This is a genomic window from Bradyrhizobium sp. NBAIM14 (assembly GCF_020193895.1).
GTDB lineage: Bacteria > Pseudomonadota > Alphaproteobacteria > Rhizobiales > Xanthobacteraceae > Bradyrhizobium > Bradyrhizobium yuanmingense.
Genome location: NZ_JADYVQ010000005.1, coordinates 55,652 through 112,438, shown reverse-complemented (window position 1 = coordinate 112,438; position 56,787 = coordinate 55,652). Strand labels below are relative to the sequence as shown.

General features: G+C 64.5%; 51 protein-coding genes, 1 tRNA gene and 2 pseudogenes (2 of these 54 only partly in view). 20 read left to right on the top strand and 34 right to left on the bottom strand.

Going from position 1 to position 56,787, the window contains the following annotated elements; genetic code table 11:
- The 5 genes from I6F28_RS14815 to I6F28_RS14795 form a co-directional block, all read right to left on the bottom strand.
- On the bottom strand, positions 1 to 1,620 hold the 5' portion of the coding sequence (locus I6F28_RS14815; RefSeq protein WP_225140196.1) for an AMP-binding protein. Its footprint begins 99 nt before the window's first position; only the first 1,620 of its 1,719 coding nucleotides appear in the window; it begins with the start codon at positions 1,618 to 1,620; its stop codon lies off the left edge, out of view.
- A complete protein-coding gene (gene mmsB, locus I6F28_RS14810; RefSeq protein ID WP_345944149.1) occupies positions 1,620 to 2,540 on the bottom strand; it encodes a 3-hydroxyisobutyrate dehydrogenase in 921 nt (306 codons plus the stop codon). The genes I6F28_RS14815 and mmsB overlap by 1 nt, the downstream gene beginning before the upstream one ends.
- The gene (locus I6F28_RS14805) at positions 2,536 to 3,600 is read right to left on the bottom strand and encodes an enoyl-CoA hydratase/isomerase family protein (RefSeq protein ID WP_225140194.1); all 1,065 of its coding nucleotides are present in this window, start codon (positions 3,598 to 3,600) and stop codon (positions 2,536 to 2,538) included. The genes mmsB and I6F28_RS14805 overlap by 5 nt, the downstream gene beginning before the upstream one ends.
- Complete coding sequence (locus tag I6F28_RS14800) at positions 3,597 to 4,742, bottom strand: isobutyryl-CoA dehydrogenase (protein ID WP_109144067.1); 1,146 nt, start codon at positions 4,740 to 4,742, stop codon at positions 3,597 to 3,599. The genes I6F28_RS14805 and I6F28_RS14800 overlap by 4 nt, the downstream gene beginning before the upstream one ends.
- Before the next feature lie 120 nt (positions 4,743 to 4,862).
- A complete protein-coding gene (locus I6F28_RS14795) occupies positions 4,863 to 6,359 on the bottom strand; it encodes a CoA-acylating methylmalonate-semialdehyde dehydrogenase (protein WP_225140193.1) in 1,497 nt (498 codons plus the stop codon).
- Between the two features lie 101 nt (positions 6,360 to 6,460).
- Here I6F28_RS14795 and I6F28_RS14790 point away from each other — a divergent pair, with 101 nt between their 5' ends.
- Positions 6,461 to 7,369, top strand: a complete 909-nt coding sequence (locus I6F28_RS14790) for a LysR family transcriptional regulator (RefSeq protein WP_036001074.1) — start codon at positions 6,461 to 6,463, stop codon at positions 7,367 to 7,369.
- Between the two features lie 138 nt (positions 7,370 to 7,507).
- Here I6F28_RS14790 and I6F28_RS14785 read toward each other — a convergent pair whose 3' ends face one another.
- Together I6F28_RS14785 and I6F28_RS14780 are read right to left on the bottom strand one after the other, a co-directional pair.
- Complete coding sequence (locus tag I6F28_RS14785) at positions 7,508 to 8,128, bottom strand: TetR/AcrR family transcriptional regulator (RefSeq protein WP_036001077.1); 621 nt, start codon at positions 8,126 to 8,128, stop codon at positions 7,508 to 7,510.
- 64 nt (positions 8,129 to 8,192) lie between these two features.
- On the bottom strand, positions 8,193 to 8,726 hold the full coding sequence (locus I6F28_RS14780) for a PaaI family thioesterase (protein WP_192893237.1): 534 nt from the start codon (positions 8,724 to 8,726) through the stop codon (positions 8,193 to 8,195).
- Positions 8,727 to 8,881: 155 nt separating this feature from the next.
- Here I6F28_RS14780 and I6F28_RS14775 point away from each other — a divergent pair, with 155 nt between their 5' ends.
- The 4 genes from I6F28_RS14775 to I6F28_RS14760 all read left to right on the top strand — a co-directional run bounded on the left by I6F28_RS14775 (position 8,882) and on the right by I6F28_RS14760 (position 13,378).
- Positions 8,882 to 9,652, top strand: a complete 771-nt coding sequence (locus I6F28_RS14775) for an enoyl-CoA hydratase (protein ID WP_225140192.1) — start codon at positions 8,882 to 8,884, stop codon at positions 9,650 to 9,652.
- 270 nt (positions 9,653 to 9,922) lie between these two features.
- Positions 9,923 to 11,113, top strand: coding sequence for an acetyl-CoA C-acyltransferase (locus I6F28_RS14770; RefSeq protein ID WP_225140191.1), 1,191 nt, complete (start codon positions 9,923 to 9,925; stop codon positions 11,111 to 11,113).
- Positions 11,114 to 11,223: 110 nt separating this feature from the next.
- On the top strand, positions 11,224 to 12,513 hold the full coding sequence (locus I6F28_RS14765) for an MFS transporter (protein WP_225140190.1): 1,290 nt from the start codon (positions 11,224 to 11,226) through the stop codon (positions 12,511 to 12,513).
- 121 nt (positions 12,514 to 12,634) lie between these two features.
- Positions 12,635 to 13,378, top strand: a complete 744-nt coding sequence (locus I6F28_RS14760; protein ID WP_051056846.1) for a DUF72 domain-containing protein — start codon at positions 12,635 to 12,637, stop codon at positions 13,376 to 13,378.
- Between the two features lie 22 nt (positions 13,379 to 13,400).
- On the opposite strand, the gene I6F28_RS14755 is transcribed toward I6F28_RS14760, so the two are convergent.
- Complete coding sequence (locus tag I6F28_RS14755; protein ID WP_081494475.1) at positions 13,401 to 13,568, bottom strand: DUF2934 domain-containing protein; 168 nt, start codon at positions 13,566 to 13,568, stop codon at positions 13,401 to 13,403.
- Positions 13,569 to 13,750: 182 nt separating this feature from the next.
- Here I6F28_RS14755 and I6F28_RS14750 point away from each other — a divergent pair, with 182 nt between their 5' ends.
- Entirely contained in the window at positions 13,751 to 15,220 is a 1,470-nt protein-coding gene (locus I6F28_RS14750) for an FAD-binding oxidoreductase (RefSeq protein ID WP_225140189.1), read from the top strand.
- 932 nt (positions 15,221 to 16,152) lie between these two features.
- Here I6F28_RS14750 and I6F28_RS14745 read toward each other — a convergent pair.
- The 3 genes from I6F28_RS14745 to I6F28_RS14735 all read right to left on the bottom strand — a co-directional run bounded on the left by I6F28_RS14745 (position 16,153) and on the right by I6F28_RS14735 (position 20,590).
- Entirely contained in the window at positions 16,153 to 17,850 is a 1,698-nt protein-coding gene (locus tag I6F28_RS14745; RefSeq protein WP_225140188.1) for a GMC family oxidoreductase, read from the bottom strand.
- Positions 17,851 to 18,126: 276 nt separating this feature from the next.
- On the bottom strand, positions 18,127 to 19,686 hold the full coding sequence (locus I6F28_RS14740; RefSeq protein ID WP_225140187.1) for an acyl-CoA carboxylase subunit beta: 1,560 nt from the start codon (positions 19,684 to 19,686) through the stop codon (positions 18,127 to 18,129).
- Positions 19,616 to 20,590 (bottom strand): IclR family transcriptional regulator, encoded by a 975-nt coding sequence (locus I6F28_RS14735; protein ID WP_036001116.1) that lies wholly within the window; start codon positions 20,588 to 20,590, stop codon positions 19,616 to 19,618. Before I6F28_RS14735 ends, I6F28_RS14740 begins: the two co-directional genes overlap by 71 nt.
- Before the next feature lie 95 nt (positions 20,591 to 20,685).
- Here I6F28_RS14735 and I6F28_RS14730 point away from each other — a divergent pair, with 95 nt between their 5' ends.
- The 4 genes from I6F28_RS14730 to glsA all read left to right on the top strand — a co-directional run bounded on the left by I6F28_RS14730 (position 20,686) and on the right by glsA (position 26,422).
- Entirely contained in the window at positions 20,686 to 20,907 is a 222-nt protein-coding gene (locus I6F28_RS14730; protein WP_036001120.1) for a biotin/lipoyl-containing protein, read from the top strand.
- A gap of 167 nt (positions 20,908 to 21,074) precedes the next feature.
- Complete coding sequence (locus I6F28_RS14725) at positions 21,075 to 22,241, top strand: TAXI family TRAP transporter solute-binding subunit (protein ID WP_036001123.1); 1,167 nt, start codon at positions 21,075 to 21,077, stop codon at positions 22,239 to 22,241.
- Positions 22,242 to 22,477: 236 nt separating this feature from the next.
- The gene (locus I6F28_RS14720; protein WP_156447100.1) at positions 22,478 to 24,553 is read left to right on the top strand and encodes a TRAP transporter permease; all 2,076 of its coding nucleotides are present in this window, start codon (positions 22,478 to 22,480) and stop codon (positions 24,551 to 24,553) included.
- A 21-nt stretch (positions 24,554 to 24,574) separates the two neighbouring features.
- Positions 24,575 to 26,422: a glutaminase A gene (gene glsA, locus I6F28_RS14715; protein ID WP_225140186.1), complete on the top strand. Its 1,848-nt coding sequence runs from the start codon at positions 24,575 to 24,577 to the stop codon at positions 26,420 to 26,422.
- 131 nt (positions 26,423 to 26,553) lie between these two features.
- On the opposite strand, the gene I6F28_RS14710 is transcribed toward glsA, so the two are convergent.
- From I6F28_RS14710 to I6F28_RS14645, 14 genes are all read right to left on the bottom strand, one after another.
- Positions 26,554 to 26,856: a nucleoside triphosphate pyrophosphohydrolase family protein gene (locus tag I6F28_RS14710; RefSeq protein WP_036022497.1), complete on the bottom strand. Its 303-nt coding sequence runs from the start codon at positions 26,854 to 26,856 to the stop codon at positions 26,554 to 26,556.
- A 28-nt stretch (positions 26,857 to 26,884) separates the two neighbouring features.
- Positions 26,885 to 27,412 (bottom strand): carboxymuconolactone decarboxylase family protein, encoded by a 528-nt coding sequence (locus tag I6F28_RS14705; RefSeq protein ID WP_036001128.1) that lies wholly within the window; start codon positions 27,410 to 27,412, stop codon positions 26,885 to 26,887.
- A 638-nt stretch (positions 27,413 to 28,050) separates the two neighbouring features.
- Positions 28,051 to 28,410: a Zn-ribbon domain-containing OB-fold protein gene (locus I6F28_RS14700; protein WP_225125785.1), complete on the bottom strand. Its 360-nt coding sequence runs from the start codon at positions 28,408 to 28,410 to the stop codon at positions 28,051 to 28,053.
- Entirely contained in the window at positions 28,407 to 29,543 is a 1,137-nt protein-coding gene (locus I6F28_RS14695) for a thiolase family protein (protein WP_225125787.1), read from the bottom strand. The genes I6F28_RS14700 and I6F28_RS14695 overlap by 4 nt, the downstream gene beginning before the upstream one ends.
- A 155-nt stretch (positions 29,544 to 29,698) precedes the next feature.
- Positions 29,699 to 30,898, bottom strand: a complete 1,200-nt coding sequence (locus tag I6F28_RS14690) for a CaiB/BaiF CoA transferase family protein (protein ID WP_225140185.1) — start codon at positions 30,896 to 30,898, stop codon at positions 29,699 to 29,701.
- A gap of 124 nt (positions 30,899 to 31,022) precedes the next feature.
- Positions 31,023 to 31,229 (bottom strand): hypothetical protein, encoded by a 207-nt coding sequence (locus tag I6F28_RS14685; protein WP_036001140.1) that lies wholly within the window; start codon positions 31,227 to 31,229, stop codon positions 31,023 to 31,025.
- A 121-nt stretch (positions 31,230 to 31,350) separates the two neighbouring features.
- A complete protein-coding gene (locus I6F28_RS14680; protein ID WP_027571779.1) occupies positions 31,351 to 32,520 on the bottom strand; it encodes an acetyl-CoA acetyltransferase in 1,170 nt (389 codons plus the stop codon).
- A gap of 60 nt (positions 32,521 to 32,580) precedes the next feature.
- Positions 32,581 to 33,231 carry a bifunctional 4-hydroxy-2-oxoglutarate aldolase/2-dehydro-3-deoxy-phosphogluconate aldolase gene (locus tag I6F28_RS14675; protein WP_192893238.1) on the bottom strand — a complete coding sequence of 217 codons (651 nt, stop codon included), beginning with the start codon at positions 33,229 to 33,231 and terminating at the stop codon, positions 32,581 to 32,583.
- A 25-nt stretch (positions 33,232 to 33,256) separates the two neighbouring features.
- Entirely contained in the window at positions 33,257 to 34,231 is a 975-nt protein-coding gene (locus I6F28_RS14670; RefSeq protein ID WP_225140357.1) for a sugar kinase, read from the bottom strand.
- A 24-nt stretch (positions 34,232 to 34,255) separates the two neighbouring features.
- A complete protein-coding gene (denD, locus tag I6F28_RS14665; protein WP_036022474.1) occupies positions 34,256 to 35,242 on the bottom strand; it encodes a D-erythronate dehydrogenase in 987 nt (328 codons plus the stop codon).
- Between the two features lie 87 nt (positions 35,243 to 35,329).
- Positions 35,330 to 36,265 (bottom strand): carbohydrate ABC transporter permease, encoded by a 936-nt coding sequence (locus tag I6F28_RS14660; protein ID WP_036022472.1) that lies wholly within the window; start codon positions 36,263 to 36,265, stop codon positions 35,330 to 35,332.
- Entirely contained in the window at positions 36,258 to 37,175 is a 918-nt protein-coding gene (locus I6F28_RS14655) for a carbohydrate ABC transporter permease (protein WP_193375039.1), read from the bottom strand. Before I6F28_RS14655 ends, I6F28_RS14660 begins: the two co-directional genes overlap by 8 nt.
- Before the next feature lie 101 nt (positions 37,176 to 37,276).
- Positions 37,277 to 38,596, bottom strand: coding sequence for an ABC transporter substrate-binding protein (locus tag I6F28_RS14650; protein ID WP_036022467.1), 1,320 nt, complete (start codon positions 38,594 to 38,596; stop codon positions 37,277 to 37,279).
- Positions 38,597 to 38,648: 52 nt separating this feature from the next.
- Positions 38,649 to 39,716: an ABC transporter ATP-binding protein gene (locus I6F28_RS14645; protein WP_036001178.1), complete on the bottom strand. Its 1,068-nt coding sequence runs from the start codon at positions 39,714 to 39,716 to the stop codon at positions 38,649 to 38,651.
- Between the two features lie 201 nt (positions 39,717 to 39,917).
- Here I6F28_RS14645 and gntR point away from each other — a divergent pair, with 201 nt between their 5' ends.
- The 7 genes from gntR (at position 39,918) to I6F28_RS14610 (ending at position 46,317) form a co-directional block, all read left to right on the top strand.
- Positions 39,918 to 41,018: an HTH-type transcriptional regulator GntR gene (gene gntR / locus I6F28_RS14640; RefSeq protein WP_036022457.1), complete on the top strand. Its 1,101-nt coding sequence runs from the start codon at positions 39,918 to 39,920 to the stop codon at positions 41,016 to 41,018.
- A 122-nt stretch (positions 41,019 to 41,140) separates the two neighbouring features.
- Positions 41,141 to 42,970: an IlvD/Edd family dehydratase gene (locus I6F28_RS14635; protein WP_036001184.1), complete on the top strand. Its 1,830-nt coding sequence runs from the start codon at positions 41,141 to 41,143 to the stop codon at positions 42,968 to 42,970.
- A gap of 136 nt (positions 42,971 to 43,106) precedes the next feature.
- Entirely contained in the window at positions 43,107 to 43,838 is a 732-nt protein-coding gene (locus I6F28_RS14630; protein WP_036001186.1) for an SDR family oxidoreductase, read from the top strand.
- Positions 43,839 to 43,856: 18 nt separating this feature from the next.
- Positions 43,857 to 44,603 (top strand): SDR family NAD(P)-dependent oxidoreductase, encoded by a 747-nt coding sequence (locus I6F28_RS14625; RefSeq protein ID WP_036022452.1) that lies wholly within the window; start codon positions 43,857 to 43,859, stop codon positions 44,601 to 44,603.
- A gap of 7 nt (positions 44,604 to 44,610) precedes the next feature.
- Positions 44,611 to 45,003: a GFA family protein gene (locus I6F28_RS14620; RefSeq protein WP_036022450.1), complete on the top strand. Its 393-nt coding sequence runs from the start codon at positions 44,611 to 44,613 to the stop codon at positions 45,001 to 45,003.
- Between the two features lie 147 nt (positions 45,004 to 45,150).
- On the top strand, positions 45,151 to 45,831 hold the full coding sequence (locus I6F28_RS14615) for a site-2 protease family protein (protein ID WP_036022448.1): 681 nt from the start codon (positions 45,151 to 45,153) through the stop codon (positions 45,829 to 45,831).
- A 63-nt stretch (positions 45,832 to 45,894) separates the two neighbouring features.
- A complete protein-coding gene (locus I6F28_RS14610) occupies positions 45,895 to 46,317 on the top strand; it encodes a hypothetical protein (protein WP_036034307.1) in 423 nt (140 codons plus the stop codon).
- On the opposite strand, the gene I6F28_RS14605 is transcribed toward I6F28_RS14610, so the two are convergent.
- The 5 genes and pseudogenes from I6F28_RS14605 to I6F28_RS14585 all read right to left on the bottom strand — a co-directional run bounded on the left by I6F28_RS14605 (position 46,305) and on the right by I6F28_RS14585 (position 49,178).
- Positions 46,305 to 47,129 carry a TonB family protein gene (locus tag I6F28_RS14605; RefSeq protein WP_036001198.1) on the bottom strand — a complete coding sequence of 275 codons (825 nt, stop codon included), beginning with the start codon at positions 47,127 to 47,129 and terminating at the stop codon, positions 46,305 to 46,307. The genes I6F28_RS14610 and I6F28_RS14605 overlap by 13 nt on opposite strands.
- A 12-nt stretch (positions 47,130 to 47,141) precedes the next feature.
- A complete protein-coding gene (exbD, locus tag I6F28_RS14600; RefSeq protein WP_036001202.1) occupies positions 47,142 to 47,597 on the bottom strand; it encodes a TonB system transport protein ExbD in 456 nt (151 codons plus the stop codon).
- A 3-nt stretch (positions 47,598 to 47,600) separates the two neighbouring features.
- Positions 47,601 to 48,533: a tonB-system energizer ExbB gene (gene exbB / locus I6F28_RS14595; RefSeq protein WP_225112193.1), complete on the bottom strand. Its 933-nt coding sequence runs from the start codon at positions 48,531 to 48,533 to the stop codon at positions 47,601 to 47,603.
- Positions 48,530 to 48,736, bottom strand: a pseudogene (locus I6F28_RS14590) (PKHD-type hydroxylase); the annotation flags it as partial. The pseudogene I6F28_RS14590 and the gene exbB, both read right to left, overlap by 4 nt.
- 147 nt (positions 48,737 to 48,883) lie before the next feature.
- Positions 48,884 to 49,178, bottom strand: a pseudogene (locus tag I6F28_RS14585) (hypothetical protein).
- Between the two features lie 374 nt (positions 49,179 to 49,552).
- On the opposite strand from I6F28_RS14585, the gene I6F28_RS14580 reads away from it, so the two are divergent.
- From I6F28_RS14580 to I6F28_RS14570, 3 genes are read left to right on the top strand one after another with little or no spacing between them, the layout of a single operon-like run.
- Entirely contained in the window at positions 49,553 to 50,725 is a 1,173-nt protein-coding gene (locus I6F28_RS14580; protein ID WP_225140184.1) for an efflux RND transporter periplasmic adaptor subunit, read from the top strand.
- Entirely contained in the window at positions 50,722 to 53,865 is a 3,144-nt protein-coding gene (locus I6F28_RS14575; protein ID WP_036022406.1) for a multidrug efflux RND transporter permease subunit, read from the top strand. The genes I6F28_RS14580 and I6F28_RS14575 overlap by 4 nt, the downstream gene beginning before the upstream one ends.
- A 60-nt stretch (positions 53,866 to 53,925) precedes the next feature.
- Positions 53,926 to 54,492: an invasion associated locus B family protein gene (locus I6F28_RS14570; RefSeq protein ID WP_036022432.1), complete on the top strand. Its 567-nt coding sequence runs from the start codon at positions 53,926 to 53,928 to the stop codon at positions 54,490 to 54,492.
- Here the strand turns inward: I6F28_RS14570 and I6F28_RS14565 are convergent.
- The 4 genes from I6F28_RS14565 to I6F28_RS14550 form a co-directional block, all read right to left on the bottom strand.
- Positions 54,485 to 54,865 (bottom strand): DUF1428 domain-containing protein, encoded by a 381-nt coding sequence (locus I6F28_RS14565; RefSeq protein WP_225140183.1) that lies wholly within the window; start codon positions 54,863 to 54,865, stop codon positions 54,485 to 54,487. The genes I6F28_RS14570 and I6F28_RS14565 overlap by 8 nt on opposite strands.
- 172 nt (positions 54,866 to 55,037) lie before the next feature.
- A tRNA-Gln gene (locus tag I6F28_RS14560) sits at positions 55,038 to 55,111 on the bottom strand.
- 143 nt (positions 55,112 to 55,254) lie between these two features.
- Positions 55,255 to 56,172, bottom strand: a complete 918-nt coding sequence (gene rnz / locus I6F28_RS14555) for a ribonuclease Z (RefSeq protein WP_225140182.1) — start codon at positions 56,170 to 56,172, stop codon at positions 55,255 to 55,257.
- A gap of 52 nt (positions 56,173 to 56,224) precedes the next feature.
- A protein-coding gene (locus I6F28_RS14550; protein WP_225140181.1) for an antibiotic biosynthesis monooxygenase crosses the window boundary here: on the bottom strand, positions 56,225 to 56,787 show its 3' portion. Its footprint extends 421 nt past the window's final position; the window shows 563 of its 984 coding nt (coding positions 422-984); its start codon lies off the right edge, out of view — the gene reads right to left on this strand; its stop codon occupies positions 56,225 to 56,227.

The window sequence follows — 56,787 nt, the reverse complement described above, 5'->3', positions numbered from 1 at the left end:
TCGTAGCTGGACGCGGCGGATCTTTCCAGAGATCGTCTTCGGCAGCTCGGTGACGATTTCGAGGCGGCGGATGCGCTTGAACGGGGCCAGACGCGCGTGCAGGTGCTTGAAGATCGATAGCGCGGTTTCCGGCGAGCGTTCTGCACCCGCGGTCAGCAGCACGAACGCCTTGGGGATCGCGAGCCGGATTGGATCCGGGCTCGGCACCACCGCAGCTTCCGCGACCAGCTCGTGCTCGAGCAGGACGCTCTCCAGTTCGAACGGGCTGATGCGATAATCGGAGGATTTGAAGACGTCGTCAGAGCGGCCGACGAAGGTCAAGTAGCCGTCCTCATCCGCGAATACGACGTCGCCACTGCGATAGAGCGCGCCTGCGGCGCCGGACAATTTGCCGTCGTCGCCCTGATAGCCCTGCATCAGGCCGGCGGGGCGGTCGGCGCCGAGCACCAGCGTCACCTCGCCCTCCTTTGCGGGATGGCCGTCGGCATCGCTGATCTGCACGCGATAGCCCGGCAACGGACGGCCCATCGAGCCGATCTTGATCGGCTGGCCCGGCGAATTGCCGGCGAACGCCGTGGTCTCGGTCTGGCCGTAGCCGTCGCGAATGGTGAGGCCCCAGGCCGCCTGCACCTGATCAATCACCTCGGGATTGAGCGGCTCGCCGGCGCCGCAGACCTCGCGAAGCGCCACCTTGAACGAGGCGAGGTTCTCCTGGATGAACAGCCGCCACACCGTCGGCGGCGCGCACAGCGTGGTGACGCCGCAGCGGCCGATGGTGGCAAGCAGCGACTTGGCATCAAAGCGCGGCTGGTTGACCACGAACACGGTCGCACCCGCATTCCACGGCGCGAAGAAGCAGCTCCAGGCATGCTTGGCCCAGCCGGGCGAGGAGATGTTGAGATGGACGTCGCCGGGCTTCAGCCCGATCCAGTACATCGTCGAGAGATGGCCGACGGAATAGCTGCGCTGACTGTGTCGCACCAATTTTGGTTTTGCTGTCGTACCCGAGGTGAAATACAGCAGCATCGGATCGTCGGCATTGGTCGGACCATCAGGCGCGAAGCTTTCGGAAGCTTTTGCTGCTTCGACATATGCCAGCCAACCGTCGGAGGCCGCGCCGACGACGATGCGAACGACATTCTCGGCGCCCAAGCTCGCGAATTTCGCCACCTGGTCCTGCGCGGCGACCACCGCCCTCGCCTTGCCGCGATCGAGCCGGTCGCGCAGCTCGTCGGCGGTCAGCAGCGTCGTGGCGGGAATGACGACCACGCCGAGCTTCATCGCGGCAAGCATCGTCTCCCACAGCGGAACCACGTTGCCGAGCAGCAGCAGGAGATGGTCGCCGCGCCGGAGGCCCTGCGCGCGGAGGAAGTTGGCGACCTGGTTGGAGCGGCGCGACAGCGCCGCGAAGGACAGCTTCGTCTGCTTGTCCTGGGCGGCATCGACGATCCAGAGCGCGGGCCGATCCTTGCTGTCCGCATTGGCCGCGAGCTCGGCGTCGAACCAGTCGAGCGCCCAGTTGAAAGGAACCGGATCAGGCCAGCGGAAGCCTTTGACCGCTGCCTCGTAATCCGTACGGTGTTGCAGAAGGAACGCGCGTGCTTCCTGGAATGTGGTCATCAAGCTTTCCCGGCTAAACTCCTAACGTGCTTGATAATTCCGGAAAAATCCACCCCGCCCTGGCCGGCTGCGTCGAAAGACTGATAGATCTCCTGCGCATGCTTGCCGAGCGGCGTGGCCGCGCCCGCGGCCTTGGCCGCCTCCTGCGCCAGGGTGAGGTCCTTCACCATCAGCGCCGAGGCAAAGCCCGGCTTGTAATCGTTGTTGGCCGGCGAGGTCGGCACCGGGCCCGGCACCGGGCAATAGGTCGTCAGCGACCAGCACTGGCCGGACGAGGTCGAGGCGACGTCGAACAGCGCCTGATGCGAGAGCCCGAGCTTCTCACCGAGCGCGAAGGCTTCGCTCACCGCGATCATGGAAATGCCGAGGATCATGTTGTTGCAGATTTTTGCGGCCTGCCCGGCGCCGGCACCGCCGCAATGCACGATCTTCTTGCCCATGTTCTCGAGCACGGGCTTGGCCGCGGCAAATGCCTTCTCCTCGCCGCCGCACATGAAGGTGAGCGTCGCACCCTTGGCACCGCCCGTGCCGCCGGAGACCGGCGCATCGACCGAGAGCACGCCGTGCTTGGCGGCGAGCGCATGCGCGGCCCGCGCGCTTTCAACATCGATGGTGGAGCTGTCGATGATGAGCGCACCCTTGGTCATGGCGGGCACGACCTCGTTCCAGACGCCGAGCACATGCTTGCCTGCGGGCAGCATGGTGACGACGACATCGGCGCCCTTCACCGCGGCCGGGGCGCTGTCGGCGATGCTGGCGCCATCGGTCTTGGCCTGATTGCGCGAGGCTTCGACAAGATCGAACGCCACCACCTTGTGGCCGGCCTTGACGAGGTTGGCCGCCATCGGGCCGCCCATGTTGCCGAGACCGATGAATGCGATCGTCGCCATTGTCGTTTCCTCCGCTACAGCGTTGTTAATTGAACTTCAATTCGTCCGCGCCGATCTCGGCGAAATAGGGCGCAAGCACCTCCGGCGTCACATCCTCGATCCGCGGCGGCGACCAGGTCGGGTTGCGGTCCTTGTCGATCACGGCGGCGCGCACGCCCTCGCGAAAATCATCGCTCCGAAACACCTCCAGCGCGGCGCGGTATTCGCGAACCAGGCACTCTTCCAGGCTCGATCCGCGCGCAAGGCGCAGTAGCTTCAGCGTGACCACCATGCCGCGCGGCGATTTTTCGTTCAGCGTCTTCAGCGTGGCCAGCGCGAACTCGGAACCATCGCGCTTCAGCGCAGCGACAATGTCCTCCATGCGGTCGAAGCCGAACAACGCATCGATGACCGGCTCCCTGGCGGCGACCGGCCCCGCAGTCTCGCCGGAGGCGAAGCCGTCGATGAGCTTGCTGACATCGGCTGCGGTCGCACCGGACCGCAGCTTGGTCAGCGCCTCGCGCAGCTCCGGCAATCTCACGGCCGGCACCACCCAATCGGCAAACTTCGCGTGGATCGCGTCCGGCCCGTTCATGGTCTGGCCGGTCAGCCCGAAATAGGTGCCGATCTCGCCCGGCGAATGCGACAGCAGATAGGTGCCGCCGACATCGGGGAAGAAGCCGAGTCCGACTTCGGGCATCGCGAGCTTGGTCCGATCGGTGACGATACGGTGGCTGGCATGGGCGGACAGACCGACACCGCCGCCCATCACGATGCCGTCCATGAAGGCGACATAGGGTTTTGGAAATTTCTTGATCCGGGCATTGAGGATGTACTCCTCGCGCCACAGGATCTTGCCGAGATCGCCACCCGCCTTCGAGCTTTCCCAGAGCGTGCGGATGTCGCCGCCGGCGCAGAGGCCGCGCTCGCCGGCGCCTTCCAGCAGGATCACGGCAATTGCAGGATCAGCTTCGAAACGATCGAGCGCCTTGTCGATGTCGCGAAACATCTCAAGCGTCACGGCGTTGATCGCCTTGGGACGATTGAGCCTGATGATGCCGGCCGCGCCTTCGACGCGCGCGACCAGATCGCCCTCTTCCACCCCACTCATCGCGCGCCCTCGATCAGTTTGCGCGCCACGATGAGCCGCATGATTTCATTGGTGCCTTCGAGGATCTGGTGCACGCGTAAGTCGCGCACGATCTTCTCGATGCCGTATTCGCTGAGGTAACCGTAGCCGCCGTGGAGTTGCAGCGCATGGTTGGCAACCTCGAACCCGACATCGGTGCCGAAGCGTTTCGCCATGGCGCAGAGCATGGTGGCGTCGGGGTCTTTGCGATCGAGCGCCGCGGCGGCGCGCCACAGGAAGGTGCGCGCGGCCTCCAACTCGATCGCCATGTCGGCGAGACGGAATTGCAGCGCCTGGAATTCGTCGAGCCGCTTCCCGAACGCCTTGCGCTCCTTCATGTAGGCGCGCGCCTTGTCGAGTGCTGCTTGCGCGCCGCCGAGCGAGCACGCCGTAATGTTGAGACGGCCGCCGTCGAGGCCGGCCATCGCGATCTTGAAGCCTGTGCCCTCCTCGCTCAGGCGATTGGCCACAGGCACGCGGGCGTTCTCGAATATCACCGCGCGGGTCGGCTGCGCGTTCCAGCCCATCTTGCGTTCATTGGCGCCGAAGGAGACACCCGGCGCCTTGCCGTCGATGACGAGGGTCGAGATGCCGCCGGGACCGTCGCCACCGGTACGTACCATCGCGACCAGAATATCCGTGCCGCCAGCGCCGGAGATGAATTGCTTCTGGCCGTTTAGGACGTAGTGGTCGCCGTCGCGCACGGCGCGCGTGCGCAGCGCCGCGGCGTCCGAGCCGGCACCCGGCTCGGTCAGGCAGTAGCTTGCGATCAGCTCCATGGTGCAGAGCTTCGGCAGCCATTGGTGGCGCTGGGTGTCGCTGCCGAAGGCATCGATCATCCAGCTCGCCATATTGTGGATGGAGATGAAGGCCGAGGTGGTCGGGCAGCCCGTCGCCAGCGCCTCGAAGATCAGCGCTGCGTCGAACCGCGTCATGGCGGAGCCGCCAACATCGTCGCGGATATAGATGCCGCCCATGCCGAGCTTGGCGGCTTCGCGCATCACCTCGACTGGAAAATACTTCTCCTCGTCCCAACGCAGCGCGTGCGGCGCGATCTTCTCGGCCGCAAACGCCAATGCCATGTCGCGAACCGCGATCTGATCCTCATTCAGAGCGAACTGCATGCCGGGCTGCTCTTTCTTTCGTCATTGCGAGCAAAGCGAAGCAATCCAGACCGTCTCCGCGGAAAGATACTGGATTGCTTCGTCGCTACGCTCCTCGCAATGACAGGCTGGGCTACAGCCTTACTTCATCAGCGGGATCGAGAACTCCGCACCTTCCTTGACGCCGGACGGCCAGCGCGAGGTCACCGTCTTGGTCTTGGTGTAGAAGCGGATCGAATCCGGGCCGTGCTGGTTGAGATCGCCGAAGCCCGACTTCTTCCAGCCGCCGAAGGTGTAATAAGCGATCGGCACCGGGATCGGCACGTTGATGCCGACCATGCCGACGTTGACTCTGGCCGCGAAGTCGCGCGCGGCATCGCCGTCGCGGGTGAAGATGGCAACGCCGTTGCCGTAATCGTGGTCGGAAGGCAGCGCCAGCGCCTCCTTGTAGTCGTGCGCGCGCACCACCGAGAGCACCGGGCCAAAGATCTCTTCCTTGTAGATCCGCATGTCCTTGGTGACGTTGTCGAACAGCGAACCGCCGAGATAGAAGCCGTTCTCGTAGCCCTGCATCTTGAAGCCGCGGCCGTCGACGGCGAGCGTCGCGCCTTCCTTGACGCCGATGTCGATGTAGCTCTTGACCTTCTCGACCGCCTCGCGGGTCACGAGCGGACCATAGTCGGCCGACGGATCGATCGAGGTGCCGATCTTGAGCGACTCGACGCGCGGGATCAGCTTTTCCATCAGGCGGTCGGCGGTGGACTTGCCGACGGGGACCGCGACGGAAACGGCCATGCAGCGCTCGCCGGCCGAGCCGTAGCCGGCGCCGATCAGCGCGTCGACGGCCTGGTCCATGTCCGCGTCCGGCATGACGATGGCGTGGTTCTTGGCGCCGCCGAAGCACTGGCAGCGCTTGCCGGTCTGCGCGGCGCGCTCGTAGATGTATTGCGCGATCGGCGTCGAGCCGACGAAGCCGATGGCCTTGATGTCGGGATCGTCGAGGATGGCGTCGACCGCCTCCTTGTCGCCGTTGACGACGTTGAGGATGCCGGCCGGCAGGCCCGCTTCTATCATGAGTTCAGCGAGCAGCATCGGCACGCCGGGGTCGCGCTCCGAGGGCTTGAGAATGAAAGCGTTGCCGCAGGCGATCGCCGGCGCAAACTTCCACATCGGGATCATCGCCGGGAAATTGAACGGCGTGATGCCTGCGACGACGCCGAGCGGCTGGCGCATCGAATAGATGTCGATGCCGGGGCCAGCGCCTTCGGTGTATTCGCCCTTCATCAGATGCGGAATGCCGCAAGCGAATTCCGCGACTTCTAGGCCGCGCTGGATGTCGCCCTTGGCGTCGGGGACGGTCTTGCCGTGCTCGCGCGCGAGCAGCTCGGCGAGCTTGTCGTAATCGCGCTGGACCAGCTCCACAAATTTCATCATGACGCGGGCGCGGCGCTGCGGATTGGTCGCGGCCCATTCGGGCTGTGCCGCGCGCGCGTTCTCGACAGCGGCGCGGACTTCGGCCTTGGACGCCAGCGCCACCTTGGCCTGGACGTCACCGGTCATCGGCTCGAAGACGTCGGCAGTGCGGCCCGAGGTGCCCTTGACCTCCTTGCCACCGATGAAATGTCCGATTGAACGCATGGAATGGTCTCCTTCAGGCGAGCGTGGTCGCTTTGACAAATCCTATTGACCTGCATTTTATAGGATTCAAGTCTGAGATAATGCACCATAGATGTGCGAAAATGCTGGATCAAGGCGCTATCGATTGGGACGACTTTCGCTTCGTGCTGGCCATCGTGCGGGGCGGCTCGGTGTCGGCTGCGGCAAAACAGCTGGGGGTCGACCATGCCACCGTGATCCGCCGCGTCGACCGGCTGGAGAAGCACCTCTCGGCCAAGCTGTTCGACCGGCGCAAGACCGGCTACCTCCTCACCGAGGCCGGCCAGCGCGTCGCCGACAGCGCCGAAGCCATGGAATCGACCATTGTTGCCAATCAGGAGCAGGTCGGCGGCTCCGTGGCGCGGCTGACCGGGACGGTGCGGATCGGCGCGCCTGATGGGTTCGGCACCGCCTTCCTGGCGCCGCGGCTGACGCCGTTCGCGGACCGCTATCCCGATCTCGACTTGCAACTTGTAGCAACCGCGCGGCTGTTCAGCCTCTCCAAGCGCGAGGCCGACATCGCCATCAGCCTGACCATGCCGAAGGAAGGTCGCATCGTCGGGCGCAAGCTGCTCGACTACCGCCTCGGGCTCTACGCAGCCCCCGCCTATCTCGACCGCTTCCCGAAAATCGCCTCGCGGCAGGATCTGACGCAGCACCGCTTCGTCGGCTACATCGAGGAACTCTTGTTCACGCCTGAGCTCGACTATCTGCCGCAGGTGTCGCCGCGGATCTCGGCGCGCTTCCGCAGCGCCAATCTGATCGCGCAGCTCAACGCCACCCTCTCCGGCTTCGGCATCGCGGTGCTGCCGCATTTCATGGCGAGCGACTATCCGCAGCTTGTCGCCGTGCTGCCCGAAGAGATCTCGATCACGCGGACGTTCTGGATGCTGATGCACGCCGACAGTAAGGACCTGGCGCGGATCAGGGCCGTGGCGGATTACATCTCGGAGATTGTCGAGCGCGAGCGGGCGTTGTTTGCTGGGCGGTGAACGGCGGTCTCGTAGGGTGGGTTAGCCGAAGGCGTAACCCACCTCTTCCGTCTCCGCGGACGAACACAGTGGTGGGTTACGCCAAGCGAATGCGCTTCGCGCAATCGCATGGCTAACCCACCCTACACGGCATTTCGCCTAGTTCTGTTTCGCCTTCTTCGCGGCCGCCACCTTCGACTCACGCTTCGCTCCCTCGAGCGCGTGGTCCCGGCCGGCCTTCAGCATCTCGTCGGACAATTCGCTCGAGCCGGCGATGCGCGCCAGCAGCATGGTTCCGGCCATCGTCGCGAGCGTCGCGATCGCCTGCTTGCGTGCCGCCTTGCGGGGCATGTTCGGGATGGTGTCGGTCAGGGCCTCGATCATCTCATCCAGCTTGCCGGCAAAGGCCTTGCGTGTCTTCGGACTCTCGCGGGCGATCTCGGCTCCCAGCGCGGGAATCGAGCAGCCGTGACCGGGATTGTCGCGATGCAGCGTGGACAAATAGCTTTCCGCGATCAGCGCCAGCCGCTTTTCCGGAGCGACCTCGCCGGTGAGCTTGCGCCAGTGTTCCATCGAACGGTCCATCGCGTAGGCAAAAGCCTCGATCACCAGCGCCTCGCGGGAATCGAAATGCGCGTAAAAGCCGCCGTGGGTCAGGCCGGCCTCCTTCATGAGGTCGGCGACGCCGATACCGTGGGCGCCCTTCTCCCGCAGCCGCACCGAGGCCTTCTTCACGATGCGATCGTGGGTTTCCTGCTTGTGTTCCCGGGAATAGCGCATGCGGATCTCATTGAATGTCGGAGATCATCTCATAACACGCAAATGCCGCGATGGGTGCATTAATTCATGTCAAGTTGCTTCCGATCATGGAGAACGTTGCAGTTGCGTGCACCGCGAGGGCCCCCTTCCCGTCGCGAACGAAACCCTCGGTATAGCTGGTCTGCCGCCCCAGCTTGATGATCTTGCCCTCGGCCGAGATCAGCCCCGAGCGAACCGACAGGGGGCGGAGAAACGTCAGCTTCAGATCGAGGGTCACCGAGCTTTGTCCGGCCTCGAGCCGGGTCGAGATGGCACATCCCATCGCGGTATCGAGCAGCGCCGCGGCGGTCGCGCCGTGGAGAAGACCGATGGTGTTTTCGAGATCCTCGCGCGGCTGCAGTTCCATGACGATACGGCCCGGCTCGACCACGGCCATGGTGAAACCTATCAGCTTGGCGAAGGGCGGCGGCGGCAGGCGGCCGTCACGGATGCCCAGCATGGCATCCATGCCCGACAGGCCCATCGCCGCCCGCGCCACCGGCGCAGGCACCTGCCAGTCCACTACGCGTTCCCGCCTCTGCGCGGGCGAAAACAGGTCGGGTTGATCGTCACCGGTCATGGCAGCCTCTTTAGATGATATTCGTCATACTATGCCACGGACTTCACGCTGGCAACCCGCCCTCCCCGCCGCTTGACAAGACGTACGTTTCGGCCCGGAAGTGATCCCGACCGGCGCGCCCCGCGCATGTCCACGAAACCTTTCGAGATCCCACGATGGAAATGCTCAACAATCATTGCGGCGTGACGCGCGATGCGCGCGGCGTCGTTCATGTCGCGATCTGCAACGCCGGCCCGCTCAACATCCTCGGCTCGCCCGTGACCGACGCCGTGCGCGAAGGCCTGCAGCAGTTCGCATCCGACCGCAGCATCCGCGTCGTGGTGCTGCGCGGACAGAGCGAGAAGAGCCTGATCGGCGGAGCCGACATCAAGGAGATGGCCGGGCTCGACCAGATATCCGCCGAGGCCTTCATCAGCCGCCTGCGCGATCTCTGCGAGGCGGTGCGCGCCTTCCCTGCCCCGATCATCGCACGCATGCCGGGCTGGTGCCTCGGCGGCGGGCTCGAAGTGGCGGCGGCCTGCGACTTCCGCGTCGCCGCGCATGATGCCCATTTCGGCATGCCCGAGGTGCGTGTCGGCATCCCCTCGGTGATCCATGCCGCGCTGTTGCCGCGCCTGATCGGTTGGGCCCGCGCGCGCTGGCTGGTGATGACGGCGGAGAACATCGATGCAGCCACGGCGCTGGCATGGGGCCTGGTCGACAAGGTCGCTGCGCCCGGCGAGCTCGATGCCGAGGTCGAGCATCTAGTGAAGGCCTTGCTCGAATGCGGCCCCGAGGCGCTGCGCTCGCAAAAGGCGCTGCTGCGGCAATGGGAGGAACTGCCGCTGACCGAGTCGGTGAATTTGAGCGTGAAAGTGTTCGGCGAGTCATTCCTGACGGACGAGCCGACGCGGCTGATGGGCGCGTTTGTCAACCGGAAGCGGTAGGATGCAGGTTGCCGTGCCCCGGACGCAGCGCAGCGCCCGCTTGGCGGTGCGCTGCTGAGCCGGGGCCCATGCACCGATGAGGTCGGCGCGATCTGGGTCCCGGCTCTGCGTCGCAACGTTGCACGTCGCGCCGCGTCCGGGACACGGACGAGGGAGTGACCAAATCTCATCCGACCCACGACATTTTCTCATCCCAACCGCGGTTGCATTTTTTGCGCCGCATCATATGATGGTCATCATCTTACACGTCATCGCCAGGGAGTTCTCGTCATGGCCGAAGCCGCCGATCCCGTCGTCATCGTCTCCGCCGCACGCACCCCGCTCGGCCGCTTCATGGGCGAGTTGTCGCCGCTCCCGGCCCACAAGCTCGGCTCACACGTAATCGGGGCGGTGCTCGAACGCGCCAAGCTCGCGCCCGAGAAGGTCGACGAGGTCTTCATGGGCTGCGTGCTGCCGGCAGGCCAAGGCCAGGCGCCGGCGCGCCAGGCCGCACGCAGCGCCGGTCTGCCTGATGCGACCGGTGCCACCACCGTCAACAAGGTCTGCGGTTCCGGCATGAAGGCGACCATGCTGGCGCACGACATCATCCGCGCCGGCTCGGCCGACATCGTCGTCTCCGGCGGCATGGAGAGCATGAGCAACGCGCCCTACCTGCTCGCCAAGGCGCGCGGCGGCTATCGCGTCGGCCACGACCGCATCATCGACCACATGATGATGGACGGCCTGGAGGACGCCTACGAGACCGGCCGTTCCATGGGCGATTTCGGCGAAGCCACGGCGGAAGCCTATCAATTCACCCGCAAGGATCAGGACGCCTATGCGATGGAGACGCTGAGCCGCGCCCGCAAGGCCGTCGAGGGCGGCGCGTTCAAGGCCGAGATTGCGCCGATCACGCTGACCGAAAAGGCCGGACCGCGCGTGATCGCCAATGACGAGCATCCGCTCAAGGTCGACCCCGCCAAGATCCCCGGATTGAAGCCGGCGTTCCGCGCCAACGGCACCATCACGCCGGCCGCCTCCTCCGCCAATGCCGACGGCGCCGCCGCGCTGGTGCTGACGAAGCGCGCGCTTGCCGACCGGGGCGGCCTGCCTGTTCTCGCCGAGATCAAGGGCCACGCCACCCATAGCCAGGAGCCGCAATGGTTCACCACGGCGCCGATCCCGGCGATCCGCAAGCTGCTGGACAAGGTCGGCTGGAGCGCGGGCAACGTCGACCTGTTCGAGATCAACGAGGCCTTTGCCGTGGTGGCGATGGCGGCGCAGCGCGACCTCGGCATTCCCCGCGACAAGCTGAACGTCAATGGCGGCGCCTGCGCGCTGGGCCACCCGATCGGCGCCACCGGCGCGCGGCTGATCGTGACGCTGCTGCATGCGCTGGAGGCCAACAACCTCAAGCGCGGCATCGCCGCACTCTGCATCGGCGGCGGTGAAGCCACGGCCATCGCGGTGGAACGCCGCTGACGCGGACGTCCGGAAACGAGGGAACTCTGTCATTTGCGACAGATACATCCCGTGTCATTCTCTAGACTGACGCAGGTCTGTCTCGGCCTGCCCATCAATGTTGAGGCCCAATGATCTCGAACTGGCTCGCGGCAGCACTGTCCCGCCGTAACATTCATTACGGTTGGGTGATGGTCGGCGTGACTTTCCTCACCGCGCTGATCAGCGCCGGCACGGTCGGCGCGCCCGGCGTGTTCATCGTTCCCCTGCAGAAGGAGTTCGGCTGGAGCACGGCGGAGATCTCGTCCGCGCTGTCGATCCGCTTCATCCTGTTCGGACTGATGGCGCCGTTCGCGGCCGCCCTGCTCAACCGCTATGGCCTGCGCAACGTCACGCTGGCCGCCCAGCTGATCGTGGTCTCGGCGCTCGTGCTCTCGCTCGGCATGACGGAGGTCTGGCAGCTCATTGCCCTCTGGGGCGTGGTGATCGGGATCGGCACCGGCATGACGGCCTTGGTGCTCGGCGCGACCATCGCCACGCGCTGGTTCGCGGCACGACGCGGCCTCGTCATCGGCATCATGACGGCGAGCGTTGCCACCGGCCAGCTCGTGTTCCTGCCGCTGCTGGCAAGCCTCACCGAGCGCTATGGCTGGCGCCTCGCGCTCGGTCTCGTCTGCATCATGCTCGGTGTTTCCGCGCTGGCCGTGCTGCTCGCGATGCGTGACCGCCCCAGCGACGTCGGCCTGAAGCCGTTCGGCGACGAAGGCACCGCACCCTTGCCCGCGCCGCCCGTCAGCCACGGCTCGATCACGGGCGTTGCACTCGGCACGCTGCGCGACGCCTCGACGTCGATGACGTTCTGGATCCTGTTCGCGACCTTCTTCATCTGCGGCGCCTCCACCAACGGGCTGGTGCAGGTGCACCTGATCCCGATGTGCCTCGATTTCGGCATCCCGCAGGTGCAGGCGGCGAGCCTGCTGGCGGCGATGGGCATCTTCGACTTCTTCGGCACGATCATGTCGGGCTGGCTGTCCGACCGCTACGACAATCGCTGGCTCCTGTTCTGGTACTACGGCCTGCGCGGGCTCTCGCTGATCTTCCTGCCGTTCAGCGATTTCTCCTTCTACGGGCTCTCGGTCTTCGCGATGTTCTATGGTCTCGACTGGATCGCGACGGTGCCGCCGACGGTGCGGCTCACCGCGCAAAAGTTCGGGCCCGAGCGCGCCAATCTGGTGTTCGGCTGGATATTCGCCGGCCATCAGCTCGGCGCCGGCGCCGCGGCGTTCGGCGCGGGGTTCTCGCGCACAGTCTACCAGAGCTACCTGCCCGCCTTCTTCATCGCCGGCGCGCTCTGCGTGTTCGCGGCCCTGATCGTGCTGGCGCTGTCGCGGCAGCCGAAGCCGCAAGTGGCGATGGCGTGAGAAGGAACCACGTCTTCTGCCTTCCGGTTTGACAGAAGAAACAGAGCCCCGCAGTGTCGTGAAGGCGGGCCAAATCGTTCCGACATGACCACGCCGCAAAGATGCCTCCTATGCTGTGGCGATGACAGACAGGCCTGGACGGACGCGCAAGCATGCCCTTCGGATTGGCACGGCGGGATGGAACGTGCCGTCCCAGCATGCGGATGCGTTCAAGGCCGAGGGCTCCCACCTTGAGCGCTACGCCTCAGTGCTGAACTGCACCGAGATCAACACGTCGTTCTATCGTCCGCATCGGCGCACGACATATGAGCGATGGAGCGCTGCGGTGCCGGCCGGCTTCCGTTTTGCGGTCAAGGTCCCGCAATCGATCAGCCATGCGCCGGAGCTGAGGTTCGATCGCGCGGACGTCGATCGGTTCTGCGAGGAGATTTCCGGCCTTGGGCAAAAGCTCGGCGTGCTGCTGCTGCAATTGCCTTCGTCGACAATCTTCGCAAGGCGCGGCGCCGGGAAGCTCGTAATAGCGCTGCAGAAAGGGGGGCAGGTGCCGGTGGTTTGCGAGCCACGGCACGCGAGCTGGTTCACCAGGCCGGCCGACGACTGGCTGGCGCAACGAGGCGTCGCGCGGGTGGCCGCGGATCCACCGCGTGCCGCCAATGGCGCTGCGCCCGGCGGCTGGACCGGGCTGGCCTATTTTCGGCTTCACGGTTCACCGAGGGTCTATTATTCCAGCTATGACGCGGCTGCCTTGGCGGCGCTCAAGGTGCGGCTGGCCGGATGCGCGGCGGCCTCGGTCTGGTGCATTTTCGACAACACCGCTTCGGGCGCAGCCATGGCCAATGCCCGCCAGCTGGTTGAAGCCCGATAGCGCGAGACCGTTCGCTCGCGGATTACTCCGTGAAAGTCTTTGAGGATTCTTCGGCATTTGCGCCGGCGTCGTTTGATAATTCGCGCTCGGCTTCTCGCCAGAACTCGTCCTGGCGGCCCTCCGGCTTGCCTGCGAGTTCCCAAAGCTGGTGGGCTCTCACCCGGATGAGCTCCTCGTCAACCTTCGCCATGCGGCTCTCCTGTTGTGCCGAGAAGCAAACGTCGTGCTGCTGCGGACCGTTCCAAGCGGTCAGGCCGACCCAAACTCCCCACACGCGTGGCGCATTGCCGTTAGACTCGGCAGCCTAAACGTGGACAATGGCTGCGGCGCTTCGCGCGCTCAGTACACACAAAGATGTGCCAGAGGAAACAAATGCCGCTCCCGACGTCCCTGCCCACCATCCCGACCGCTCCCGTGACCGAACCATTGCGCGATGCGTTGCGCGCGATCGTCGGCGACAAAGGCCTGATCGAGGACGAGCATGGCAAGCAGCCGTTTGTGACGGATTGGCGGGGATTGCTGGTCGGCAACGCCGGAGCCGTCGTTCGCCCTGGCAGCACCGAGGAGGTCTCGAAAGTGGTCCGGCTCTGCCACGAGCACGGCGTCGCGATCGTGCCGCAGGGCGGCAACACCGGCCTGATGGGCGGGGCGACGCCCTGGCCTGCGCACACCGGCATCGTGCTGTCGCTCGGCCGGATGAACCGCGTGCTGGATGTCGATCCCGTCGGCTATTCGATGACGGTCGAGGCCGGCTGCGTGTTACAGACGCTTCAGGAGACCGCAAGCGAGCACGACCGCTTCCTGCCGCTGAGCCTCGGTGCCCAGGGCTCCTGCATGATCGGCGGCAATCTCTCCACCAACGCCGGCGGCGTGCAGGTGCTGCGCTACGGCAATGCCCGCAATCTCGTGCTGGGGCTCGAGGTCGTGCTGCCGAATGGCGAGGTCTGGGACGGATTGCGCGCGCTCAAGAAGGACAACACCGGCTACGACCTCAAGCACCTGTTCATGGGCGCCGAGGGGACGCTGGGCATCATCACCAAGGCCGTGCTCAAGCTGTGGCCGGCACCGAAGGACGTCTGCACGGCGTGGCTGGCGATCCGCGATCCCCGCGCGGCGCTGGAAATCCTGTCCGAGGCGCACGCGGCATCCGAGGACAATGTCGGCTCCTGCGAGCTGCTCAGCCGGGCGGCCATCGACCTTTCCCTGCGCCACATTCCCGGCACGCAGGATCCGCTGAAGGCGGATACGCCCTGGTACCTGCTGCTGGAATGGTCGTCGGCGCGCCCGCGGCAGGACGGAACCGAGGGCATGTCCGGCAAGATGGAGCAGTTTCTCACCGATCAGCTCGAAGCCGGCCGCGTGCTGGATGCGACGATCGCGCACACATTCGGTCAATCGCGCAACATGTGGCGCATCCGCGAAGCCATGGCGGAGGCCTCCCGCGCCGAGGGACCGGGGATCAGTTTCGACGTGTCGGTGGCGATCTCCAGAATCCCGGAGTTCATCGACAAGGGCCTCAAGGCCGTGCTCGACATTCTCCCGACCATTCGGCCCTATCCGCTCGGCCATATCGGCGACGGCAATCTGCACTTTTCGTTCATGGGGCCGAAGGGCATGGACCAGCAGACGCTAAACCAATACGCGGCCGCCATCACGCGCGCTGTGAACGATCTCGTCACCTCCATGGGCGGCTCGATCTCGGCGGAGCACGGCATTGGCATCGACAAGCTCGACGAGCTCAGCCACTACCGCTCGAAGACCGAGCTCGACATCATGCGCACCATCAAACGCGCGCTCGATCCGCACAACATCATGAATCCCGGCAAGGTACTCCGGCTGTGATCGGCTCGGCGTTCGGCGTTGGCGGGTCGCAAAGATGTTGCGACCCGTCCGCCGTTTTTGGAGTGCTATCCGCTGGCCTCAAGCCACCGAGCCACCGCGCGGGTTGACAATCGTATACCCTCGCAGCGAACGCGCGTGGATTCGCGTCGCGCGCCCACCCGAGTTGGCGTCATAGGCCATCCAGACGTCGCCTCCGAGGTGCTGCTCAAGGACGAACACGTGTCCTCGTCGCGCAGCAACCATTCCCGGTGCGGGTGTTGTCCTGGGAAAGCGGAGCCAATTGGACGCAAGATTTAATTCCGGCACGATACGGCCGAACACGCGCAGAGCCGCGCCGCAGCCGCAGAACGACGAAGGGCAACCGGCCGGACGGCCACCGACAATGCGAGTGCCGTGGGCACCGGAGACGACCGCCGGCGTGGTCGTGCTCCCAGCATCAGTCACCGTCAGTTGTGTCGAGCGATACGCTTGCAGTGAGGGCCTGGAAATCAACGAAGATCTGGAAGCCAGTGAGGGCCTCGCAGCCCGCTCGCGTCGCGCCTGCGAGTAGGAGAAGTCGCAGGGCATGGTGACGTTGCATTCAGGAGCTTGATGAATGCGATAAGGGCGCGCTTCCGAAGCGACAGAACCCAGGATAACGAGGACGCACGCAGAAAATACTCGCTTGAACATTGCAGGACTCCAAATGAGAGACCCTGCCCCGGGCAAAGAGACCAATAACAGTTTGGCTGAAATGGGCCTAAAGCGCGGCTGAAACTGGCTGCGATCGCGCGCCACGACTGCACGATCTCATAGCCTACACGTAGCGCCTGAGATGATTAACTCGCAGCGCTCGAATGCTCGATCAGCGCGTCAAGCTGGCGGCATGCAACCAAGTATCCATCAGCGCTCCTCCTCACCGCACTGCCCGGATCGCCAGAACTCGCTGCCGCTCATTGCATCATTGCGGCCGCGATCTTCTCCGCCGACATCAACACCGGAAAGTTGGTGTTGGCGCATGGCACCACCGGGAAGATCGAGGCATCGACGACGCGCAGGCCCTGCACGCCCTTGACGCGGCCCTGATTGTCGACCACCGCCATCGGATCCTCAGTGCGGCCCATGCGGCACGAGCACGAGGCGTGCCAGACGCCGATCGTCGCCTTGCGCACGAAGGCTTCCAGCGCCTCGTCGTCGTTCATCACCTGATCGAAGGTGAAGCCTTCGACGACGAAATTGTCGATCATGTAGTGACGCAGCGCCGCCGGCCCGTCCATCAGGGTCGCGGCGATCGTGGTGAGAATCTTGTTCCTGGTGTTGACCACGCCGATCTTGCGGACGCGATCGGTATATGCGGCCGGAAACGGCTTGTCCGTCACCTTCCTGACCACCTCGCTCATCTGGATCGCTGCCATCTTGCGGAAACCGCTCATCAGGCGATCGAGATCGCGGCGGTCGGACAGCAGGTTGAACTCGACGATCGGCTCTGCCGAAGGATCGCGCGAGGCGAGCCTGACCTGTCCGGTCTCGGAATAGGTCTTGTTGACGAAGGTCAGGAGCGAGCCGATCTGCGCGCCGACGGCGTGCCAGGCCGATTTGCTGATGACGACGACGAACATGTCGCCCTTGGGCACATCAGGCAGCCCGGAGGAGTACCGCAGGCCGAGCTGCATGTGACGCCTGGTGTGCTCGTTCATGCGCGCGCCGCGGCGGACAAAGGACGACAGCGAGATCGAGGGATGATCCATCAGGCGTTGGCCGACGCCCGGCAAGGCCGCCAGCACGGGAATGCCCAGGTCCTTGAGGTGACCGACGGGACCGATGCCGGCGCGGAGCATATGCGCCGGCGAATGAATGGCGCCGCTCGAGAGGATGATCTCGCGTCCGCGGAATTCCTGCTCGCGGCCGTCGACCATCGCCTTCACGCCGACGCAGCGCGTGCCTTCGAACAGCAGCTCTCGTACCTGCGTGTTGGTGGAGATCGCAAGGTTCGCACGCGCGCGGGTGTCGCGATCGAGATACCCCATCGCGGCCGAGACGCGCTGCTCGGCCTGATTGGAATGCGTCACCGGGAAGAAGCCGTCGACGAATTCGCCGTTCTGGTCGGCCACGAATTGATGGCCGGCCTGCTGGAAGGCCTGCGCGAATGCCTCCGAATGCCGCGTCCAGTGCTCGCGCGGGATGCGGCGGACAGGGATACTTCCGTCCTTGCCGTGATACGGTCCGTCGAAATCGAGGTCGCGCTCCACCTTCTTGAAGAACGGCAGCACGTCAGCCCACGACCACCCCTCGGCGCCGCGCGCCTCCCATTCATCGTAGTCGGTCGGCGCGCCGCGGTTGGCCATCTGCCCGTTGATCGACGAGCCCCCGCCCAGCACGCGCGCCTGCTCGTATTTGCGCAAAGGAGGCCGCGACTCCTCGGGATTGTTGTGGCTGACGACCTGGGTCGTCACCTTGAGCTCGGTCCAGTGAAAGCGCGGATCGAAATAGGCGGTGCCGGGATAGCTGTCCCTGATTTCGGCTGGCTCGTTGCCGGGTGGCGTGTCCTGACCGGCTTCGCAGAGCAGGACCTTGTTGGCGCTCCTGGCGGAGAGCCGGTGGGCCAGCACGGACCCCGCCGAGCCGCCGCCCACGATGATGAAGTCGTACACGATTGGCGCTTCCTCTTGTTCTTGTTGGCGGAGCTTAGCGCGTTATTGTTTTGCCGTGGAAGTGTCTTGGATTGTGTCGATGCCGCACCTCGTGTCCCGGACGCACTGCAACGCTTCAAGCGTTGCGGCGCTGAGCCGGGACCCAGGAGGCTCCAGATTCGCTGTGGCATGGGCCCCGGCTCTGCAGCGCACCGCTGAACTGGACGATGCTTCGCATCGCCAGGGCAGCGGCGCGCTGCGTCCGGGGCACGAGCGTCATGACTTGGCACAAGGATGCTACGGCCTGATCGTCATATTCTCCGGCGGCCCCGGCTTTCGCAGCGGCTCCGCGAGCCGGGCAAACTCGCACAGGAGCGATCGCGTCTTCCTGGGATCGATGATCTCCTCGACCCAGAATTTTTCGGCCGAGCGGAACGGCGAGCGGAGCTTGTTGAGCCGCTCCTCGATCTCCTTCAGCTTCGCCGCCTTGTCTTCCGCCGCGTCGATGTCGGCGCGGTAGGCGGCTTCGATGCCGCCTTCGAGCGGCAGCGAGCCCCAATAGGCCGAGGGCCAGGCATAGCGGATCGAGAAGCGGTCGGCCGGCTGGTGCACGACACCGGCGACGCCGAACGCGTTGCGCAGGATCACGGTGCACCAGGGCACGGTGGTCTGGTTCACCGCCGCCATGGCACGCACGCCGTGGCGAATGGTGGCCGCCTTCTCCGCATCGAGGCCGATCATGAAGCCGGGGCAATCCATGAGATAGACGACCGGCAGGTGGAAGGTCTCGGCGAAGTCGACCCAGCGCACCACTTTCTGGCAGGCATCCGCGGTCCAGGATCCGCCATAGTGGAAGCTGTCGCTGGCGAGCAGCAGCACCGCCCTGCCCTCGAGCCGCGCAAGGCCGACAATGATCGGCTTGCCGAAGTTCTTGGCGACCTCGAAGAACGAGCCCTTGTCGACGACGGACTCGATGATGGGCCGCATCTTGTAGACCTGCTTGCGGTTACGCGGCACTGCGTTCATCAGCGCTTCGTCGCTGCGCTCGGGGCTGTCGGTGCAGGGCAAGGTCGGCGGCAGCTCGTAGGCCGATGACGGCAGGTAGGAGAGGAAGCGCCGCGCGCAGGCGAACGCCTCCTCCTCGGTGTCGACCGCATGATCCACCGCGCCGGCGCGGGTCTGGATATCGGCGCCGCCGAGCTCCTCCTTGGTAAGGTCCTGCCCCAGCGCCTTCACCACCGGCGGACCCGCGACGAACATCGCGGACTTCCGCGTCATGATGGAGTAATGGCTGGCGGCAAGACGCGCGGCGCCAAGGCCTGCCACCGAGCCGAGGCCGAGCGCGACCACGGGCACGCGCGACAGATTTTCCGTCGTGAAGCGATACCAGCGCGTGCCGCCGATGCCGCCGGGCAGATTGGCCGCGCCCTTGGTCTCGATGGTCTTGACCGAGCCGCCGCCGCCGGAGCCTTCGATGATGCGGACGATGGGCAGCCGGAAATCGTGCGCCATCTCCTCCGCCATCAGCGGCTTGGCCGAGATCGACGCATCCGCCGAGCCGCCGCGCACGGTGAAATCGTCGCCGACCACGACCAATGTGCGGCCGTCGACGCGCGCGCGGCCGAACACGCAATTAGCCGGCGTGAGCTTCTTCAGATCGCCGCTGGAATCGTACTCACCGATGCCGGAGACGGCACCGATCTCGTGAAAGCTGCCTTTGTCGATCAGCTTGTCGATACGCTCCCGAACAGTCAGCCGGCCCTGGTCATGCTGTCGCTTGACCTTGTCAACGCCGCCCATCTCCCGCGCGAAGGCTTCGCGCCGGGCGAGCTCGTCGAGTTCCGGCTTCCAGTTCATTCACTCCCTCCGAATGGATCGGCTTGTTATTGTTGTGCACGGCCATGGCGACCGGCTTACGCGAGATACGGTTGTTGAAGGCGTCGCCTTCCGCGCCTTCCATCAGGCTGCCGAGCGAGCGGCCAAGCTGGAGCATCATCGGCGCGACTTCCTCGTGCAGACGCTGCTCGTCATACATCGCCGACAGAAGACCGATCGTGATGACCACGAAGGTCTGGTACTGCGGCGACCAGATCGGCACCGCGAGACCGTTGATGTGCGGGCTCCAGAGGCCGCAGGCGACGACATAGCCGCGCTCGCGCAACATCTGCCGGTTGGCCTCGATGCGGGGCTTGAGAATCTTCGCAGCTTCGGGGGCTTCCCGCTCCATGTCCGCGACGAAGGCATCACCGACTTCCGGCGCGAGCGCCGCGGTGTAGGCCGCGCCCGCGGCGGTCGAGGCCATCGAGATGCGGCTGCCGGTGCCCTCGTGCAAGCCGAGCGCCGTCGCCGAACGCGCGAACTGGAGATAGACGAGATGGAAGCGGTCGGGGACGACGAAGCCGACCGTGCCCGGCAGCTGCTCGGCGACTTCCTGCAGCCGCTGGCGAATCATGCTGCGCAGCTGCGCGCCCTTCATCATCGAAGCACTCATCGCCACCGCGCTCGGGCCGATGCGATACTTCTGGTCGCGCGGGAGATACACGAGCTGGCCCATGCGGGTCAGCGTATGCGTGAGCCGCGATACCGTCGAGCGCGGCAGACCGCAGCGATTTGAAATCTCGAGATTGCCGAGTCGCGCCTCGTGGCCCTCGAAGCATCGTAATACGTCGAACGCGCGCGACACCACCTGGATCACATCACCCTCACCGGCTTCGCCAGCGAGCGCACCTTGCCTGCTCAACCGCTCCGAACGTCGTCCCATGATCCCTACCGTTGTGTTCCGCTGTGCGGAATTAAATTCCACTTGCAGACGACGCTACCTCAGGCATTTTGCGACGACAACAAAAAGGCGATGGCATGCCAGAAATTAAGATCGTCACGGAGGTCGCGGGACGCATCTGCGCAACTCCCGTGCAAGTTGGAGGAACCGTCGCGGATGGCGATGACGTTGTGGTGGTCGAAGCGATGAAGATGGAGATCCCAGTGCCCTCGCCCGCAAACGGCACCATCACATCGCTTCTGGTAAAGGTCGATGACGTCGTTGCGGAGGGACAGGCGATAGCGATCGTCGCGAGCTGAGCGTCTTATCCGGTCTTTTCCGCGACAATGTGTCAGTCGCATTCCCACGCGCGCTGTATGGCGTTGCCATCGCTTGATCGCGGTGACATGATCGGTTTCAAACAAAACGTTGTTTCAAACAAAGAATGAAAATCTTCGCGGCAAAGCGAAGATCATTGGAGGGAAACATGCTTCGTGGGCTGCTCGTGCTCGCGCCTGCTCTGGTGGCGGGCATTTCTTTTGCGTCTACACGCTATTCGTTCGCCGAAGACATCAAGCTGCCGGCGACATTGACCTTCACCGCCTATGACACCGGCACCGCCGGATTCAACATAGCGGTCGGCGTCGGCAAGATGATGAAGGACAAGTACGGCACCGACGTGCGCGTGCTCCCCGCAGGCAACGACGTCGCGCGCCTCGCGCCGCTGCGCGCCAAGCGCGCGGTTTCCGCGGCGATGGGGTCGGGCACCTACTTCGCGCAGGAAGGCGTGTTCGAGTTCGGCTCGAAGGAATGGGGTCCGCAGCCGCTGCAGACCCTGCTCTCGACCGTCGACTGCAATTGCGCCTCGCTTGCGGTGGCCGCCGACACCGGCGTGAAGGAGCTGAAGGACCTCAAGGGCAAGCGCGTCGGCTTCGTGGTCGGCTCACCCGCGCTGAACCAGAACTCGCTCGCGGTGCTCGCCTTCGCCGGGCTGACGCAGAAGGACGTCAAGGCTGTCGAATTCGCCAGCTACGGCGCGATGTGGAAAGGGCTGATCAACAACGACGTCGATGCCGCCTTCGGCACCACCATCACCGGTCCCGCCAAGGAGGCCGAGGCTTCGCCGCGCGGGTTGATCTGGCCGCCGCTGCCCGCCAAGGACAAGGAAGGTTGGGCGCGGATGCAGAAGGTCGGCTCGTTCTTCTTCCCGCAGCTGGCGACCTGCGGTGCCGGCATCTCGCCGGAGAAGCCGATCGAGCTCGGCAATTATCCCTACCCGATCTTCGTCGCCTACGCCTCGCAACCGGCCGACCAGGTCTATGCGATCACCAAGGCGATGATCGTCAACTACGACGCTTATAAGGACTCCGCGCCCGGCGCCGGCGGACTCGCGGCCAACCGCCAGACCAAGAACTGGGTGGTGCCGGTGCATCCCGGCGCGGTGAAGGCGTTGAAAGAGGCCGGCCAATGGAGCGACGCTCAGGAGGCACACAACAACCAGCTGATCAAGCGGCAGGAGGTGCTGGCGGCCGCCTGGGCCGATTACGGCAAGTCCAATCCGCCGTCGGACGACAAGGCGTTCCTCGAAGGCTGGACGAAGGCGCGTGCCGCGGCGCTAGCGAAAGCGGGCATGCCGAACGGGTTCGAGGAATAGAGCGAGGTGTTGTTAGGCGTGATCGTTGCCTCGCGAGAAGTGCGCCCCCTCTCCCGCTTGCGGGAGAGGGTTGGGGAGAGGGTGCCTCCGCGGTGGGATTCCCCCAGAGGAGAAAGCCCTCACCCGGCGCTTCGCGCCGACCTCTCCCGCACGCGGGAGAGGTTGAGCGCGCGGCCAGAGCGGTTCAAACAACTGCCGTTTGCCTGATTGCGTTCACCAGCCCACGCGCGGGATCGATGATGTCCTCTTCCACTTCCACCGTCCCGCAAGACGAGCCCAAGCGCGTCGTGTTCGATGATCCCCATGGCGCCGCCGGCAACATGCAGGAAGCGGAAGTCACGCGCGTCCGCACGTTGCGCGGCGCGTGGCGCTGGACGCTGATCGTTGCGACCGCGGCGACGATCCTGCTCTGCATCAACCAGCAATTCTCGCTGCGCTTCTTCGTCGGATACACCCAGCTCAACACGGAATATTTCTATCTCCTGATCGCGTTGATGCTGCCGTTCACCTTCCTGATCTTTCCGGGCACCGAACGCGCGCCGCTCGACCGCATGCCCTGGTATGACCTCGTCCTGTTCGTCGTGACCTTCGCGGCGGCGATCATACTGATGGTTAACGTGCGCAAGGCGGCGGAGGCCGGCTGGGAATTCGGCGGCGCGCCCAACACGGTGATCGCCGCAGGCCTCGTGATGTGGATGATGCTGATGGAAGCGTTGCGCCGCACCGGCGGCTGGAGCCTGCTCCTCAGCGTTCTGCCCTTCACTGTCTATCCCCTGTTCGCCGAAGCCCGCTGGCTCGGACCGTTCCGTGGCACGCAATCGACGCTCGAGCAGGCGACCGCCTATCACGTGCTCTCGGGCGAGAGCCTGCTCGGCATCCCCATCCAGGCCTTCGCCGACACCGTGATCGGCTTTTTGGTGTTCGGCACCGCGCTGATGATGACGGGCGCCGGAAAGTTCTTCATCAACCTGGCCTTCGCGCTGTGTGGCACCTTTCGCGGCGGCGCGGCAAAAGTCTGTATCTTTGCCAGCGGCCTGCTCGGCATGATGTCGGGTTCGATCATCTCCAACGTGCTCACCGCCGGCACCATGACCATCCCGGTGATGAAGAAGAGCGGCTTTCGCGCCTCCTATGCCGCCGCGATCGAGGCCTGCGCCTCGACCGGCGCCGTGCTGGCGCCGCCAGTGATGGGTGCGACCGCCTTCGTGATCGCCCAGTTCCTCAACGTCAGCTACGCCGATGTCGCCCTCGCCGCAATCATTCCGGCCGTGCTCTACTACGTCGGCCTCTTCATGCAGGTCGACGCTTACGCGGCGCGCCACAAGCTGAAAGGTATTCCCCGCGCCGAGCTGCCGCGGATCATGGATACGATCAAGGACGGCTGGTACTACGTCTTCGTCATCGCGCTTCTGATCGTGATGCTGCTCTACTTCAAGCGCGAGAGCCACGCGCCGTTCTACGCCACCGCGCTGCTTCTCGTGCTCAACCAGTTCTTCTCGAAGGACACGCGCTGGACATTTGCGACGATCGGCAAGTTCCTGGAGGTCAACGGCCGCACCTTCGTCGAGCTGGTCGGCATCCTCGCCGGCTGCGGCCTGCTGATCGGCGCGTTCTCGATGACGGGCGTGGTGTCGAGCCTTGCCAACGACCTCCTGCACATCGCCGGCGACAATGCCTTCCTGCTGCTCGGCATGTGCGCCCTCACCAGCCTCATTCTCGGCCTTGGCCTGACGACGACGGCCTGCTACATCTTCCTCGCCATCCTGGTCGCGCCTGCGCTGGAGAAGCTCGGGCTCAACCGCATGGCGGTGCACATGTTCATCTTCTATTGGGGCATGCTGTCGTCGATCACCCCGCCGGTCGCGATCGCTTCCTTCGCAGCTGCCGGCATCGCCGGATCGCCGGCCATGAAGACCGGCTGGGAATCGATGTGGGTCGGCAGCATCATCTATTTCCTGCCGTTCTTCTTCGTGCTCAATCCGGCGCTGGTGCTGCAGGGTTCGAGCCCATACCTCGCCGGGCTCGGCCTGATGGGCCTCGCCGCCTTCGGTACGCTGTTCATCTGCGGCGGCATCCAGGGCTACCAGCCTTTCGTCGGGGACTTGCGCGGCACAGGCAGCCTGGAATGGCCCATCCGTGTGCTGCTGGTGATCGGCGGCTTCGTGGTGGCGACCCCCGGCGGCGGCATCATGCCGCTGTCGCAGATGCAAGTGACGCTGCTCGGCCTTGGCATCCTGCTGCCGACGATCCTGATCGCGCTTCTCTTGGTCCGGCGCCCGCCTGTGATGCCGGACGGGTTGCGCGTGCTCTGATTGCGTTGCACAAGGGAGGCGATGAAACCGCTCTCGCCTCTCGCCACCGCCTGGACCCGTTCGAAGCCGCCCCTGCTGCGGTTTCTGGGCAATTGCCTCAGCGAATTCTCCGCCGAAACGTCGGGCCATGTCGCCGATTACATTCCCGAGCTCGGCAAGGCGGACCCTGCCTATTTCGGCATCAGCCTGGCGACGCTTGACGGCCATGTCTATGAAGTCGGCGACTCCAGGGTGCCCTTCACCATCCAGTCGATGTCGAAACCCTTCGTGTTCGCGCTGGCGCTGGACCTGCTCGGCGCCGGCAAGGTCGAAGGCGCGATCGGCGTCGAACCCTCCGGCGATCCCTTCAACTCGATCCGGCTCAATTCCGAGAACCATCCGTTCAACCCGATGGTCAATGCCGGCGCGATCGCCTGCACCGGGTTGATCTACGACAGCAAGGGCGCGGAGGCTTTCGAGCAGATCCGCCTTGCGCTCAGCCGTTTTGCAGGCCGCGACCTTTCCGTCGACGACGCCGTCTATTCTTCCGAGAGCCAGACCGGCGACCGCAACCGCGCCATCGGCTATCTGCTCAAGACCAACGCGGTGATCTCGGACAACGTCGCCGGCGTGCTCGACGTCTATTTCCGGCAATGCGCCGTGCTGGTGACCGCGCGCGATATCGCGGTGATGGCGGCAACGCTCGCCAATCGCGGCATCAATCCGATCACCGGCGAGCAGGTGCTGAGCGCCTACGCGATCTCGCGCACGCTGTCGGTGATGACGTCGTCGGGCATGTACGACTATGCCGGCGAGTGGATCTACCGCATCGGCATCCCCGCCAAGAGCGGCGTCAGCGGCGGCATCCTGGCCGCGCTCCCTGCCCGCCTCGGCCTCGGCAGCTATTCGCCAAAGCTCGACAAGCACGGCAACAGCGTGCGCGGCATCAAGGTCTGCGAGGCGCTGTCCTCGCATTACGACCTGCACATGCTCAACCGCAGCGACGACGCACGCAACGCCGTCATCGCCGACTACGACATCGGCAAGAGCCCGTCGCGCCGCGTGCGCCGCCCGCAGGAGCGCGAGATCCTGGCAGCCCACGAGCAAGAGGTGCGCATCATCGAACTGGTCGGCACGCTGTCGCTGTCGGCGGTGGATTACGTCTCGCGCCGGCTCGCGGGACGACCGCGGCCGCAATTCGTGATCTTCGATCTCCACCGCGTGACCTCGACTACGCGGGCCGGCGCACGACTTGTGGCCGAAACGTTCGAGGAATTGGCCGCGCTGAATGTCACGGTGGTCTTGTCGGGCGTCCGGCGCGCCTCCAAGGAATGGAATACGTTACGCGAATGGACCGCTGAGCTGAAGAACGTGCGCGATTTCTATCTGCTCGACACTGCGATCGAATGGGCCGAAGACCAGATCGTCTATCGCTACGGCGGCTCGATCGATTTTCACGAGACCACCGAGCTAGCCGAACAGCCGCTGCTGACCGGGCTGAGCGAGGAAGAGCTGACGGATCTCGCCTCGCTCTGCACCATCAGGACCTATCAATCCGGCGCCAAAATCCTCACGGCCGGCGACCCCGCCGATGCCCTGTACTTCCTGCGCAGCGGCGCTGTGCACGTCACCTTGCCCGATGGCGTCAGGCTGGCGACGCTCACCGCCGGCATGGCGTTCGGCGAGATGGCGCTGCTGGAACAAACCCGCTCCGCCGACGTGTTCGCCGACATGGCAGCGACGGCATGCGAGGTCCCGCTGAAGGATTTCGAGCGCTTCCGCAAGCAGCACCCCCGCGCCAGCGAATGCATCATGCGTAACCTGGCCCAGCTCCTGGCCGACCGCCTGATCGTCGCCAACGCCAAGGTGGATATTCTGACCTCGACGTGAGCGGTTCATGCGCAACAGATCGTCATGCCCGGGCTTGTCCCGGGCATCAACGTTCTTCGTGCTGCGCGGCAAGTCGTGGATGGCCGGGACAAGCCCGGCCATGACGCCGGAGCTCCCAGCTTTCACTTGCTCTACCGGCTCGCCGCTTCGCTGATGCGTCGCCTGATCTTGGCGGCACTGGCGTTGAGCAGCGCGGACGGCTGCTGGCCGGTGGCGGCGCACAGGCAGGCCCAGTAGTAGACGACATCGCCAAGCTCTTCGACGAGACCGGCCTTGTCGAGCCAGTCGTCGCGCAGGAGCTTCTTGATGTGCTCGGCGACCTCGCCCGCCTCAGCGGCAAGGCCCAGCCCGAGATAAGACAACCGCTCGTTCGACGGATGCTCGTCGACTTTGGCAATGGTTGCGGCCCAGGCCGCATATTCATCGATTGTCATGAGCATCCCTCGCAAGCCGAGCTTTGGATCAGCCCACCACTTCGGTGACGGGCTGGAGGTCGATCTCGAACGTCTCCAGGAATTTTGACGTCATGATGTAGAAGCCGACCGAGAGCTGGAGCTCGACCAGCGCCGCTGGCGTCAGCTTCGATGCGATCGCCTTGAAGGTCGCATCCGTCGGCTTCGTCAGCTTCACGATCTCGTCGGTGAAGGCGAGCGCGGCGCGCTGCACCTCGTTGAAGCAGGATGCGGCCTGCCAGTTCTCGAGCGCCTCGTTCTGCTCGTCGGTGACGCCGACATTCTTGCCGATGCGCTTGTGCGCGACGATCTCATAGGGTGCCTCGCACAGAATGCCGGTACGGGTGATCGCAAGCTCGCGCACGATGGGGTCGAGCTCGCCCTTGTGCCTGATTGCGCCCCCGAGGCGGCAATATTGCTCAAAGTAACTCGGCGAATGCGCCATCATCCGGAAGATGTTGGCATGGCGGTTCTTGTCGAGGATTTCGCGGGTGCGGTCGGATGCCTTGGACGGGTCGCTGTACTGAATGCGGGCCATGATTTTCCTGAAGTTTTCCCTGATCTTTTGATGCTTTTTGTCGCCATTGGCGAAGGTTCCCGAAGACTCTATTCGCGTGGGGACGCACGAGCAACATCATCGAGTCAAATTGCCGCCGCATTGCTGATCGACCCTGACACAGTCGATATTCGCCGCGGGGGGACAAATCGCGGCGGATACTCGCAAGGGGTGTTCCGAGTAAAAACAATTGGCCGTCGTATGCGCTCACCGCGCAACGATGAGTCACGCCCAAGTCTAGGGAGAAACGGCATGAAGGAAGCCACCAAGGGGGCAGCCTCGGGAGCGCTCGCGCATATGCTGGCGGTGACGGCGATGCTCGTCATCGCCAGCATCTTGTTCTACGGGCGTTAGAGTATTTCGATTGCGCATGATCTTTTCGGAAAACCGCTTCACACTTTTCCGGATCAGGCGCTCAGCGTTTTCGTCATTCCGGGGTGGCTCTCGCACAAGCCAAGCCCAGAATTCCCGTTCCAGGCTCGGTCACGTGACCGCCCCCGAATGACGGATCCCTCGTTGGCGTGTAGCCCGGATGAAGCGCAGCGCAATCCGGGAAGTCTGTCCGCGAGGTGCGAATCCCGGATTTCGCTGCGCTCCATCCGGGCTACATTCGCGTTTCCCTATTTGGTTTTGGCAAAGAACGGCACCAGCTTGCCGGCAAAGGGCTTGAAGCTCGCAATGACCGAATCGCCGATGGCGAGGTCATTCTCGCCGTGGGCCATCATGCGAAAACCCTCGGCGCAATCGACCAGCAGGATGTTGTAGGGCACGTGCGCGCGCGTCTCGGGCGTTGCCGCGCGGCAGACCAACGAGGTCGCATACACCCTGCCCTTGCCGCTGGCGCGCTGCTCGCGCGGGTCCGATTCGCCACAAGCTGCGCAGAAGGCCCGATGAAAATACTGTACATGCCCGCATGCGGTGCAGGCCTGGTAGGTGATGGCCTCTTCACCCTTGGTCCAGTCCGCCAGACGCTCACTCATCGCACCCGCTCCAGGAACATGCTGACGTGAGACGACAGCACGCCGCCATCGCCGTGCAGCAGTACAATCGAGGCGTCGCGGACCTGGCGGCTAGCCGCCCGCCCCGTCATCTGCAAATGCGCCTCGACAAGATGCGCCATGGCGCCGCCGACGCCGCAATGGCCGTAACTGAGCAGGCCGCCATGGGTATTCAGCGGCATCGCGCCGTCACGGCTGAAATGGCCGGCGCGCACGCGCGCGGCCGCCTCGCCGCGGCCGGCGAGACCGAGGTCTTCCAGCAGCATCGCGAGCGTGATCGTAAAGCTGTCGTAGATCGCGGCGTAGCGCACGTCGGAGATCGCGAGACCCGTGGCCGCCTTTGCACGCGCGATGGAGATCTCAGCGCCAAGCTCGCTGAGGGCGGGCGCTGCCGTGACATGCTGATGCGTGTGGGCCTGGGCGCAGCCGCGGATACGCACGCCCGCTTCCCCGGTTCGCTCGCGGCTGACAACGAACGCCGCGCCGCCGTCGGAGACCGGGCAGCAATCGAGCAGCTTGAGCGGCAGCGCCACTGGCTTGGAGGCCATGACGTCGGCGACATTGATGGGATCGTGGAATTGCGCGCCGGGATGGGTGCAGGCGTGGGCACGCATCAGCACCGCGAATTCGGCGAGATCCTCTTCGGTCACGCCGTATTCGTGCATGTATCGGTTGGCAACGAGGCCGTAATAAGCGGGAATGGTCGGTCCTAACGGCACCTCGTAGTCGGGATGGCCGACCTGCGCCAGCGCCTGGATCGAGGCATCGCGGCTCTGCCCGGTGAGCCGGTTCTCGCCAGCGACCACCAGAACGTTCCGGCAGACACCTGACGCGACGAGATGATGTGCAAGCATCGTCATCGCAAGACCCGTGGCGCCGCCGACCTGGACGGCATGGGCGTAAGACGGGCGGATACCAAAATGCTCGGCGAAGACGGTGGCGAGCATGATGTGCGGGGAGACCGTGGAATAGCCGCAGAGGATGCCGTCGATGTCGGTGCGCTTGAGGCCGGCATCGTCGAGCGCGGCTTGCGCGGCCTCGCTCATCAGGTCGAGCGAGGAGGAGCCCTCGTGCTTGCCGAACGACGTGAGGCCGACGCCGGTGATGAAGCTCATGGTGCCATTTCTCCACCGTCATTCCGGGGCGCGACGAAGTCGCGAGCCCAGAATCCATCGAACGGCATGTGCGGAGGATGAATGGATTCCGGGCTCGCGCCAAGAGGCGCGCCCCGGAATGACGGATGAGAGAAGCGTGGTCATCTCCACTCTCCCTACTCCGGCGCCACGCGCGTGACGCCGTCGCGCACCATGGCTGCGATCTCGTCAGCGGAATAGCCGATCTCGCTCAGAATATCCGCGCCGTGCTCGTTGAGCCGCGGCGCCAGGCGTACCGGCTCGGCTTCGGTCTCGGACCAGGTCGCCGTCACCTTCATGCTGCGGATCGGACCTTCGGTCGGATGCGTCACCACCGGGAAAAAGCCGGTCGCCTCCAGATGCGGATCGTGCAGGATCGAGGCGAGATCGTGCATCGGCATGACAGGCACGTCGGCTTTCGTCAGCAGGTCGATCCATTCGGCCGTGGTCCGCGTCTCGAAGATGCGGGCGAGCTCGGCATACACCACATTGATATTGGCGGCCCGGCCGGCGAAGGTTGCAAATTTGGGATCGGCGCGCAGGTCGTCGCGCCCCGTGGCCTTGAAGAAGTTCTCCCACTGCTTGTCGTTGTAGACGATGACGCTGAGGTAGCCGTCCGAGGTCTTGTAGGGCCTGCGGTCGCGCGAGAGGTGGCGGGCATAGCCGCCCTTGTCGAGCGGCGGCTCATAGGTGAGCCCGCCCATGTGATCACCCATGACGAAGCCGGCCATGGTCTCGAACATCGGAATGTCCAGACGCTGGCCGCGGCCGGTGCGGTCGCGGTGCACCAGGCTGGCGCAGATCGCGCCGACCGCGGTGAGGCCGACGATACGGTCGACGAGCGCGTTCGGCACGTAGCGCGGCACGCCATCGCCGGTCTGCGCCATCAACGCCGGCAGGGCCGTGGCGCCCTGGATCAGGTCGTCGTAAGCGGGTTTTGCGGCATAGGGCCCGTCCTGACCGAAGCCGAACACGCCGGCATAGACCAGACGCGGGTTGATGGCGGAGACGACGTCGTAGCCGAGCTGAAGCCGCGCCATCGCCTGCGGGCGGACGTTGTAGACCAGGACGTCGGCGTCCTTCAAAAGCCGCAGCACGGCTTCGCGCCCCGCAGCCTTCTTCAGATCGAGACAGATCGAGCGCTTGCTGCGGTTGGTGTTGAGAAACACCGGCCCCATGCCGGCGTGACGCATCGGGCCGATCAGGCGGGTGACGTCGCCGTCCAGCGATTCCACCTTGACGACGTCGGCACCGTAATCGCCGAGCATTTGGGTCGCATAAGGGCCCATCAGCACGGTGGTCATGTCGACGACCTTAATGCCTTTCAGCGGCCCCATCGTTCGCTCCCGATTGCGCCGAGCCCAACTGCCCACGCGATTTCGGTCCAGCTAACGGCAGTGCCGCCGCTCGCGCAAGGGCGGGCGGCGTATGGCGGCATGCGCCGCGGGGCGACGTCGGCCGCTATTTCTTCTGACGGGATTCCCGGATCTTCAGGAGCCGGTCGAGTTCGTCATTCTGCTGATTGATCCGGTCGGCGATGCGCGACTCGTTCTGCTCGCCGGAGGCGGCAGCGGCCTGCTCGATGAGCTGGCGGATATTGTCTTCGAGGATCGCGATACGATCGTTGAGTGCGTCCATCGACAGTGAATCTTCGTAGTTAGTGCTCATGATGCATTTCCCGCAAAATCAATCAGAGCATTAAGGGGGCCGCGCGAGCCCACCATGATCTAACGCAAAGAAATAAGGCGGGCATGGCGTATGGCGCCTTTGCCCACCCTACAGGATCAAACTACTTCAGCGGCTCCAGGACGGAGACGTAGTTGGCGACGGCCGCGCCACCCATGTTGAAGATGCCGCCGAGCTTGGCGTTCTTGAGCTGCATGCCCTCGGGCGCCTGGCCCGCGAGCTGCATCGCGGTCATCACATGCATGGAGACGCCGGTGGCGCCGATCGGATGGCCCTTGGCCTTGAGGCCGCCGGACGGATTGACCGGCAGCTTGCCGTCCTTGAGCGTCCAGCCTTCTTTGATGGCGCGGGCGCCCTGCCCCTTCGGCGTCAGACCCATCGCTTCGTACTCGATCAGCTCGGCGACGGTGAAGCAGTCATGGGTCTCGACGAAGGAGAGATCGGACAGCGTGACACCGGCCTTCTCCAGCGCCCGCTGCCAGGCGACCGTGCAGCCCTCGAACTGCAGGATGTCGCGCTTACTCATCGGCAGGAAGTCCTGGGCGTGCGCAGTGGCACGGAAGCCGATCGACTTGGTCATGCCCTTGGCCGTCTCGGCATCGGCCAGCACCAGCGCAGCGGCGCCGTCGGAGACCAGCGAGCAGTCCGTCCGCTTCAGCGGGCCGGCGACATAGGGGTTCTTCTCGCTCTCGGCGCGGCAGAAGTCGAAGCCGAAGTCCTTGCGCATCTGGGCGAAGGGATTGGCGACGCCGTTCTTGTGGTTCTTGGCCGCGATCAGCGCCAGCGCATCGGACTGGTCGCCGTATTTCTGGAAGTAGGAGCTGGCGATCTTGCCGAACACGCCGGCGAAACCGCCGACCGTGTCGCCGTCCTCAGGGAGGTAGGAAGCCTTGAGCAGGTTCTTGCCGATCTCGGCGCTCGGCGTGCGCGTCATCTGCTCGACGCCGACGACCAGCACAATCTTGGCCGCCCCTGCGGCAATCGCGCGCAGGCCCTGATGCACGGCGGCAGATCCCGTGGCGCAGGCGTTCTCGACACGGGTCGCCGGCTTGAAGCGCAGCTTGGGATCAGCCTGCAGTACCAGCGACGCCGTGAAATCCTGCGGCGAGAAGCCGGCGTTGAAATGGCCGAGCACGATCTCGTCGACATCACCGGCCGAGATGCCGGCATCCGCCAGCGCCTCATTGGCGACGCGGGTGACGAGGCTTTCGACGGTTTCGGTGTCGAACTTGCCGAACGGCGTATGCGCCCATCCGACGATGCTGGCGGTCATGGTCATTTCTCCCTGGAGGCCTCTTCCTGAGCTAAGTCTTAGCCCAGGGATGGCAAGACTTCACGCGGCTTTCAGCGCCTTGAGGGTCCGCTCGCAGATGGCAGTTATGCCGGCCCAGTTCCCGGCCCGGATTTCCGCCGTCGGGCACAGCCAGGACCCGCCAACCGCAACGACATTGGGTTCAGCCAGCCAGGTCGCGGCATTGGCCTCGCCCACCCCGCCGGTCGGGCAGAACCGCACGTTCGGGAACGGCCCGCCGAGGGCGCGCAGGCCCTTGATGCCGCCGGCCTGCTCCGCCGGGAAGAACTTTGCGACGTCGAAACCGTAGGACAGCGCCATCATCAGTTCCGAGGCCGTGGCAATCCCCGGCGCGAACGGCAATGAGCTGTCGGTCGCGGCCTTGAGCAGATCGGGGGTCAGGCCCGGGCTGATGCCGAACGCGACGCCGAGCTTCTCGACCCGGCTGAAGTCGGCCGGATTGAGAATGGTGCCGATGCCGACGACCGCCTCGGGGACCTCGGTCATCACCGCGCGCGCCGCCTCGATCGCAACGGGGGTCCGCAAGGTCACCTCCAGCGTGCGGACACCGCCGGCAACCAGCGCGCGCGCCAGCGGCACCGCATCCTGGATGCGCTCGATGGTGAGGACGGGAATGACGGTCGCAGCCTTGAACAGCGCGACGAGGTGGTTCTGTTGGGCAGCCGTGGTCATGGGTCTCGATTCATTTGGTCGCTGTCTAATTGTTGGCCTGGCGGGACGCCGCCGGCCGGTGCCGCTTCTTCGGCGGCATGGCATAGCCCGGAATGATGGCGCCGGGATAGCAGATCACGAGGCTGGCGAGCCGATGTCCTGATAGGGCCGCCTCCACCGGCTCGGCGCCGGCGAGCCGGGCCGCGATATAGGCCGCGGCGAAGCTGTCGCCGGCGGCGGTGGTATCGATGACGGGCTTGGTCATGGGCTCGGCGCGGACCTCGCTGGCGCCGCCGGGGTAGCGCAACAGGCTCACCGGCTCGGGCAGACGGAACACCAGTTCCGGGGTTGGGATGCGCGCCATCAGCTGGTCGTGACTTTCGCCGGGATGGAGGGCGAGCAGATCCTCGGTCGAGGTCAGCACGATGTCGGCGGCTGCGAAGGCGGTCGCGAACACCTCCCGCGCGATATCGCGGTCCGGCCAGCCGCGCGCGCGGAAATTGGTGTCGAACACGAAGCGAGTGCCGAGCAGGCGCGCGCGCTTGATGGCGCCGAACAGGCGCTCGCGCCCGTCCGCGTCGTAGATCGAGAGCGTGATCGCAGAGAGATAGACGACGTCGTAGCTCATCAGCGAGTTGAGCAGCTCGTCCGTCTCCGGCAGGCCCATCAGCTGGCGCGCGGCCGCACTGTCGCGCCAATGGAAGAACTGGCGCTCGCCCTCCGCATCCGTCTGGATCATGTAGAGGCCGGGCAGCTTGCCCGCGAGCCGCACGACACGCCGCGTGCCGACGCCTTCCGCATTCCAGGCAGCGACCATCTCGTCGCTCAGGGCGTCATCGCCGAGCGCGGTGAGATAATCGACCTTGACGTCCAGCCGCGCCAGATACACCGCCGTGTTGAGGGTGTCGCCGCCGAAGCCGCGTGAGTACAGGCCACCGCCCTGCCCCTGCCCGGCGGACGCGCCGCCCTGGGCCTGCCGCAGCTCGACCATGCATTCGCCGATGCAAGCAACGCTCGCCATCATCAGGGCCCGCTCAGTCCGAGCTCAGGCGACGAAATTGCCGCCGAGCTCGTCTTCGATGTGAATGCGGATGATATCGTCGAACGTCTTCTCGGCGGTGGTGAAGCCGAGTTCGCGCGACCGCCTGGCATCGAAATTGCGCGGCCAGCCGCCGACGATGCCGACGATGAAGGGATCGGGCTCGCGCTTGATGCGCGCGGCGACCTTCTCGCCCGCAACCCGCTTCAAGGCGGCGATCTGCTCGCCGACCGTGGCCGATAGGCCCGGCATGGTCAGGTTGCGGCGCGGGCCGACAGTGGCGAGATCCATGGTGCCGGCGTGAAGCAGGAAGCCGACGGCCGAGCGAGGCGTCGCGTGCCAGTGGCGGACGTCCTCGGAGACCGGAAGGATCGCTTCCTTGCCGGCGAGCGGTTCGCGCAGAATGTTGGAGAAGAAGCCCGATGCCGCCTTGTTGGGCAGGCCCGGCCGGATGCAGATGGTCGGCAGGCGGATGCCGATGCCGTCAAGGAAGCCGCGGCGGGAATAATCGGCGAGCAGAAGTTCGCCGATCGCCTTCTGCGTGCCGTAGCTGAGCAGCGGGGTATGGAAGAACTCGTCGCCGATCGCATCGGGAAACGGCGCGCCGAACACTGCGATCGAGGACGTGAACACCACGCGCGGCTTGTAGCCGCCGCCCGCAAGGCGGATCGCATCGAGCAGCATCCGCGTGCCGTCGAGATTGATGCGATAGCCCTTGTCGAAGTCGAGCTCGGCCTCGCCGGAGACGATCGCGGCGAGATGGAAGATCACGTCGGGGCGACCTGCGATCAGTTTCTCAGCCGCGCCCGGGACGGCGAAATCGCCCGAGACGGTCTCGACGGCAAAACCGGCCTGCTCCGGCTTCTTCGGCTCGACCACGTCATGCATGGTCAGCTTGGTGATATCGCTCTTGCCGAGCCGGCCGTCGCGCAGCAGCCGTTCACAGAGCTTGCGGCCGACCATGCCGGCGGCGCCGAGAACCAGAATGTGCAAGAGCTCAACTCCTTCTTATTGGCCGGACTTATTGGCCGGAGCGCGCCGCTCTTGAAACCATTGGCGCGCCCTCGGCAAGCCCCGCGATCATTCCTTCACGGCGCCGGTCATCGCCGACACATAATGCTCCACGAAGAAGGCGTAAAGGATCACGAGCGGCAGCGAGCCGGCCAGCGCGCCCGCCATCAGCGAGCCCCAGCGGTAGATGTCACCGTCCACGAACTCGTTCACGATCGCGACCGGCACCGTCTTGTTGCTGGTCGATTGCAGGAAGGTCAGGGCGTAGATGAACTCGTTCCAGCACAGCGTGAAGCAGAAGATGAAGGCCGAGATCAGGCCGGGAATGGCCAGCGGCACGACGATCTTGATCAGGATCTGCCAGCGGCTCGCCCCGTCGATCAGCGCGCATTCCTCGAGCTCGAAGGGGATGGTCTTGAAATAGCCCATCAACAGCCAGGTCGAGAACGGGATCAGGATGGTCGGATAGGTCAGGATCAGCGCCAGCGGCGAATCGAACAGGCCGTACTGATACACGACCGTGGCGAGCGGAATGAACAGGATCGACGGCGGCACCAGATAGGCGAGGAAGATCAGCCCGCCGACGAGATTGGCGCCCTTGTAACGCAAGCGCACGATGGCGTAGGCGGCGAACACCGAGGCGATGATCGAGAGCACCGTCGCGCAGATCGCCACGTACATCGTGTTCCAGAGCCAGTACGGATAGTAGCTCTCGAACAGCAGCTTGTGGAAGTGCTTGAAGGTCGGATTCCAGGTCCAGAACGGATTGTACTTGTCGAGGTCGAGCAGCTGCTCGTCGGGCTTCACCGAGGTCAGCGCCATCCAGTAGAACGGGAACAGCAGGACGACGACGATGATGGCGAGCGGCAGGTACAGCGTCACCAGCCTGCGCGGCACCGACTGCAGATAGCTCATGCCCTCGCTGTGATCATCCTTCGCGACTGTCGGAGCCGAGCTATGCAGGACGGCCTTGAGATCGATCCGCGAGGTGGGGAGATCAGTCATTGTTTTCTCCCTGCTGCCACTTGCGACGCTGCAGGCCGAACCAGGACACCATGATGGCGGCGAGCAGGAACGGGATCATCGCACTGGAGATCGCGGCGCCCTCGCCGAGCTGCCCGGCGATGATCGCACGCTGATAGGACAGGGTCGCCATCAGATGAGTGGCGTTGACCGGGCCGCCACGCGTCATCGCCCAGATCAGCTGGAAGTCGGTGAAGGTGAACAGGACCGAGAAGGTCATCACGACGGCGATGATCGGCGTCAAGAGCGGATAGGTGATGTAGCGGAAATTCTGCCAGCGCGTGGCGCCGTCGAGCGTCGCGGCTTCATAGAGCGACGGCGAGACGGTCTGGAGGCCTGCGAGCAGCGTGATCGCGACGAACGGCACGCCGCGCCAGATATTGGCGAAGATCACGCAAATGCGTGCCCAGGTCGTGTCGCCGAGGAAGTTGATGTTCTGGTTGATCAGGCCGAGCTGCTTCAGCGACCAGGAGATGATCGAGAATTGCGAGTCGAAGATCCACCAGAAGGCGAGCGCGGAGAGCACCGTCGGAACGATGAAGGGGATGAGCACCATCGCGCGCAGCATCGCCTTGAACGGCATGTGCTCGTTGAGCAGCAGCGCGAGGTAAAGGCCGATGCCGAATTTGAAGGCGCTGGCGACGAAGGTGTAGAGCAGCGTGTTGAACACCGACAGCCAGAAGATGGAATCGTCCCACAGCCATTCGTAGTTCTCGAAGGCGATGAACTGTCCGACCCTGCCGATGCGCGTGTCCGTGAAGGACAGCCAGATGCCCAGCCCCAGCGGATAGGCCAGGAAGAAGATCAGGAACACCATGGCCGGCACCATGAACCAGAAGCCGAGCCAATTGCGATTGTGTTTAAGCTGGGCCCAGGCGCCAGCCTCGGTCATCTGAGGCTTGGCCCGGGGAATTGCGACATCAGCCATGCCCGATATCCCTGATCGAAATGTTGACGAGCGGGCGACCCAAGAGGCGCCCGCCCCGTGACTGTTCAGCGATAGATGCGCTTCAGCTGGCGCTCGGCTTCCGCCATCGCGCCCTTCGCATCCTTGGCGCCGGTGCAGTAATTGGCGAACATGTCGACGACGATGAAGTCGGCGATCGCGGTTGCCGCCTTCTCGCCGACGGTGCCGATGCCCGACGCCGGCAGCGTGCGCTTGGAGGCCTGCGAGAACACGGCGTTCTTGGGATCGGCCGTCCAGATCGGCGCCGATTCATAGGCGTTCAGGGTCTGCGTCAGATAGCCCTGCGCGCCGGCCAGCCACTTCTCGTAGTTCTCCTTCTCCAGCATGAAGGCGACGAAGGCCTTTGCCGCATTCGGATATTTGGTGAAGTTGAAGGCGAGGATCGGCAGCGCCAGCTGCAGCTCGGTCGGCTTGCCGACCGGACCGACCGGCCAGAGCGCGTGATAGGTGTCCTCGGTGAGCTCCTTCTTGCTGGGATCGGTCTTGGCGGCGACGTAGATCGAGATGCCGTTCGCCGTGCAATAGAGCTCGCCGGCGAGATACGCCTTGTTGTTGGAGGAATCGTTCCAGGACGCCGTGCCCGGAATGAAGTTGTCGTACAGCGCCTTGCAATATTCCAGCGCCTTCGCCGTCTCCGGCGAATTGATGACGATCTTGTCGTTCTGGTCGACCGTGTAGGCACCGTGGCCCCACAGCACCCAGTGCAGCCAGGAATTGCCGTCGCCCGAGGCGTGACCGAGCGCGAAGCCGGCCGGCGTGTTGTTGGCCTTGAGCGCCTTGCACATCTCGAGGAAGCCGGGGAAGTCCTTCGGGAATTCCTTGAAGCCAGCCTTGTCGAGCGCCGACTTGCGGTAGGTCATGTAACCGCCGTTGGTCGCGACGGGAATGCCGAGCCAGTCGTTGCCGAGCTTGCAGGTCTTGGCCGCCGCATCGGTCCAGCCGCCGTATTTGTTGCCGAGATAATCGGCGACATCATTCATCTTCAGCACTTTGGTCGGGAAAAGCTGCGGCAGGGTGTGCAGACCCCAGGCGAGATCGAGGCCGGAGCCGGTGTTGGCCGCAACCGAGGCCTTCGGCTGCACGTCCTCGAAGGACTCGCTGAAGGTGTTCATCTCGGTGCCGGTCGCGGCCTTGAACGCCGCCACCATCGCGTTGAACGCATCGTCCTCCGCCGGCACGAAGCGCTTCCAGCGCATCACCGTCAGCTTGGCGCCGGGCTCGGCCTTCCAGGGCGCGCTCTGCGCCCAGGCCTTGGCGAAGTCGAACAGTGCCGGCCCCGTCAGCATGCCGGTCGCAGCCAAAGCGGTGCCGCCTTGAAGCAGAGACCGGCGGGTAAAGTCTTGCATGTTGTCCTCCCTGTGATGCTTTTTGTCGTCTTATGCCTTGTCGTCTGATGCGTTAGGCGTTCATGCGTTTGCCCGTCGCATCGTCGAACAGATGGACCAGCGATGGCTCGGGCTTCAGCCGCACCTTGTCGCCCGGATTGAACTGGTGACGCTCGCGGAAGACCGCGACGACCTGCTCGCCGCCGAGCTTGGCAAACACCTGCGTCTCCGAGCCGGTCGGCTCGACGACGATGATCTCGGCCTCGGCGCCGTCATCGGCGATGGTGAAGTGCTCCGGCCGCACGCCATAGACCGCAGGACGGCCGTCGGAATTGGCGGGCGCGGTCTTGAGCGGGAGCTTGACGCCGTTCGGTCCTTCGAAGCTCGCAACGCCGTTGACGCGCACATGGCCTTTGAGGAAGTTCATGGCAGGCGAGCCGATGAAGCCGGCGACGAACTGGTTGTCGGGCTTGTCGTAGAGCTCGAGCGGGGTGCCCATCTGCTCGACGATGCCGTCATGCATGACAACGATCTTGTCGGCCATGGTCATGGCCTCGATCTGGTCGTGGGTGACGTAGACGGTCGTCGTCTTCAGCCGCTGGTGCAGCTCCTTGATCTCGGTGCGCATGGCCACGCGCAGCTTGGCGTCCAGGTTCGACAACGGCTCGTCGAACAGGAACACCTGCGGATCGCGCACGATGGCGCGGCCCATGGCGACGCGCTGGCGCTGACCGCCGGAGAGCTGTCGCGGATAGCGGTCGAGCAGCGGCGACAGCGCGAGGATCTCGGCGGCGCGCTTGACGCGCTTGTTGATCTCGTCCGAGCTGGCATTCCGCAGCTTGAGCGAGAAGCCCATGTTGTCGGCGACCGTCATGTGCGGATAGAGCGCGTAGTTCTGGAAGACCATCGCAATGTCCCGCTCCTTGGGCTGGACATTGTTGACGACGCGGTCGCCGATCGAGATCGTCCCGGAAGTGATGTTCTCGAGGCCGGCGAGCATGCGCAGAAGCGTCGACTTGCCGCAGCCGGAGGGGCCGACCAGGACGACGAACTGGCCGTCCTCGATCGGAATCGTCACGCCGTGCAGGACTTCAAAATTGCCGAACGATTTCCGCACGTCGCGGATTTGCACAGACGACATCTAGCTCCCTCCTCGAAAGTCCACGGCGCCTCTCGCGCCGCGACCGTCTTGTTTTTCGGACTTTACCGAACCAGGCCCGATATTAGCGGGCAACATTGTCGGTAGTTTGTGCGGTTTTGGCAATTTGTCTTTGGTTAGTCGTTGCTGGTAGCGCTGTCAACGTTCCTTTGTTTGCGGGACTGACTGTGTTAAGAGCAGCAAATGGGTCGAAAACGCACCAAGTCAGGCAAAATCCGGCTGGCCGAAGTGGCCGAGCTCGCCGGCGTCAGCCCGATTACCGCGTCGCGCTTTTTCCGCAATCCGGAGGCCCTGTCGGTCGCGAAGCGGACGCGGGTCGAGAGCGCCGCCAAGGAGCTCGGCTATGTGCCCAACCTTGCCGCGCGCGCCCTCGCCTCGCAACGCACCGAGGTCATCGGTGTCCTGATCCCATCGCTCACCAATAACGTGTTCTCGGACGTGCTGCGCGGCATCTATGACGCCTCCGAAGGCAGCCGCTACTCGATCCAGTTGTCAAACACGCGCTACAGCATTCTCCAGGAAGAGAAGTTGCTGCGTCTGTTTCTGGCGCAGAAGCCGGCCGGGCTGATCGTCACCGGGATCGACCAGACCGCGGAGTCCCGCGCGATGCTTCAGGCCGCGGACTGTCCGATCGTGCAGATCATGGAGATCGGCCCGGACCCGGTCGACATGATGATCGGCTTTTCGCACTATGATGCGGCCCGCGCGGCGATCGCGCATCTGTTCGAGCAAGGTCACCGCAAGGTCGGCTTCGTCGGCGCGAGGATGGATCCCAGGGTGCAGCGGCGGCTGGACGGATATGTCTCGGCCATGAAGGACGCCGGATCGTTCGACCAGCGCCTGGTGGTCACGACGGCGACGCCGACCTCGGTGACGCTCGGCGGCGCCCTGTTCACCGATCTGCTGGCGCGCGAGCCGGACATCGATGCGGTGTTCTGCGCCAACGACGACCTCGCGCTCGGCGTGCTGTTCGAATGCCGGCGCCGGGAGATCGCAGTCCCCGGGCAGATCGCGATCGTCGGCTTCAACGATCTCGAATTCATGGCCGCCGCCGTCCCCACCCTCACCAGCGTCCGCACCAACCGCTATGAGATGGGCAAGACGGCCGCCACCATGCTGATCGACGCGATCGAGGGCCGCCGCCCGGAGCAGCCGGTGCTCGATCTCGGCTTCAAGGTGATCGAGCGGCAAAGCTCGTCGGCGCGACGTTCGGACAGCAGGCCAGCCGTATCAGCCGCGGGCGCGGCGAACAAAATGATAGCGTTACCAAGCAGCCACGACTAGTATCGGAATCGTGAGGAAACGACCCGCCAGCGGGAAGGCAGATCATCGCGCGCGCCGTTGGGCACCGCACATGCCGCACCATGAGACGGACGGTAGTCGCGTTTGCATTGCAGGAGAAACCAATGACAAAGAAACCAACCAACGGGCATGCCGCCGGCAGCAACGGTACCCGCCGCCATCTTCGCTCGCAGGAATGGTTCAACAACCCGCACAACCCGGGCATGACCGCGCTCTACATGGAGCGTTACCTGAATTACGGCCTCACCCGCGCCGAGCTGCAATCCGGCAAGCCGATCATCGGCATCGCCCAGACCGGCAACGATCTGTCCCCCTGCAACCGCCATCATCTCGAGCTCGCGCACCGCGTCCGCGAAGGCATCCGCGAGGCCGGCGGCATCGCGATGGAATTCCCGACCCATCCCATTCAGGAGACCGGCAAGCGACCGACCGCGGCGCTCGACCGTAACCTCGCTTATCTCGGCCTCGTCGAAATTCTCTACGGCTATCCGCTCGACGGCGTGGTGCTGACCACCGGCTGCGACAAGACCACGCCGGCCTGCATGATGGCGGCGGCGACGGTGAACCTGCCCGCGATCGTGCTGTCGGGCGGCCCGATGCTGAACGGCTGGCACAATGGCGAGCGCACCGGCTCCGGCACCATCGTCTGGAAATCGCGCGAGCGGCTCGCGGCCGGCGAGATCGACTATGAAGAGTTCATGGAGATCGTGGCCTCCTCGGCGCCCTCGGTCGGCCATTGCAACACCATGGGGACGGCCTCGACCATGAACGGGCTTGCCGAAGCGCTCGGCTTCTCGCTGCCGGGCTGCGCGGCGATCCCGGCGCCCTATCGCGAGCGCGGCCAGATCGCTTACGAGACCGGAAAACGCATCGTCGAGATGGTCTGGGAGGATTTGAAGCCTTCCGACATCCTGACCCGCAAGGCGTTCGAGAACTGCATCGTGATCAATTCGGCGATCGGCGGCTCGACCAACGCGCCGATCCACATCAACGCCCTCGCCCGCCATATCGGCGTCGAGCTGTCGATCGAGGACTGGCAGAAGTTCGGCCACGACGTGCCGCTCCTGGTCAACATGCAGCCGGCCGGCTTCTATCTCGGCGAGGAATTTCACCGCGCCGGCGGCGTGCCCGCCGTGGTGCGCGAGTTGATGAAGCACAAGCGCATCCATGAGGACGCGGTCACGGTCAACGGCCGCGGCATCGGCGAGAACTGCAAGAACGCGCCCGCTCCCGACAACGACGTGATCTGGGCTTACGACAAGCCGCTGGTGAAGGACGCCGGCTTCCTGGTGCTGAAGGGCAATCTGTTCGATTCCGCGATCATGAAGACAAGCGTGATCTCCAAGGAATTCCGCGACCGCTACCTCAGCAACCCGAAGGACCTCAATGCCTTCGAGGGCCGCGCCATCGTGTTCGAGGGGCCGGAGGATTATCACGAGCGGATCGACGATCCCTCGCTCGACATCGACGAGCGCTGCGTGCTGTTCATCCGCGGCACCGGCCCGATCGGCTACCCCGGTGGCGCCGAGGTTGTGAACATGCAGCCGCCGGCGGCGCTGATCAAACGCGGCATCCTGTCCCTGCCCTGCATCGGCGACGGTCGCCAGTCCGGCACCTCGGGCTCGCCCTCGATCCTGAACGCCTCGCCGGAAGCTGCCGCCAATGGCGGTCTTGCCGTCCTAAAGACCGGCGACAAGGTGCGCATCGACCTCAACAAGGGCAGCGCCAACATCCTGATCTCGGACGAGGAGCTGAAGAAGCGCCATGCCGAGCTCAAGGCCAGCGGCGGCTTCAAGCATCCGCCGAACCAGACGCCGTGGCAGGAGATCTATCGCAACACCGTCGGCCAGCAATCGACCGGCGCCTGCATGGAGCTCGCCACGCGCTACCAGAACGTCGCCGGTACGTTCGGTGTGGCGCGGGACAATCACTGACACGGTCATTCCGGGGCGCGACGCAGTCGCGAGCCCGGAATCCATTCATCCACCGGCGCTGTGGCGCGATGGATTCCGGGTTCGCGCCAAGAGGCGCGCCCCGGAATGACGAAGGAAAATTCGCAGGAGAAACAACATGGCAGACCGCCTCAAGGGAAAGCGCGCCGTCGTCACGGCTGCCGCGGCAGGCATTGGGCGCGCTTGCGCCATCGCGTTCGCGCGTGAAGGCGCAACCGTCATCGCCACCGACATCAACGAAGCCGGCATCGCGAGCCTGACGAAGGAAGGCATCGCCGAGGTCGCAAAGCTCGACGTCCGCAACACCGCCGACGTCAACGCCTTCGCCAAGCGCGTCGGCAAGATCGACATCCTGCTCAACGCCGCCGGCTTCGTGCATCACGGCACCATCCTGGAATGTTCGGAAGAGGACTTCGACTTCTCGTTCGACCTCAACGTCAAGTCGATGCACCGGACCATCAAGGCTTTCCTGCCCGACATGATCGCCGGCGGCGGCGGCAGCATCGTCAACATCTCGTCCTGCGCAGCCTTGCGGCCGCCGGCGAACCGCTACGTCTACAGCTCGTCGAAGGCGGCGGTGTCGCTGCTGTCGCGCGCGGTCGCGCTCGACTTCATCACCAAGGGCATCCGCTGCAACTCGATCTGTCCCGGCACCGTCGAGACGCCTTCGATGCTCGACCGCGCGGCAGCCCAGGGCCCGCAGGGCAAGGAGATGTTCATCTCGCGCCAGAAGATGGGCCGGCTCGGCACCGCCGAGGAGATCGCCGCGATGGCGGTCTATCTCGGCAGCGACGAGAGCGCCTTCACCACCGGCGTCGATCTCGTCGTCGACGGCGGCTACATGCTCTGACGCAGGAAGGCCTCCGGCATGAACAAGATCGATCTCAACGGCCGCATCGCTATCGTCACCGGCGGCGCGCAGGGCTTTGGCCGCGCCATCACCGAGCGCTTCGTCGCCTCCGGCGCCAAGGTCGCGATCTGGGACTTTGACGCCGCGCTGGCCGAGAAGACGGCAAAGGAGATCGGCGGCGAAACGAAAGTCTTCAAGGTCGACGTCACCGACACGGCGGCCGTCGAGCAGGCACGCGATGCGACGCTCAAGGCCTTCGGCAAGATCGACATTCTCGTCAACAACGCCGGCATCGCCGGCGTCAACAAGCCGGTCTGGGAGACCGACCTGGAGGAATGGCGCAAGGTGCTGCGCATCAACCTCGACGGCCCCTTCATCGTCTCCAAGGCGATCGTGCCCGAAATGCTCAAGCAGAAATACGGGCGGATCGTGAACATCGCCTCGATCGCCGGCAAGGAAGGCAACCCGAACGCCGCGCATTATTCGGCGTCCAAGGCCGGCCTGATCGCGCTGACGAAGTCGCTCGGCAAGGAGCTCGCCGCCCATGACATCCTCGTCAACGCGGTGACACCGGCGGCGGCGAAGACGGCGATCTTCGACCAGATGACGCAGCAGCATATCGACTTCATGCTGTCGAAGATCCCGAAGGGGCGCTTCGTGCTGGTGGAAGAGCTCGCCGCGATGGTGAGCTGGCTCGCATCCCAGGATTGCGCCTTCTCGACCGGTGCGGTGTTCGACATCTCGGGCGGGCGCGCGACCTATTGAGGACATCATGATCCGGGAAGGTGGTTGCCTGTGCGGCGCGGTGCGTTTTAAGGCGGAGGGCGAGCCGCTCAACGTCCGCATCTGCCATTGCCGCATCTGCCAGAAGGCGATGGGCTCGCCCTACTTCGCCCGCGCCCAGTTCGACCAGCGCGCGCTCAGCGTCGAGGGCGAGACTGCACGCTACGCCTCCTCGGAGAATATCGATCGCGTGTTCTGCAAGCGCTGCGGCACGCGGCTTTTCGCCTGGCGCCGCAACGGCACGCTAGCGGGCGTTGCGCTCGCCACCTTCGATGATCGTAACGCCTTTGCGCCGACCGAGCACATCTGGGTGTCGGAAAAGCTCGCCTGGGTGAAGCTCGACGACGGCTTGGTGCAATATCCCGGGACGATCCCGGCGTGACTTTGCGCGACTGCACGGCGGCCGGCCGAAGCATCCATCTGCAGCGTGGCAATTCGGAACCGGCCACCCTATGTTGAGCCGAAGCGTTGCTGCGCCGGTTTGGTCAGGACGGTTGCAAGGCCGCTAGCTAACCGAAATGGATGAGCTGTGAACATTTCCTTGTACGACCTGTCGGTGTGGGTGCTTCCCCTCGTGCTCGCCATCACCTTCCATGAGGCCGCGCATGCCTTCGTCGCGGACCGGCTCGGGGACAACACGGCCGCGCAGCTCGGCCGCGTCAGCTTCAATCCTATCAGGCATATCGACCCGTTCGGCACCGTCATCCTGCCGGCGATGCTGCTGTTCGCGCATTCGCCGTTCCTGTTCGGCTACGCCAAGCCGGTGCCGGTAAACTTCCGCAAGCTGAACAATCCCAGGCTCGACATGGTCTGGGTAGCGCTGGCCGGACCCGCCACCAACATCCTGCTGGCGCTCGCCACCGCCCTCGCCTTCCATGCCCTGCCGCTGGTGCCCGCGAGCGCGGCGAAATGGGTTGCCGACAACCTCAAGAATGCCCTCATCATCAACGCCATCCTGGCCGTCTTCAACATGATGCCGATCCCGCCGCTGGACGGCGGCCGCGTCGCGGTCGGGCTGCTGCCGCGCCCCCTGGCCTTGCCGCTCGCCCGGCTCGAGCCGTTCGGTATGTTGATCCTGATCGGGCTCTTGATCCTGCTGCCGCTGGCGGGCTCGCAGTTAGGTCTAAATCTTGATGTTATTTCAGCAATACTGCGGACGTTGACCGGTTATGTGATTCAGGCTGTTCTCTTCCTGACCGGCAATGCGTAGTTGAACCGGAACACCCGAACACGAGCCGAAAGGCCAGAGGCCGACTTGGTCAAAGCTGCCGATATGCTGATCGCGCGACGCGCCGACACCCGCGCCCGCGCCGATTTTGCCACCTGGAAGATGATGGCTAAGCTCAACGGGGCGTCCGCGCTGCCTCCGGAGGCCCAGGAGTTCCTGAGCAGCTACAGGAACCTGCTGGCGCAGATGAGCGAAGGCGAAGCCACCGAGGCCACCATCGGTGCGATCTACAAGGCCTATTACGTCGAGATGGGTGGCGCTGGAACGCCGCCCGACGTGCGTCCGCGCGAGGCCGAGCCGGCAGCGGATAATGTTACCGCTTTCCGGCGCCCGGCGCCGAAGCCGAAAAGCGCTGGTTTCTTCGGGACAGGCGCGGCCAGCGGAGCCCAGAAACGGCCCCTGCCCGTGGCGCTGATCTTCGCCTGCCTGGTGGTGGTCTATGTCGGGATCCGGCTCTACTGGCGTTGAGCCGACTTCTTGTTGGCGGTCTTCTTCGATTTCTCAGGGGCGAAGCTGATCTCGAGGGTGCGCTCGAAACGCTCCTCGGTCAGTTGAACCGGAGGCGGCTCGAAAGGATCCGCCTTGCGAACCATCGAGATCGCAGCTGCATCGTAGGCGGCGTCGCCGGACGACGCGATCACGTCGACCGAGACCACATTTCCCTTTCGGTTGAGCGCGAAACTCACCGTGACCTTCTGATTGGCGTTCTCTCTGCCTTCCGGATTGATCTGGTGCTGCTTGATACGCGCACTGATTTTCTTGTTCCAGTCCACCGTGATCTTCAGGATGTCCTTGCCGAGCCCAACCACCGGCGCCAGGGCCTTTTCGGCCTCGCGCGTTGCGTCCTCGAACGTTTGCCGGGCCATATCAACCTGCTTTGGGGCAGCCTCCATGGCGGGCGTTTCAACGGCAGCCGCCTTCGGATCGTCGTCCTGCTCCTTCTTCGCAACCTTTTCGCTGACAATGCGATCGGGATCCTCGGCCTCTTGCGGTCGATCTTGAGGAAGTTCCGTCTCCTTCAGTTCGGCCTTCTGCTCTGGAAGCTCCGGGCGCTCCTCTTGTGCCGCGGAGTCGTTTGGTCCGGTCGGCAAATCGGATTCCTGAGCCTCCGGCGAAGCCATCTCGACGGCGAACTCGGCTCCGGCCGCGCCGAGACCATCGCCGTCGTCGTCGCCGTGCAAATGCGCCAGCGCGAGCGCAGCACCGCCGAGATGCAGGGCGAGCGCGGCCGCCGCCGCCAGGATCCAGAGCTTCCGGGATGGTCTCGGTTCGTCCGCCATCGTTCCGTCTTCTTAAGGCTGGGCGGCGCCTGCCACAGGCGCCCCCGGTGCGCCTTCCAGCGCGACCAGCTTCACCCGCGTATAGCCGCCCGAGCGCAAGAGCTCCATCACGCCCATCAACTCGCCATAGGGCACCGAGCGATCAGCGCGCAGGAAAACGTACTTATCCTTGCTCATCTCGGAAAGGCCGTCGAGGGTTCCGATCAACTCGGCCCGGTGAACGGCGTTCTCCCCGATCGCGAGCGTCAGATCGGGCTTGATGCTGAGATAAGTCGGCTTGTCCGGCTTCTTCTGCGGCGTCGCACTCGACGTCGGCAGATCGATCGGCAGGTCGACCGTGGACAGCGGCGCGGCGACCATGAAGATGATCAGCAGCACCAGGATGACGTCGATGAACGGCGTGACGTTGATGTCATGCGTTTCCGAGAAATCGTCGTCGTCATCATTGTCAGCGAGCGAAACGGCCATGGTCTACTCCGCCGCGCGCGAATGCACGCTGCCGTGGCTGCGGTCGAGATCACGCGACAGCAGTCGCCCCGCCGCGCCCGAGGCGCGGCTGACGAGCTCGAGATAGCCTTTCGTCACGCGCGAGAAGTGGTTGTAGATGATGACGGCGGGAATGGCGGCGACGAGGCCGATCGCGGTGGCGAGCAGCGCCTCGGCGATGCCGGGCGCGACCACGGCGAGGTTCGTGGTCTGCGACTTCGAGATGCCGATGAAGCTGTTCATGATGCCCCAGACCGTGCCGAACAGGCCGACGAAGGGCGAGGTCGAGCCGATGGTCGCGAGCACGCCCATGCCGATCCGGATGCGCCGTTGCTCCGCGCGCACGATCTCGGAAAAGCTCGAGGCGGCGCGTTCCTTGATGCCGGCATCGCTGGACAGGCCAGCCGACATCCGCGCTTCGCGCAACGCCGCCGCAAGGAACGACGGCAGGATGCCCTCCTTGGTGCCGAGCGCCATCTGCGCTTCGGCAAGCGAGCGCGCCTCCGCAATCTTCTTCAACGCCGCACGCAGCTTGCCGGAGGCGACCGACAGCTCGATCGACTTGGCGATGAAGACGGTCCAGGTCATCAGCGAAGCGAAGGCGAGCCCGATCATCACCGCCTTCACGATGACGTCTGCCGACATAAACATCACCCAGGGCGACAATTCCTTCATGGCCGCAGCCTCGGGCTTCGCACCCGCGGGATTGGCGGCCACCGGGGCGGCGCCCACGACGGCGGGAGCCGTCGAGGCCGCAGGCGCAGCTGCCGGGGGGACGGTCCCGGCAGCGGACGGCTGAGCCGTCGATGGGGCCGGTGCCGGCGGGCTCTGCGTCTGGGCGGAAACGGGGGATGCGAGCCAGGCAGACGCCAGCATCAAGGCTGCGGCAAGGCTTGCTTGGAAGGAGATGGTCTTCATACTTCGGCCCAGTAGCGAATGAGATTGTGATAGATACCCGTCAATTTGACCGTTTCGGGATCGTCACGCCCGAGCCGTTCCACCAGCGCCTGTATCGCGGTGTCGAGGCCATAGATCATGCTCCGGGCTTGATCGTCCCGTATCATGCTCTGAAGCCAGAAGAAAGACGCAACCCGCGTCCCCCTGGTCACGGGGGCGACGAGAGGTGCTGGAGGATAGAGCACAAGGCCCTCCAATTCCTGTCGTTCACACGCGTCGAACGAATGTCGCCTGTTGGTATCGGCCACACAATTGCGGGTCAATGCGTGCCGTTCGCGAGAACCCTTGAATAGATCAAGATCAAAACGATTCTAAACTGCCCCGCTCTCTGAGCGAAGGATGCGTCCTAAACGCAAATCGATTGCTGGCCACTCGATCGCCGCTCTGGGTTTCATCAGCCACAGCAACTCGTCGACGGTCTTCGCAACGGCGCGCACGCGATCGGTGCTGTCCATGCCGGCGATGTTGGCGCCGTTGACAACGGCTTTGATCTCGTCGCGAAAGTCGGTGAGGAAGCACAAGGGATCGCGCTGCTCGTTGGTGACACGCGATCAATCCCTCGATCAGCATCTGGCACGCGATCAGCTTGCCGTTCAGCTCGTCCATGCTTTGCTCCGTCGCTGCGGCGCCGAAATGGACGATGCCGAAATCCATGGTAACCGAAACGGCTACGAGGCGACTTAGAACCGTTCTTGCGGCAGATCCGAAAGGCAGCGCGGCGCGGGGCCGATCGGTCCCGAGCACACTGCTCCGCGTGCTACGCAAGACTTGCACGCCGGCCGATCGCGGCGGGAAAACGCGGCATTGCACGTCGCCGCGCCAACGAGCTGCCTACACGGTGCAAAGCTTTCCAATTGTTTAGGATTCTCACCCGATAGTGCTGTTTACTCTGGAAGTTGGCGTGTATTATACATCATGCTGGAACCGTACGATTGCCCCGATATTCGTAGCCGAGGGCATACGAGCCGACACGAGACGACATGAACAAGTCCCGGCCGATCCTTTGGCTTCTGATCATCGCGGCCGTGGCTTCTGCGGGCTATTATGGTTGGCAGAAATTCGGCACGTCCGAGGCGGGAAAAACCCAGACCGCACAAAAAGGCCCGCCTCGCCCCTCCGCCGTCCCGGTCAGCGTTGCGCCGGTTCAGAAGACCGACTTTCCGGTCTATCTCACTGGTCTCGGCACGGTTCAGGGCTTTAACACGGTCCAGGTCCGAAGCCGTGTGGATGGCCAGATCGACAAGCTCGAATTCAGGGAAGGCCAGATCGTCAAGCAGGGCGATCTCCTGGTTTCGATCGATCCCCGTCCCTATCAGGCCGCGCTTGACCAGGCCAAGGCCAAGAAGGCGCAGGACGAGGCCAGTCTCGCCAACGCCAATCTCGAGCTCCAGCGCGCCACGAAGCTCGGCGAATTCGCCACCGCCCAGCGCGTCGACACACAGCGCTCCACCGTCGCTCAGCTCACCGCCCAGATCGCCGCCGACGATGCCGCGATCTCCAACGCCCAGACCCAGCTCGATTACACCCAGATCAAGGCGCCGATCACCGGCGTGGCAGGCCTGCGTCAGGTCGACATCGGCAACATCGTCAACGCTTCGTCGCAGACCGCCATCGTCACGATCTCGCAGGTCGAGCCGATCGCGGTGATCTTCACCGCGCCGGAAGACCAGCTCCCCTATATCAGCGAAGGCCACAAGGCCGGCGCGCTCAAGGTGATCGCCTTCACCACCGACGGCAAGAGGACGCTGGCCGAGGGCAAGCTCGCGGTGATCAACAACCAGGTCGACGCGACCAGCGGCACGATCCGGCTCAAGGCGGTGTTCGACAACAAGGAAAGAACGCTGTGGCCGGGGCAATCGGTCTCGACGCGGCTCCTGGTGCGAACGCTGAAGGATGCGACGGTCGTTCCGGATGACGCGGTCCAGCGCTCCACCAACGGACTCTATGCCTATACGGTCAACCAGGACAACAAGGCCGAACTGCACAAGATCAAGGTCAGCTATGGCATCGACGGTCATTCGGTCATCGAGGAAGGATTGAGCCCCGGTCAGCAGGTGATCGTCGGCGGACAGTTCAAGGTGCAGCCCGGAAGCCTGGTGTCGACGGCGGTAGCAAGCTCGGATCCGACCCAGAACAAGGTTCGACAGCAATGATCGGGGGCGGGATTTCGGCGCCTTTCATCCGATATCCCATCGGCACCTCGCTGCTGATGGCCGGCATTCTCTTCGTCGGCCTGGTCGCCTATCCCCTGCTCCCGGTCGCGCCCCTGCCGCAGGTGGACTTTCCGACCATTCAGGTCACCGCCAATTTGCCCGGCGGCAGCCCCGAGACCATGGCTTCGTCGGTGGCGCAGCCGCTCGAGCGGCAATTCGCCCAGATTCCTGGCATCGCGCAGATGACCTCGACGAGCTATCTGGGCACGGCGTCGATCACCATCCAATTCGACCTCAACCGCAACATCGACGGCGCCGCCAACGACGTACAGGGTGCCATCAACGCGGCCAGCGGCCAGTTGCCGAGGAACCTGCCGTCGCCCCCGACCTACCGCAAGGTCAACCCCGCCGACGCGCCGATCCTGCTACTGTCGGCGACATCGGAGACGCTGCCGCTGACCAGCGTCAGCGATGCCGTCGACACCCAGCTCGCCCAGCAGATCAGCCAGCTCTCGGGCGTCGCCCAGGTCTTCATCGGCGGCCAGCAGAAACCCTCGATCCGCATTCAGGTCGATCCCGCAAAGCTGGTCGCCAAGGGCTTGTCGATGGAGGATATCCGCAGCCAGATCGCGATCACCACGGTCGACAGCCCCAAGGGCAATATCGACGGCGAGAAGCGGGCCTATACGATCTACGCCAACGACCAGCTCACCCACGCGAAGGACTGGAACGACGTCATCATCGCCTATCGCAACGGCGCTCCGTTGCGAATCCGCGATATCGGCCAAGCGGTCACCGCTGCCGAAGACGCCAAGCAGGCGGCGTGGGCCAACGGCAAGCGCGGCGTGTTCCTGGTGATCTTCAAGCAGCCCGGCGCCAACGTCATCGAAACCGTCGACAGGATCAAGGCGACCCTCCCTCGTCTCGTGGCGGCGATCCCGCCCGCGATCAAGATCGAGCTCATCAGCGACCGCACCGCGACCATCCGTGCCGCGGTCGAGGACGTCCAGTTCACGCTGCTCTTGACCATTGTGCTCGTGGTCATGGTCATCTTCATCTTCCTGCGCAGCTTCTGGGCGACGGTCATTCCCACCGTCACGGTTCCGCTGGCGTTGCTGGGCGCGTGCGCCCTGATGTGGCCGGTCGGCTATTCGCTCGACAATCTGTCGCTGATGGCACTCACCATCGCGGTCGGTTTCGTGGTGGACGACGCCATCGTGATGCTCGAGAACATCACGCGCTACATCGAGGAAGGCGACTCGCCGATGGAGGCCGCCTTCAAGGGTTCCAAGGAAATCGGCTTCACGATCGTCTCCATCAGCATCTCGCTGGTCGCGGTGCTGATCCCGCTGCTCCTGATGGGCGGCATTATCGGGCGCCTGTTCCGCGAATTCGCCGTGGTGCTGGCGATGACGATCTTCGTTTCGATGTTCGTATCGCTGACGCTGACGCCGATGATGGCCTCACGCTTCCTGCGCGCCCATGGTGAGGTGCAGCACGGCCGCTTCTATCAATGGAGCGAGCGCGCCTTCGACGCGATGCTGCGCGGCTACGAATATGTGCTCGATCACGCCCTCGCCTGGCGGCGCACCACGCTCGCGATCTTCTTCGTCACGCTCGGCCTGTCGATCTACCTGTTCGTGCTGATCCCCAAGGGCTTCTTCCCGCAGCAGGACGTCGGCCTGATCACGGCCACGTCCGAAGCCTCGCAGGACATCTCGTTCAAGGAGATGGTGAGACGCCAGGAGCAACTCGGCAAGATCATCCTGGCCGATCCCGACGTTGCCAGCGTTGCCATGTCGATCGGTGGCAGCGGCCGTGCCGGCAACAACGGCAACCTGTTCATCACGCTGAAGCCGCGCAATGAGCGTGACGCTTCGGCCCAGCAGATCATCGCGCGTCTGCGTCCGCAGTTCGACAAGGTCCAGGGCGCCCGCCTCTACATGCAGGCGGCCCAGGACGTGCGGCTCGGCGGTCGACCCACGCGCACTCAGTTCGAATTCACGCTGCAAGACGCCAATCTGGACGAGCTGAACGAATGGGCGCCGAAGATCCTTGGCAAGATGCAGACACTGCCGGAGCTGCGCGACGTCGCGACCGACCAGCAGACGCAGGGCACGACGGTCCAGCTCAAGATCAACCGCGACACCGCCGCCCGCTACGGCATCCAGCCCCAGCTGATCGACGATACGCTGTATGATTCCTTCGGACAGCGGCAGGTCACGCAATATTTCACGCAGCTCAACACCTACAAGGTGATCCTGGAAGTCCTGCCGGAGATGCAGGGCGATCTCGAGACGCTGAACAAGCTCTACGTGAAATCGCCGCTGACCGGCGACCAGGTGCCGCTGTCGACCTTCGCGAGCTGGACCACCGATCCGGTCCGCCCGCTCTCGATCAGCCATCAAGGCCAGTTCCCGTCGATCACGATCAGCTTCAATCTCGCGCAAGGCGTCGCGCTCGGCCAGGCCACCGAGGCCGTGCAGAAGGCGATGGCGGAGCTCGGGACGCCGCCCACGCTGAATTCGAGCTTCCAGGGCACCGCGCAGGCGTTCCAGCAATCGCTCGGCACCGTGCCGCTCCTGATCCTCGCCGCGCTGGTCGTGGTCTATCTGATCCTTGGCATTCTCTACGAGAGCTACATCCATCCGATCACGATTTTGTCGACGCTACCCTCGGCCGGCGTCGGCGCGCTCGCGATCCTGATGGCGGCCGGATTCGACTTCAGCCTGATCGCGCTGATCGGCATCATTCTCCTGATCGGCATCGTGAAGAAGAACGGCATCATGATGGTGGACTTCGCGATTGCCGCCGAGCGCGACGAGCACAAGACGCCGGAGGAATCGATCCGCCAGGCCGCACTGCTGCGCTTCCGCCCGATCATGATGACGACGATGGCGGCCCTGCTCGGCGGCGTGCCCCTCATGCTCGGCCACGGCACCGGCGCCGAAATCCGCCAGCCGCTCGGCTACGCCATGGTCGGCGGCCTGATCGTCAGTCAGGCGCTGACGCTGTTCACCACGCCGGTCGTCTATCTCTACCTCGACAAGCTCAACAACTGGTTCTCGACCTGGGGCCGTTCGGACGACGAAGGCGAGGAGACGCCCGAGCACGGCAGCGTCAAGGAAGCCGCCGAGTAAGCTTGCGCCGCGCCTGCCGCGACGCTACAGCGAGACCCCGGTTCGCAAATGCGGTTTCCCATGCCTGTGCAATCCAGACTTGTCGCCCTTGTCGCTGCTGTCCTGTTGTCAGCGGGCGCAGCACACGCCCAGCAGGGCGCCAAGAAGAACGCCGCGCCCGCCCCGGCCGCGCAGCCCGCGCCTGCCCCGACACAGGCGCAGGCTGACGGTGCTTCCGGACAGCCCGGCTGGATCGTCCGCTGCACCAGCGCAAGCCGCGACGCGCCGCTCGAATGCGCGATGGAGCAGAACGCGGTGCTGACCAAGACGGGCCAGACCGTCGTCCTGATCAACATCCGCATCGCGCCCGACACCCGCACGCCGATCGCGCTTCTGCAATTGCCGCTCGGCCTCAACCTTCCGGTCGGGGCCAAGCTCCAGATCGACGAAGGCAAGACGTTCGATCTCCAGATCCAGACCTGCGAGAATCGCGGCTGCTACGCCTCGACCCCGGTTGCGCCGGACCTGCTCGCCGCCTTGCGGTCGGGCAAGCAGCTGAAGGTCTCTTTTCAGAACATGGCCAAGGAGACCATCGCGATCCCGATGCCGCTCGGCGATTTCGCGGCGGCCTACGACAAGATCAAGTAGCAGGCACGCCTCGCGTCACGATGTCACTCGCCCGAAGCAGCGTTGTGAAGCCGCCATAGATCATGCGCTTGCCGTCGAACGGCATGCCCTCGAATTTGATGCGCGGGTCCGCCATCACCTTCTTGTTGATGGCATCGCGGCTCTCGCGGTCCCGATAGACGATCCAGGCGAACACCACGATCTCGTCCTCCTTCGCGATCACCGCGCGCGGAAACGAGGTGAGCTCTCCATAGGGAACGTCATCGCCGATGCATTCGACATAATCGAGCGCGCCGTGCTCCATCCAGATGGCGCAGGCTTGCGTCGCCAGCGCCTTGTAGGCCTCGATATTGTCCTTCGGCACGGCGAGAACGAAACCATCGACATAGGGCATTTGCGGATCTCCTTGGGTTGTCCAGCCCAAGGACGATACAGCGCGCGGCGATCCGACTTGGAAACGCAAATACTAGGTGAGGCAAACCGTCGCGAGCAGCGAGGCAGCCCATCAACCTGCCTGCCATCCTGCCCAGGGACCGGAACCATACCTTTGGGAAAGCGCCCGGAACTGGCTGGGGAACCTGGATTCGAACCAAGACAAACAGAGTCAGAGTCTGTTGTGCTACCGTTACACCATTCCCCAACGGAATAGTCGAACAAATTCAAAGGCCTGCTTGATTTGTTCGACTGTGGCCGGGAAGCGCATCGCGCTAATCGCGGCTCAGGCGTGGCAGCCTTCTACCCGCTCGCATCTGGGCTGGCAAGCGCTGCGGTGGACGGATCGGGTCAGGGCGCGTTTGAACAGACGACGATGTGGTCGAAGTCTGCGGCGATCCGGGTGTTCGGGAAGATTTTTGCCGCCTCGGCGAGAATCTCTGCGTCTTCGTAGCGTCCCGACATATGCGTCAGCACGAGCTGTCCGACCTCGTTCGCGGCGGCAAAGGAGGCCGCTTCTGCCGCGGTGAGATGGCCGTAATTCCGCGCGGTCGGCGCGTCGCGATCGAGGAACGTCGCCTCGATCACCAGCATGTCGGCGCCGGCGACGTATTGCGACAACCCCTCGGTGGTCTCGGTGTCGCCGATCACGACGAGCTTGCTGCCGCCGCTCACAGGACCCAGGACCTCTTCCGGATCGATGGTTCGGTCGGCAACCACGATCGGTCGGCCGGCGGCCAACTCGCCGCGCAACGGACCATCGGGGACACCGAGCGCGATGAGGCGATCAGGCCGCAGATGACGGCGCGCGGGGCTTTGGAAGATGAAGCCGAAGCTGTCGGTGTCGCGGTGGCGGACCGGAAAACAGTCAACGGCGAATTCACCGGTATCGATAGCTCGTCCCTCGGTCAGCGCTTCGAACTGGACGGCGATCGGCGCCCTGCCCGCGCCCCACAGGCCGGCGAGCATGCGGGTGACGAGGTCGAGCGTGCCCGCGCCGCCGTGAACGGTCATCGTCTCGGACGTCTGCCGCAAGCCGAGCGTCGAAAATAGTCCGGGGATGCCGAGCACGTGGTCGAGATGGGCGTGGGTGAGCAGGATGCGGTCGAGCCGCCGGAAGCCGGCGCCGCTGCGCAGCAGCTGGCGCTGCGTGCCCTCGCCGCAATCGACCAGGACGCGCTTGCCTGCGGCTTCCACGAGGAGTGCCGGATGGTTGCGCTCCGCCGAGGGAACGCTCGCCGATGTCCCGAGAAACGTCAGGGCGAACATGGTCGTCGATGTCCAGCGACCGTCCTTCTCCGCGTCGATACGGTTGACGGTCTCACCGTCCCCAATGCCACGCGAGCAGCAGCGCGTACAGGCCCATCGACGCGGCATAGAGCACGGCGAGCAGCACGTACCCCGCGATCTGGCGACTGATCGTCGCCTTCGGCGTCACCCACCAGTCGAGCGCCTTGAAGGCGGCGGGCACCAGCCACCAGCCGAGCAGCTGCGTGCTGACGAGATTGCCGATGAACAGCGACAGCCAGACCGGCACGCCGTTTCTGTCGATCAGGGGCGCGCTGATGAAATAGCCCCAGAGGTAGACTACGGGATAAAGGACCAGGAGAACGATCAGGTTGCTCTTCCAGATGAAACCGGGCCCTTGCTCCGGGGCCGACGTCTTGCCGGCCGGGAACCAGAAATTGAAGCCGTAGCTCGCCCGCCTCACGTGCATTCCGGCATTGAAGCGCGCGCCCTCCTTCAGCAGCGTCTGCCGCAACGGCGAGTCGAGCCACGCATTGAGATTGGCATCGCTGTCGAAAGACAGGATGATGATCCATTCGTCGTGCAGGCCCGGAATCGGCCGCTCGATCTTGTGCCGCAGAAATCCCTTGAACTCGG

Coding starts and splice junctions, on each gene's coding strand:
- I6F28_RS14805 (WP_225140194.1), bottom strand. CDS start 3,600: ATGAGTGGGGTGGAAGAGGGCGATCTGGTCGCGCGCGTCGAAGGCGCG.
- I6F28_RS14800 (WP_109144067.1), bottom strand. CDS start 4,742: ATGCAGTTCGCTCTGAATGAGGATCAGATCGCGGTTCGCGACATGGCA.
- I6F28_RS14795 (WP_225140193.1), bottom strand. CDS start 6,359: ATGCGTTCAATCGGACATTTCATCGGTGGCAAGGAGGTCAAGGGCACC.
- I6F28_RS14790 (WP_036001074.1), top strand. CDS start 6,461: ATGCTGGATCAAGGCGCTATCGATTGGGACGACTTTCGCTTCGTGCTG.
- I6F28_RS14785 (WP_036001077.1), bottom strand. CDS start 8,128: ATGCGCTATTCCCGGGAACACAAGCAGGAAACCCACGATCGCATCGTG.
- I6F28_RS14780 (WP_192893237.1), bottom strand. CDS start 8,726: ATGACCGGTGACGATCAACCCGACCTGTTTTCGCCCGCGCAGAGGCGG.
- I6F28_RS14775 (WP_225140192.1), top strand. CDS start 8,882: ATGGAAATGCTCAACAATCATTGCGGCGTGACGCGCGATGCGCGCGGC.
- I6F28_RS14770 (WP_225140191.1), top strand. CDS start 9,923: ATGGCCGAAGCCGCCGATCCCGTCGTCATCGTCTCCGCCGCACGCACC.
- I6F28_RS14765 (WP_225140190.1), top strand. CDS start 11,224: ATGATCTCGAACTGGCTCGCGGCAGCACTGTCCCGCCGTAACATTCAT.
- I6F28_RS14760 (WP_051056846.1), top strand. CDS start 12,635: ATGACAGACAGGCCTGGACGGACGCGCAAGCATGCCCTTCGGATTGGC.
- I6F28_RS14755 (WP_081494475.1), bottom strand. CDS start 13,568: ATGGCGAAGGTTGACGAGGAGCTCATCCGGGTGAGAGCCCACCAGCTT.
- I6F28_RS14750 (WP_225140189.1), top strand. CDS start 13,751: ATGCCGCTCCCGACGTCCCTGCCCACCATCCCGACCGCTCCCGTGACC.
- I6F28_RS14740 (WP_225140187.1), bottom strand. CDS start 19,686: ATGAACTGGAAGCCGGAACTCGACGAGCTCGCCCGGCGCGAAGCCTTC.
- I6F28_RS14735 (WP_036001116.1), bottom strand. CDS start 20,590: ATGGGACGACGTTCGGAGCGGTTGAGCAGGCAAGGTGCGCTCGCTGGC.
- I6F28_RS14730 (WP_036001120.1), top strand. CDS start 20,686: ATGCCAGAAATTAAGATCGTCACGGAGGTCGCGGGACGCATCTGCGCA.
- I6F28_RS14725 (WP_036001123.1), top strand. CDS start 21,075: ATGCTTCGTGGGCTGCTCGTGCTCGCGCCTGCTCTGGTGGCGGGCATT.
- I6F28_RS14720 (WP_156447100.1), top strand. CDS start 22,478: ATGATGTCCTCTTCCACTTCCACCGTCCCGCAAGACGAGCCCAAGCGC.
- glsA (WP_225140186.1), top strand. CDS start 24,575: ATGAAACCGCTCTCGCCTCTCGCCACCGCCTGGACCCGTTCGAAGCCG.
- I6F28_RS14710 (WP_036022497.1), bottom strand. CDS start 26,856: ATGACAATCGATGAATATGCGGCCTGGGCCGCAACCATTGCCAAAGTC.
- I6F28_RS14705 (WP_036001128.1), bottom strand. CDS start 27,412: ATGGCCCGCATTCAGTACAGCGACCCGTCCAAGGCATCCGACCGCACC.
- I6F28_RS14700 (WP_225125785.1), bottom strand. CDS start 28,410: ATGAGTGAGCGTCTGGCGGACTGGACCAAGGGTGAAGAGGCCATCACC.
- I6F28_RS14695 (WP_225125787.1), bottom strand. CDS start 29,543: ATGAGCTTCATCACCGGCGTCGGCCTCACGTCGTTCGGCAAGCACGAG.
- I6F28_RS14690 (WP_225140185.1), bottom strand. CDS start 30,898: ATGGGGCCGCTGAAAGGCATTAAGGTCGTCGACATGACCACCGTGCTG.
- I6F28_RS14685 (WP_036001140.1), bottom strand. CDS start 31,229: ATGAGCACTAACTACGAAGATTCACTGTCGATGGACGCACTCAACGAT.
- I6F28_RS14680 (WP_027571779.1), bottom strand. CDS start 32,520: ATGACCGCCAGCATCGTCGGATGGGCGCATACGCCGTTCGGCAAGTTC.
- I6F28_RS14675 (WP_192893238.1), bottom strand. CDS start 33,231: ATGACCACGGCTGCCCAACAGAACCACCTCGTCGCGCTGTTCAAGGCT.
- I6F28_RS14670 (WP_225140357.1), bottom strand. CDS start 34,231: ATGGCGAGCGTTGCTTGCATCGGCGAATGCATGGTCGAGCTGCGGCAG.
- I6F28_RS14660 (WP_036022472.1), bottom strand. CDS start 36,265: ATGACTGATCTCCCCACCTCGCGGATCGATCTCAAGGCCGTCCTGCAT.
- I6F28_RS14655 (WP_193375039.1), bottom strand. CDS start 37,175: ATGACCGAGGCTGGCGCCTGGGCCCAGCTTAAACACAATCGCAATTGG.
- I6F28_RS14650 (WP_036022467.1), bottom strand. CDS start 38,596: ATGCAAGACTTTACCCGCCGGTCTCTGCTTCAAGGCGGCACCGCTTTG.
- I6F28_RS14645 (WP_036001178.1), bottom strand. CDS start 39,716: ATGTCGTCTGTGCAAATCCGCGACGTGCGGAAATCGTTCGGCAATTTT.
- gntR (WP_036022457.1), top strand. CDS start 39,918: ATGGGTCGAAAACGCACCAAGTCAGGCAAAATCCGGCTGGCCGAAGTG.
- I6F28_RS14635 (WP_036001184.1), top strand. CDS start 41,141: ATGACAAAGAAACCAACCAACGGGCATGCCGCCGGCAGCAACGGTACC.
- I6F28_RS14630 (WP_036001186.1), top strand. CDS start 43,107: ATGGCAGACCGCCTCAAGGGAAAGCGCGCCGTCGTCACGGCTGCCGCG.
- I6F28_RS14625 (WP_036022452.1), top strand. CDS start 43,857: ATGAACAAGATCGATCTCAACGGCCGCATCGCTATCGTCACCGGCGGC.
- I6F28_RS14620 (WP_036022450.1), top strand. CDS start 44,611: ATGATCCGGGAAGGTGGTTGCCTGTGCGGCGCGGTGCGTTTTAAGGCG.
- I6F28_RS14610 (WP_036034307.1), top strand. CDS start 45,895: ATGCTGATCGCGCGACGCGCCGACACCCGCGCCCGCGCCGATTTTGCC.
- I6F28_RS14605 (WP_036001198.1), bottom strand. CDS start 47,129: ATGGCGGACGAACCGAGACCATCCCGGAAGCTCTGGATCCTGGCGGCG.
- exbD (WP_036001202.1), bottom strand. CDS start 47,597: ATGGCCGTTTCGCTCGCTGACAATGATGACGACGACGATTTCTCGGAA.
- exbB (WP_225112193.1), bottom strand. CDS start 48,533: ATGAAGACCATCTCCTTCCAAGCAAGCCTTGCCGCAGCCTTGATGCTG.
- I6F28_RS14580 (WP_225140184.1), top strand. CDS start 49,553: ATGAACAAGTCCCGGCCGATCCTTTGGCTTCTGATCATCGCGGCCGTG.
- I6F28_RS14575 (WP_036022406.1), top strand. CDS start 50,722: ATGATCGGGGGCGGGATTTCGGCGCCTTTCATCCGATATCCCATCGGC.
- I6F28_RS14570 (WP_036022432.1), top strand. CDS start 53,926: ATGCCTGTGCAATCCAGACTTGTCGCCCTTGTCGCTGCTGTCCTGTTG.
- I6F28_RS14565 (WP_225140183.1), bottom strand. CDS start 54,865: ATGCCCTATGTCGATGGTTTCGTTCTCGCCGTGCCGAAGGACAATATC.
- rnz (WP_225140182.1), bottom strand. CDS start 56,172: ATGTTCGCCCTGACGTTTCTCGGGACATCGGCGAGCGTTCCCTCGGCG.